The following is a 57671-nucleotide window of genomic DNA, read 5'->3' as shown; positions in this document are numbered from 1 at the left end:
CCTGCAACTAGAGATAGGCAAGGCAAAGATCGTTACCGTGGCATTTCCTAACGACTCTATCACTACTCATTCATAACTCACATTACACATTATTAGGAGGAACTGAACATGAAACTACCTGCATCCATTGAACGATTCCTGGACGAAGCCGACGTACGGCTGGCCAATCATCCCAAACTGAAGCAATTGTTCCGCAACTGCTTCCCCAATACGCTGGAGACAACCACCAAGCTGCTGGACGATGGCACGACCTTTGTTTTTACCGGAGATATTCCCGCTATGTGGCTACGCGATTCCGTAGAACAAGTGCGCCACTACATCCCGTTTGCCAAAGGGGATGAGGAGCTGCAGCGTATTATCGGCGGGCTGGTAAAACGTCAAATGTTCTATATTAATATTGATCCTTATACCAACGCATTTAATGAAACGGCCAATGACAAGCATTACCGGGACACGGATGAATGCGATTTGAATCCCTGGATGTGGGAGCGCAAATACGAACTTGATTCCTTGTGCTTCCCCGTACAGCTTGCTTACTCCTTCTGGCGTGAGACCGGCAACGAGACCATCTTCGATGAAGCCAGCTATCAAGCTTTGAGCCGAGTCGTTCAGGTTCTGAAGACAGAGCAACGTCATATGGAGCAATCCCCTTACCGCTTTGTTCGCCAAACCCATCAGGAGACAGAAACCTTGCAAAATGATGGCATGGGGCTTCCAGTCAATTATACGGGTATGACCTGGTCCGGCTTCCGTTCCAGCGATGACGCCTGCCTGTTCGGCTATAACATTCCAGCGAATATGTTTGCTGTCGTGATCCTCGGGCATATCCGCGATATCGCCAAGGAAGTGTACAAGGATGAGCGTCTGGCCGAGCGCGCAGAGAAGCTGCGCAAGGAAATCGATTACGGCATTCGCGCCTACGGCATCGTAAATCACCCGACGTACGGCAAGATTTACGCTTACGAAACCGACGGCTTCGGCAACTATTGCTTGATGGACGATGCCGGGACACCGGGCTTGATGTCCATACCTTATCTAGGCTACGTCTCGGCAGATGATCCCATCTATCAGAATACCCGCCGGTTTGCGTTGAGCTTTGATAACCCGTTCTATTTCGAAGGTAAATTTGCCAAGGGCATCGGAAGCCCGCATACACCAGGTGGTTATGTGTGGCATATGGCCCTGTCGATGCAAGCTCTGACCTCCAATAACGATGCTGAAATCAAAGAGTTAATTGATACGCTTATCGCAACAGATGCCGATACGGGCTACATGCACGAAGGGTTCCATCCCGACAATCCGGCTGACTTCTCACGGGAATGGTTCGCCTGGTCCAACAGCTTGTTCGCTGCGCTGATTTGCAAGGCTATGGACAAGGGATTGGTTTAAGCCAACCCTTCACCACGTAAGCACATAAAGAACATCATTAAACATTACAAAGCAACCCCCTTTCAGGCTCCTCTGAACCTGTGAAGGGGGTTGCTCTATTCATTAACTTTATTCACTGGTAATGCTTAGCGTATCGCTTGCCTTGTCATAGCTGAGACTGGCATTAAGTCCTCTGGCAACCGCTTGGGCCGGAACATAGGTTATGCCGTTTAGTACCTTCGGTGCAGCACTTAGCGTCTCAGCCACCCCGTTATAGAATATTTTTGAGCTGCCAATGGTTAAAGTAATCTCTTGTTCACCCTTCACGATCCGAATTGTTTGCGTATCGGCATCCCATGAAGTTGCCGCACCCAGGCTCTCGGCCAATTCGCGGAGAGGAACCAGATTTATATTTTGCACAAGGATCGGACTACTGCTGAGAACGACTACCTCACCGTTGACTTTAAGCTTCAGACTTGATTTCTCATATGAAGGAGCAGATGCTTTCTTCGTCGTTTGTTTTGTTGTCTTGGTAGCCTTGATCTGTGTGCTTTTCGTGTTGGAATCCGAGGACTTCTTGGATTTGGAGCTTCCTCCATTATGGTAATGATACTCTCCGTACTCCAGTCCCCATTTCTCGCAGTTCGTGCGACAGGTGTGTCCACCGTTGGAATCGGTACGGCCAGGATGCGCCGCAGCGGGAACACTTGCTGTAGCCAGTACAATAACTAAAGTGAAGAACAAAGCCACTTTTCTCATAGACTTGACCTCCCTGGTTATTCTTTCCTATCCAGTATAGCATGACCAGGTTGACTTTTTGGGCTTTGTCCTCACTTTTATCAGCGTACGATATTGTTCTTACGAGTGGGTCTGCGCCTGCTGTGCTGACGAACTCGCTTGGAGCGTTGCCTTGTTAGGTCTTAGGGCCAGCACAAAGCATAAAATCAGCACAATAGCCGCCGAAATATAAGGATAGTTAATATTCATATCAAACAAGGCTCCTGCTACTAGCGGGCCTGCAATATTCCCCAAGCTGGTATACGCCGAATTCAAACCGGCCACATACCCCTGCTGATCCCCCGCCATCTTGGATAACTGCGTTCCCACGGCGGGACGCAAAATATCAATAGACAGGAATACCAGAAACGTAACCAGAAAAATCAGCCAGTAACGATGAACGAACAGTGTTAGCAAAATGCACAAGCCCGCTGAAATTAAGGTAATGGAGATGACTCGCTTCTCTCCAAACCGGTTAAGAATAGCGCCAAATACCGTCGCTTGCACCACTGCACCCGAGATTGAGCCAAAGGTAATGATCATGGCAATATCACGCGGGGTAAAGCCAAACTTATGATCCACAAAGAGACCGAAGACTGTCTCATAATTTGCTAAGCCAAACGAAAGTACGAATACAATAATCAAGCTGATGAAATAAGGCTGGCGATAGGAACGCGCCAATTGTACAAACAAGTTCTCTTCCACTCGTTTCGTCCCCTGTTTGCTTTCTTCTTGATTACTTTGCTCACCGCGAGATTCTGGTAGCATAAAGCTGGTGACAATTGCTGCCACCAATCCGGCAACGGCTGCCGCATAGAACGGAACACGTATTCCGAATTCAGCGATATAACCACCAATACCAGGGCCAATAATAAAACCGGTGGTAATAGCCGCATTAATTAGTCCCATGCCCTTGGCCCGTTCGGCTCCACTGGTTACGTCTGCTGCATAGGCCATGACGGCTGGCATGATGAAAGCTGCGCCAACGCCGCCCAGCATTCTGGCTGTAAACAGTAATAGCGGAGTGCTCGCCGCGCCGAAAATCCATTCCGACAAACCAAATACCAGCATCCCGGCAACGATAATCTTTTTCCGACCGAGCGAATCAGACAATCGCCCAGCAAATGGAGAAAATAGTAGCTGAGTCAGCGAAAAAGCCGCCACCAGCATCCCGACCATACTGCCACTGATATGCAGTTCCGTCATGTAGGTAGGCATGATAGGGATGACAAGTCCGATACCCATAAACACAAGAAAGATATTAAGCATCAACAGCAAAATAGCACCGTTATTGCGTAGTAGTAAAGACATGATGATTCCTCCAAATACCATTAGAATAAATTTATTACTAGTATATATACTGAACGTTCGGTCTGTATTAAGCGAAAGAAAAAATATCTAAGAACTACCTCTAAGAAGATATTCCTTTCAAAAACACCGTAATGGATGCACGGTATAGCCGCCGCACTTCGCCCAACTTGACAAGACGTGTCATCTGACTTAAGCCCACCATCAAACTTTCGAGCAGCACGGACAATGCCTCCGCATCTCCCTGAAATTCGCCGGAAGCAATGCCTTGTTCCAGCAGGTCCTTGTTAAAAGCAAAGTGGTTGGCAAAAATATCGGCCAGCTTGACTCGAACCTCTTCGGACAAATTATCGCCGCCCACGAACTCATCCATAGCCTTGGCCATTGGATGATCCACATCCTCCAATGCCATCTGATCCGCCATCGCATACAATTTATCGGTCGCCGTCGGATATAAATGCTCCTTCTCCTTCCAGCGATACTCCCAATCCGCATCCCATTCCTCAATCAGATAAAGGAACAGACCTTCCTTGCTCTTAAAATGATAATAGATATTCCCCTTGCTGCTGCCTGTAGCCTTTACGATATCTTCGATCGAGGTCGCCTTATAGCCCTTCTTAAAAATCAATTCCTTGGCCGCCTCCGTGATTCGCCTTCTCGTTTCCAAGCTTTGCTGCAGCTTCTTGTTCATAGGAACACCTCACTTTATACTGAACGTTCGTTCTGTATCTTAACAGACGATGGCCTGTATGGTCAACTGGAAGATCGTGAACCTCAATTGCGCTACTTGGAAGGCTCGTAGTGCACATGGACTTCCAGCACTTCTGTAGATTTCTTCAGCTCATTCTCAACATTCGTAGCGACATTATGAGCCTCTTGAAACCCCAGTCCACCTTTAATAGATAAAACAACATCAACAATAGCGCTACTTCCATAATTTCTTGCCCGCAGTTCTTTCACCTCTTCGACGCCCTCCACCTGCTTTACAGCCTCCTTGAAGGACAGTATAGCCGTTTCGTCAAAGCCGTCAGATAAATGAAGGGAAGCTTCACGAAAAATATCCCATGCGGTCTTACAAATAACAACACCTACAATAACAGCCGTTACAGAATCCAGCCAGGGAAAACCAAACTGAGATCCTATAATACCTATGACGGCCCCAATACTAACCAAGGCATCAGACATATTATCTTTGGCAGCCGCCATAACCGCCTGACTTTTAATTTTTATCGCGAGACTTTTGTTGTAACGATATACGAAATACATAACCATTGCACAAAAAAGGCCCGTCCAAACTGAAATCAGGTCAGGTACCTGCTGATTCCGCTGAAATACGGAAATAACGGCTGTGATCAGAACCTGTATCCCTACGGCCATCATGATAAAAGAGGCAACTAATGAAGCGATAGTCTCCGATTTCCAGTGTCCATAAGGATGGTCCTCATCCGCCGGCCTTTGGGCTAATTTGAGACCAATCAGCACCGCTATAGAGGCAACAATATCTGTTGCATTATTTAAACCGTCCGCTTTCAGGGCTTCCGAATTTGATACTACCCCGATGATTAGCTTCAACGTAGACAAACAAACATAAGCAATGATACTTATGATGGCTCCGCGTTCACCCAATTTTAAATTCTCAAAGCGCTGTTGTTGTTCCATCATTTAATCTCCCCTATCGCCCCTGAACTTCGCTTCTAAATACTAACAGACGCGATTTGAGTGGGTCTAGAGAAACGTTTTTATACAAAGGACGAAAAATGTCCCTTATCAAAGAAGGTTGCACAAAGCCAAAATGTTTGCAGCCTTTATCGTTGCACTTTTAACATACCATTGAAAGGAAAAAGAAGTGACCCACTCTAAGGTCGGCACCTGTGAGGGTCACTTCTTCATGAATTAAACTTTCTTGGAGGGCATAACCCCACTCAAGTTGTTTGTACAGAGGACGGTTTGCCGACCGTCCTTGTTTCTATTGTTATCGTAAACTAGATATAGAACATATAATTTTGCTTTAACCCATGCTCTTCATAATTCACAAGACTATCCAGTGTGGTCGAATCGAGCACTTCCGCAATACTATCGCGAATTCGCAGCCACAAATCACGTTTGGCTGGATCGTCTTCTTCGGTGAAGTCTACCGGAGAAATCGGTCCTTCCAGTACACGGATAATGTCTCCTGCGGTAATCTCAGTGGCTTCACGGGCCAAAATATATCCGCCATACGCTCCACGCACACTCTTCACGAGTCCGGCGTTACGCAGCGGTGCAATCAATTGCTCCAAATAATGCTCGGATAATTGGTTTTTCTCGGCAATGCTTTTCAGCGAGGTAGGTCCCTCACCAAACTTTGCAGCAAGCTCCATCATGATGGTCAGCCCGTAGCGTCCTTTTGTCGAAATTTTCAAACAAGGCACCTCTTTCAATTTTCGAGTAATCTTTATATAATTAGGATTTAATCAAGTAAAGACAGTATGGGGCAACAAGCCGCCATAATTGCCAGAGATTCCGGTTCTTCCCCGAAAAATCTCTCTATTCCTATCTTTAACCTATGCTTATCGTAACATATCACAGGTCTTTTGGAAAATAAAGTCCCGGTTATGATAAAATAAACGGCAGAGCGCACGGCGCTCAAAGGAGTGAACATCTATGGCAAAGCCAAATCATGAAACCCGCGTCGTCGTCGGCATGTCCGGCGGGGTCGATTCTTCGGTGACAGCCCTGCTGCTTAAGCAGCAAGGGTACGATGTCATCGGCATATTTATGAAGAACTGGGACGATACCGACGAGTTCGGCCATTGCACCGCTGAAGAGGATGCAGAAGACGTAAGGCGCGTCTGCGAGCAATTGGATATCCCCTACTATACGGTAAACTTTGAGAAGCAATACTTTGATAAAGTATTTGCCTATTTCCTCGAAGAATATAAGCGAGGCCGTACACCAAACCCGGATGTCATGTGTAACCGGGAGATCAAGTTCGGCGAGTTCCTCAACAAGGCGCTGGACCTTGGCGCTGACTACGTAGCGACGGGTCATTACGCCCGTGTCGTTGTAGAAGACGGCGTGTACAAGCTGCTGCGTGGTGTAGATAATAACAAGGATCAAACCTATTTCCTGAATGCGCTAAGCCAGGAGCAGCTATCCAAGGCCATGTTCCCCATCGGCCATCTGCCTAAACCGGAAGTTCGTCGCTTGGCCGAGGAAGCGGGACTTTACACTGCCAAGAAGAAGGACAGTACAGGAGTTTGCTTTATCGGAGAGCGTAACTTCAAGGAATTTCTGAGCAACTACCTTCCAGCCAAATCCGGCGACATGGTCGATATCGCTACCGGAGAAGTAAAGGGCCGCCATGATGGCCTGATGTATTACACCCTGGGCCAACGCCAAGGACTTGGCATCGGTGGCTCGGGCACGGGAGAACCCTGGTTTGTAGCTGATAAGGATTTGGACAAGAATATTCTGTATGTTGTGCAAGGCGACCAGCACCCAAGCCTATATTCCACCTCGCTTATAGCTTCGGGTATCAACTGGATTGCAGGCGCAGACAAGCTGCCGGAAGGGCCGTTTCGTTGCAGTGCAAAATTCCGTTATCGTCAGCCGGATCAAGGCGTTACTATAATTCCTCAAGCGGACGGCACGTTGCATGTGCAGTTTGACCAGCCCCAAAAGGCTATTACACCGGGTCAAGCCGTCGTGTTCTATCAAGACGAAGAATGCCTGGGCGGGGGTACTATCGAAGTTCCGGCGAAGGTACAAATATGAGGTTAACTGTAACAGAAGATCACAAGGGTGAAGGGGAATTTCCCACATTTTCGGTTGGATCAACAATAACAAACATTGCACCCTGCAAAAAGTTTAAAAATTGGGTGGAAGGCACTGTAGAACAGTACACTACGTATTTTCCAACAGATTATATTAAGAACGATAAATTAATCTGTAATTATAACCCTACCGAGTTAATTGCACGACAAGGTAGTGCCGTAAACCTGCTTCAAGTTGTTTATGAATGGGCCTTAGTGGAGAATGAGACAGGGGCGATTGGCTGGCTGCCTTTTGAGAAACTAAGATCTTTAGACGAAAATTAAACTGCAGCAAAATATTAACGGCCCCTTCCCGGCATGGTTCTAAACCATACCGGGAAGGGGCTTTATTTGTCTTGTCCTACTTCGATTTGCGCCGCAGTTCCTGATTATGCTTGATCTTCGCTTCATTTCCTTGTTCCGTGGCTTGATAGAAGGTCCGTCCGGCAAGCCGCTTCGGCAAATACTCCTGTTGTACATAATGCCCCGGATAATCATGCGGATACTTATAACCTTCATGCCCCAGCTTCATGGCTCCCTTGTAGTGCGTGTCCCGCAAATGTAGCGGCACCTCGGCAGAAGTAATCTCTTCGATAGCAGCCAGTGCCTTGCCGATGGTCGTTACAACTCCATCCGACTTAGGGCTCTCCACCGCGAATAGAATGGCCTGTACCACATTGAGGCGGGCTTCGGGCCAGCCATTATTACGGTAAGCATCCAGAGCGCTGACTGACTGCACCAAAGCTTGTGGATTGGCCAGCCCAATATCCTCGCTACTGGCCGCAATTAAGCGGCGGATAAACGTCATCGGGTCCATACCCAGCTTCTCTACCGCATACAAGAACCAGAACACAGCAGCATCGCTGGAGCCACGAATGCTCTTGTGGAACGCAGACAACACATCATATTGTGTAGATTCATCGGCCTTGACGAGTGGACGACGAATGGATTCTTCCGCTACCTCCAGGGTAACATGCACCGTACCGTCCGATTGCGGCGGTGTCGTCATCGCAGCTAGTTCGAGCGCGTTTAACGCCCGGCGAATATCACCGTTGGCCATGGCCGCAATATGTAGCAGCGCCTCCTCATCTACCGTTAGCTGCATGAATCCCAGCCCCTTCTCGGTATCCAACAGCGCCCGCCGCATAGCCAGAAGCGAATGCTCCTTGGTGAGCGATTCAAGCTGAAACAGCGTAGAGCGACTCATCAAAGCGCCATTTACATAATGGAACGGATTTTCCGTCGTCGCCCCTATAAATATGATCGTCCCCTTCTCCACCGCAGGCAACAACGCATCCTGTCTCGAGCTGTTGAACCGGTGTACCTCGTCGAGGAACAGGATCGTCTTGGTCCCGTAAAAAGCCTTGTCATTATGCGCCTTCTCAATCACTTCCCGAACGTCCTTGACCGAGGCATCGACCGCATTCAGACGGATAAATTCCGCCTTGGTATGTGCCGAAATAATATGGGCCAGTGTGGTCTTACCGCAGCCGGGAGGGCCATACAGCAAAATGGAAGATACCTGATCCGCCTCAATGGCCCGGCGCAATAGCTTGCCTGGACCCACGATATGCTCCTGCCCTATATATTCATCCAGCGAGGTCGGGCGCATCCGATCAGCCAGCAGCCGCCCCGCCGTTCCTTTGTCTTCTTGGTAAGAAAATAAATCCACGTATAGTCACTTCCTTGATTGTTACATATTCCCTAGTATAGGATAACCCTATTTATTCTAGCACATCTACATCAATTGAACTAACCGTTATCCGGGAGTAAAAAATACTTATAATTGTTCTTTCGCTTTCTTCTTCATGGCAGATATGAGTTAATATAGTTGTCGGGCCGACGAATCACGTGAAAGGGGGCTGATCGAAGTGATTTCAGTGAGTGAGGTGGTTTCCGCGTAAGCGGAAACCCGATACAAGCGGGGGGCTGGGAACAGCTCCCCTTATTTTCGTTTTTCCTGAGCCTATGTTAAGATAAACGCAAGCAAAAAACCGAAACCGAAAGGGGGATTTACGGCCATGTTGACTTATATCGTAATTGCTGCAACAGAACAAGGACCACGAAATAAGGAGGCACATGATCGTGAACTACAAAAATGGGAAGGATGTTCTTCCCCCTAGGTTACTGCAAGAGCTACAAAATTATATTCAGGGAGAATTACTCTACATCCCCAAGCTGAATCACTCAAGGGCCTTATGGGGCGAACTCAGCGGCACCCGGAATTCTATCGCAAGCCGCAATGAGGAGATTTATCGGCAATACCGTAGTGGTAGTACCGTAGGCGAATTGGCTACAAGCTATCATCTATCCGAAGAAAGCATACGCAAAATTGTGACCAAGGTGCGCTCGCTCCAACAGCCGGCCACCGTGACCGAATAGCTCATATATGCATAGAAAAATAAAAGAAGCCCTTCCGTTATCGAAATTGACTAGCAGGGAAACATCCCGCAACGGTCTTTTCTTAAGGTGGGCTTCTTTGGCATATACCAGATCACTCCAAGCTGCGGCCAGGCAAATATGGAGTGTGGGCCTGGCGAAGGTTATAATAGAATTATGTCTTCACAGTTCGTTTGAATAGAGGTGATTTTTTTGACTCAGCAATCAGAACAGGCAAGCACTCCGGCAAAGGCCGTTAAAATATGTGCCTATTGTGGCGAAACGAGACCCGTAGGCGAGTTCCTGCGTCGTACAGGCAAGCGCTCTGGCAAGGGAGAACGCCGCGGGGCCTGTCGTGCCTGCCGTGCGGAACGCAAACGGCAGGCCATGGCGAAGGACAAGCACAGCACCGAGTCTGACTATGATGCGAAGCCGCAAGATAGTGAGCAAGATGTCCACAAGCCGTTCAACGGAGGCAGGACCAACATACTACCGCAAACCCAAGCTACTGTACCTGGCGCTGAGCCAGCAGAGACAGCTCCAACATTAGTGAAGCAGGTGCGCAAGCGCAAGCGGAAACGCCGCAGAGGCAAGACCGGGACAGAGGCAGCAGCCCTCGCCCGCGGCAACATAACCTCTGCCCTGCAAGACGGCGAGAACAAGGCTGGTATTGAGGCTCAGCTTGTTACCCGCAGCGCGGCGGGGGTACATGCCGCGCCCAAGCGCCGCATCAAACGGGCACTGCCCGCGCCCCCGCCGAGAGTTGAGGGACCTGACGTGCGGACCCTTCGTCCGAACAAGAACGGGATGATTCGCATGCGTGGACGGACCGACAAGGGCAGACGGTGGCAACAAGAGGTGGAGCTTGAACTCGCTGTTACGCTCGTCCGCGAGCATATGGCCGTTATCGTTAACCCATTTACGATCCGCCGTCTCTACACCAACAAGGCGTTTCGCCGTTACATCCTGAATCGGGACAACTATACCTGCTTCTTCTGCGGTGAATACGGTGATACCATCGATCATTTGCTCCCCAAAGCCAAGGGCGGTCATACCACCCCCGTCAACTGTGTCTGCGCCTGTAACCTCTGCAACCAGAGCAAGGCAGACCGCTTTCTGGAGGACTTTATTGAAGACGACGTTTATCCAGCTACGTAAGGAGGCAATTCCTCGCCATGCAGGAGCCACAGCGCATGCAGCGCCCGGGTGCATCCAACGTAAAGCAACTTGGCATCATTAACCCCATAATGGCTGGCATCCACGTCGGTAACGATAACCGCATCGAATTCCAGACCCTTGGACAGATAAACCGGCAGTACCGACACCCCGCCTGCATATTCCCTGAGCTCACCATCGATCAAGTTGGCATCCATGCCGCCAGCAACAAGCTCAGCATGCAGGCTTTTCGCATCCTCACTCGTCCTAGTCAGCACTGCCGCCGTGCGGATGGTACCTGCCAAAGCCTCATCCAGTATCTGGCGAAGCACCTCTGGGCGGCCTCCCCCACTAGCCTTCAGGAGCCGCACTGGCTCTCCGCTGCGGAACACGGGCACGGCCAGTAAATCTGCCCCAACCCCCCGTTGCAAAATCTCATTCGCGAACTGAATAATTTCCATCGTCGAGCGGTAGCTCCGGGTCAGCGCAAAATAAGCCGTCTCCTCCGGCCCAAACAAGCTGCTCATTTCCTCCCAGCGACGCACCCCTTTGTAGTAATGGATGCCTTGCGACAGGTCCCCGAGAATGGTGAAGGAATGTCCCTTCACAAAGCGATCCAGCACGTAGACTTGAAAAGGAGAGAAATCCTGCGCTTCATCAATGACCACATGGTCAAATGTCAGCTTACCGTCAATCTCATGAATCAATGTATATAGATACAACAAGCCGGGCAGATCCTCTTCCCTTACCACATTTTTCTTCAGCCGAGCTTGTGTTTCTTTTAGAATGCCTGCAGGTATTCGATGCTTCACATCAACCAAGTCTGCCGCCTTATTACTTCCCTTGCCAGCTTGGAACATTTCCTTATACAGGCTAAGGGGCGTCAGTTCAGGCCACTTCTTGGCGTAGCTCTTCTCCCTTTGCTGGGCCTTCTTCTTACGTTCCTTCAGCGCAGCCGCCGAAGGAGAATGCTTAAGACGCATCTCAATCCAGCGATGAATACGGGCCAGTACCCTTTCCTTACGGAGCGCTACCGGGTAATGCCGATATTCGCCTTCAAACCAGCCGATAATTTCCTCGCGGGACAACCTGGCTCCATCCCAAGGCTCAAAGTCTCCCTCAGGCACACAACTAGACTCCAGACTAACCACAGCATCATCAATAATCTCCTTGAAAGCCATCGAGCCCTTGAAGCGACCCGGCAACTCCTCTTCCTTCCGCGCCTCCTCATGGTCAGCAGCATCGAACCAGCCAGACAATACGTCCGATCCGTCCAGATCTATTTCTCCTAGCTCCAGAACCTTGCCTGCCCAATCACTGAATGTGCTCTGCTGGATATCGCCAACCCCAAGCTCAGGCAACACATCAGAGATATAATCGATGAACATATGATTCGGCGCAAAGATAACCATCCGTTCTGCACGAATCTGCTCCTTGTACTGATACAATAAAAAAGCCAGCCGATGTAGCGCCACCGTCGTCTTCCCACTACCGGCCACCCCTTGAATAATCAACGCCGTATTTTTAGCCGCACGAATAATCTTGTCCTGCTCGGCCTGGATGGTCGAGACGATATCACGCAGGCGATTATCCTTATTCTCGCCTAGCCGGTAAACGAGGAATTCATCCGATACCGCAGGACCGTCACTCTCTCGATTGTAAGTATCCGCTACCCGATCCAGAATACCCTTGCGAATAACGATATTCCGCTTCAGATACACAAGGCCTTCAATTACGCCCTCAGGTGCCGTATATGCCGCATCATCCCCGCCGGTAAACGAATAGAACAGACTGGCTGCCGGAGCCCGCCAATCAATCACAATCGGCTCCTTGCCCTCAGTGTCGCCCACGCCTACCTTGCCAATATATAACGGGGTTTTGCCCTTTCCCTTCTCCTCAAAATCCAGTCGGCCAAAATACGGCTCGCGCACCGATTGCTCCAGTTGCTTCCTCTGGCTCTCCCGGTTCTCTTCCAGTAATTGCTCGGTAAAGTCCTGCCCCGTATACACCGGAATTCCCCGCAATCGTTGCAGTTGCTTGTCTATCTCCTCTAGGGTGCGGTCAAGCCGCGCTACCTCTTCTTGATAGGCACTTTGAAAATGTTCCATATTTCAGTTACCTCCTAAGGTTTCGTATGTTGCTCCACTTCTATCTGGCTTCGGAGCAAAAGGAGCTTCATTATACCACTAATGAACATGCATCGCACATTTATTTTCTGTCATGCAAAAGAAGCACAGAGCCGATGACATCCATCGATTCTGCGCTTCTTTTGTGCGTGTTAAAAAAGTTGGGTGCCGGAGCGTTATACTCGTACTCCGCCACGTTCCAGAAGCTCACGTACAGCCACGCTGACCATAATGAGTCCGACCACGGGTGGAACAAAGGAGTTACTGGCCGGAGGTTGCTTCGCTTTGCGAATTTTGGCGCCCGCCGGGGCAATCTTCTCCGTTACGTCGGCACGAGGTTTCACCGGAGTCTCGGTTGAGAAGACAACCTTGACTCCTTTCTTGATTCCCTGCTCCCGCAGCTTATGCCGGATGACCCGAGCCATAGGGTCCATATGAGTTTTGGAAATGTCCGTCACCTCGAACTTGGTGGGGTCCATCTTATTGGCCGCGCCCATGCTCGACAAGATCGGAATCTTGCGTCTCAGACATTCCTTGATCAAATGAACCTTGTATATAATCGTGTCGGAAGCATCCAGAACATAATCGATATCATACTTGAACAGTTCCTCGTAAGTCTCCTCCGTATAGAACATGTTCAAGGCGATCGTTTCGCATTCCGGATTGATTAGCTTGATTCGCTCGCACATCAAATCGGCTTTCTTCTGGCCGACCGTCGTGGTCAACGCATGAATTTGCCGGTTAATGTTCGTAATGTCCACAACATCCTTGTCGATCAGGATGATGCGGCCGATGCCGGTACGAGCCAATCCTTCGACGGCCATTGCACCCACACCACCTATTCCCAGAACAGCTACCGTGCTCTTCTTCAAAACATCCAAGCCCTCAACGCCAATGGCAAGTTCGGTCCGTGAAAATTGATGAAGCATATTCTATCGCACCTCCTGAGGGATCATTATTTCTTGGCTTCAGCCGGTTTAGGTGCCAGCTTGATATGCAATTGCTCCAACTGCGGCGCATCCACCTCGGAAGGGGCATTCATGAGCAAGTCCGTAGCGCTGGCTGTTTTCGGGAACGCAATCGTTTCACGCAGATTGGAACGGCCGGTAAGCAGCATAACGAGACGGTCGAAGCCAAAGGCAATCCCACCGTGCGGCGGCGTGCCATATTCGAAGGCATCCATCAAATAACCAAATTTGTCCTGAGCTTCTTCAGGTGAAAGACCGATAGCTTTGAACATTTGCTCCTGTACCTCACGTTTGTAAATCCGCATCGAACCGCCGCCTACTTCGTAGCCATTCAGTACGAGGTCATAAGCTTGAGCAAGAATTTTCCCTGGATCGGTGTCGAACAACGCCAGATCTTCCTCACGTGGACGGGTGAACGGATGATGCTCTGCCACATAACGTTTTTGCTCTTCATCCCAGCCCAGCAGAGGGAAGTCCACCACCCAGGCAAATTTGTATACACTATCGTCAATCAAGCCAAGCTGACGACCGATTTTCAAACGTAATGCGCCTAACACATCGGCAACAACCTTCTTGTTATCTGCGGAGAATAACAGCAGATCGCCTTCTTCCGCTCCGGTACGTTCCTTAATAGCGACAATTTCCTCTTCCGTGAAGAACTTCACGATAGGACCACGGAACTCGCCTTCCTTCACTTGAATCCAGGCCAGTCCCTTAGCACCGTAGCGAGCCGCGTAAGGACCCAGATCATCGATATCCTTCCGGCTCCAGGTACCGCAACCTTTGGCGTTAAGCACTTTAACTTCTCCGCCTTTATCAACCACCGAAGCAAAGACCTTCACTCCGCTTCCGGCAACCAGGTCACTGACATTAACCAGTTCCAGGCCAAAGCGCAGGTCCGGCTTGTCAGAGCCGTATTTGCCAATAGCATCGGCATAACTCAAGCGTTGAAACGGCGTCTCAATGTCGACACCCTTGGTTTCCTTAAAGAGACGAACAACGAGCTTCTCCATCATGTCCAGCAACTCGTCACGAGACAGGAAGGATGTCTCGATATCGACCTGAGTGAACTCCGGTTGACGGTCTGCACGCAAGTCCTCATCCCGGAAGCAACGAGCGATTTGATAATAACGCTCTACTCCGCTGACCATCAGCAACTGTTTATACAATTGCGGAGATTGCGGAAGTGCAAAGAATTCTCCCGGATGCACGCGGCTTGGTACCAGGTAGTCACGAGCGCCTTCCGGCGAGCTTTTCGTCAGAATTGGAGTTTCTACCTCAACAAATCCTTCTCCATCAAGGAAATCGCGGAATACCTTGGCTGCTTTGGAACGAAGCCGCAAGGTTTGTTGCATTTCCGGACGACGCAAGTCCAGGTAACGATATTTCAGACGCAATGATTCATCGACCTCAACACCGTCTTCAATGAAGAATGGCGGAGTCTTCGCTGCGTTCAGCACTTCGATCTCCGTGATTTGCACTTCAATTTGCCCTGTCGGCAAATTCGGGTTCACCGTCTCTGCATCCCGCTCTACCACTTTGCCCGTTACAGCAAGCACGTATTCGCTACGCACTTTATCAGCAACTTGTAGCGCTTCGCCCGAATACGCCGGGTTGAAGACAACTTGCACGATGCCACTGCGATCACGCAGATCAATAAACAATACGCCCCCCAAGTCGCGTCTTGTTTGCACCCAGCCGTTTAATGTAACGGTTTCTCCGATGTTGGCAGTGCTGAGCACGCCGCATTGATGCGTTCTTTTCATGTGAATTCTCCTTTATGTGAGTAGTTTAGTTCAATTCATTAACCAGGTCGGTCAGCTTCACGGTACGCTGCTCCCCATTCTCCATCGACTTAAGCGCAATCTCGCCACGAGCTAATTCATCATCGCCAAGAATCGCTGTATAGCGAGCTTGCATCCGGTCAGCAGACTTCATCTGCGCCTTCATCTTACGTCCAAGATAATCTCGCTCGGCAGAGAAACCTGCTTGACGCAATTTGAAGATTTGAGTTGTAATCTCCTTGTCTGCCGCTTCACCCAGAGCAACCAGATACACGTCCAGCGGCTTGGCCTCGCCAAGAGCAATTTCCTGCTTCTCCAGAATGAGAGCGATCCGTTCCAGGCCAAGTGCCATTCCGATTCCCGGCTGATCAGGACCCCCTACCTCGGCCACCAAGCCATTGTAGCGGCCACCGCCGCCAATCGTATCGATGGCACCGATGCCCTCAGCTTTATATTCAAACGCTGTATGCGTGTAATAATCCAAGCCGCGCACCAGCCTAGGATTAATGACATAATCCACTTCCATCGCGCTCAACAGCTCCTGGACTCTGGCAAAATGAGCTGTACACTCTTCATCCAGACTTTCCAGTATCGAAGGAGCGTTTACGAACTTCTCCTGGTCAACTTTGCAGTCCAGTACCCGCAGCGGATTACGCTCCATCCGGGCCTGGCAGTCCTTGCACAAGCTGTCCTTCATTGGCAGCAGGAAGGACAGCAGCTTCTCCCGGTAAGCCGCCCGGCTCTCCGGATTGCCAACGGAATTGATCTCTACCTTCACGCCCTGCAGTCCCAGTTCGCGGCAATACTGGTAGCCTAATGCCACCACTTCTGCATCAATCGCGGGGTCCGTTGCTCCGAAGGCCTCAACTCCGAACTGATGGAACTGACGTTGTCGTCCAGCCTGGGGCCGCTCATACCGGAACATAGGCCCGATATAATACAGCTTGCTTACATCGGGCTCCCCGTACAGCTTGTTCTCCACGTAAGAACGAACTACCCCCGCCGTCCCTTCGGGGCGAAGCGTCATACTGCGATCGCCTTTATCGAGGAAAGTATACATTTCCTTCTCAACGATATCCGTCGTTTCTCCTACACCACGCTCAAATAGCGAAGTCTGTTCGAAGATAGGAGTGCGAATCTCGCGGTAATTGAACCGGCGGCATAAATCTCTGGCCTTCTCCTCTGCAAACTGCCATTTCTCAACAAAGCCCGGGAGCAGATCCTGGGTACCCGTCGGTTTTTGAAAAGCCATCTCCCTCATCCTCCATCCATTAATCAGCTCAGAAAAATAAAAAACTCCCGTCCCTGTTTGTATCAAACAAACAGGGACGGGAGACCGATTATACGATTCACCCGTGGTGCCACCCACATTCCGAACTTGTCCCCAATTATAGGGAGAACAAATTCGCTTGAAGCGGTTATCGCCCGCCTACGCCGCGCGTCTACTCTAACTACTTATTTCGCCGCCGGTTCTCAGGGAAGTCCTTCGTTCAATCATCACCGGAATCCTTCCAGCCTGCCTTATGCTTATTAGCCTGCATCGTGTATTGCTCATGCAGCTACCTGCCAAGGCCTGGGATTCCTCTCTGTGGATGTGGGGTTGAATTACTTTGTCCCGTCATCGAATCATGATATTACTGTTACATGAACTGTTATTTTATGATTGTATGCAACCACCGCACTAAAGTCAAGCCTATCTATCACGAAAAAGCTTGCCAAAAGAAAAAAGACCTGACACCAACGGGGTGCAGGTCCAAAAGATACTATATTAAAAGGGGGTCATGCTGTTATTATATACAGGCAATGTTAAAGGAACATGAATCTAATATTACAGTTGTATTACAGGTCAGATATATAAGCTCCCTGACCACGTAATTTTTTTACGATCTCCTCATAATCATGCTCCTTGACCTTAGCGCTAAGTACATATTTTAAATCATCGGGATTCACATCTCCGCGAGGTTCCTCATTTTCCCGGTTACCCCTCTGCGCAAGCTCTTCATCGTCTGGTTCATTCACGGCTAACCCTGCTACAGCCAGCCCAGGTAGAGCACCTGTCCCCTCACGAATGGTTCCTGGCAGTGGAACTGCACCCTGATTACCTACATTAGCACCCGTAGCCCCGGAGGCTCCTCCGGTATTTACCGGAAGGAAGGGGAACCGGATTCTGTCGTTATCGCTCAGACCGTCCTCTGCATACCCCGCCTCCACCTGCTCAACCTCAAACGGGAGCAAGCTTAAACGCGCACCCTCCACCTTATCTTCTGTACTGAAATATGCCTGAATATGCCTCGTCATGCCAATCACTCCTTTTCTTTGAGATTCAATTCTCAAGAAACACGGGGGTCTCTTAGGTTGTTATTACCCTAAACGATGGACTTTATGTCAGGTCAGGAGTATTTTTTGCTTTTTTAGTCCAAAAAAAAGAGCCCCTGGGCTCCCGAACATTAGCTTCCCGGTCGTGGAAGCCACTCCGCAGAGGGCTTTATCTCGCGCGGGATCATCTCAAATTGTTCCGGAGCGGCCAGACGGGCCAAGCTCCGTGCTTCGGCCAGGCCTCCCGCATAAACCAGCGGTGTGGCCTGCCAATCTCGGGACTTTGCGGATTGACGCATAGCTCAAGCTCCTTCGCAGCATGGATGCTTCTTCTGGATCTTACTTCGTCTTAAGCTTGCCCCAAAGCAGTCTCGTTATTCTTTGAGATAGCTTCCCCTTCCCCTAATAACAAAAAGCATGCTGCACCATCATGATGCAACATGCTCTCTTCTATCCTTGCTTATATGCTCACACCAACAAAGTTGATGGAGGACTGTCTATGATCAGGGTCACCGGTCCCCAGTTCGTCAGCGCTACGTCCATTTCAGCACCAAATACCCCCGTCTCTACAACTAAGCCCTTATCTCGAAGCAGTTCGTTAAACCGTTCGTACAACGGCTCGGCGACTTCCGGGCGGGCAGCAGCCATGAAGTTGGGTCTTCTTCCCTTACGGCTATCAGCGTACAAAGTAAATTGCGACACCGAAAGAATAGCTCCACCAATCTCACTTACGCCCAGATTAAGCTTGCCATCTTCATCCTCAAATATCCGTAAGCTGGCAACCTTATCAGCCAAATAAGCAGCATCCTTCTCCGTATCCTCATGAGTAATGCCAACTAGCAGCATCAGCCCCTTGCCGATTGAGCCCACCGTTTGTCCCCCCACGTTCACCTGGGCCTCCCGGCAGCGTTGCACAACTACTCTCATCGTTCCTGAATCCTTTCCGCGTACCTTATTGCATAATCCGGTGCACCGTATAAACGTCCTTCACCCGCTTGATCTTCTCCACAACGGATTGCAGATGATCTGTATTGCGAATCAGGATCGTCATATGCACCAAAGCCATTTTATTTTTGTCCAAGCGGCCGGATACCGCTGAAATATTCGTCTTGCTCTCCGCCACCGCTTGCAGCACCTCGTTCAGGAAGTTGCGGCGTTCATGACCTGTAATCTCGATATCTACACTGTAGTTCGCTTCAATCGCGGTTTCCCATTCCACATCAATAATCCGTGCCGCTTCCTCTCCATCATGGATTCCCGGAATGTTCGTACAGTCACTGCGATGGACCGATACCCCGCGGCCACGAGTAATGTAGCCTACGATTTCATCTCCTGGTACCGGATTGCAGCATCTGGCAAAACGCACAAGAAGATTATCGATGCCCTTCACCACTACTCCGTTGGTTGGACGGCGTCGTTCCTCCTGTTGGCTCTTGACCTCCTTCACCTCTGAAGTAAGCTCGATATGCCCTGCCGCTTCCTCCTGCTCCTTACGCAGCTTCTCCGTCAACTTCGTGACGATCTGAGCAGCCGTAATTCCACCGAAGCCTATTGCGGACAACATATCATCTACATCATTAAAGGTGAACTTCTTGGCCGCATCCAGCAGCTTATCCTCTGACATCCATTGCGAAGGCTCGATCCCGGCACGCTTCAATTCCCGCTCGATCGCTTCGCGACCCTTCTCTACATTCTCCTCGCGCTTCTCTTTCTTGAACCATTGCTTGATTTTGCTGCGAGCATGAGACGACTGGGCTATCTTCAGCCAGTCTTGACTCGGTCCGTAAGAATGCTTGGAAGTCAGAATCTCCACGATATCCCCAGTCTTCAGCCGATGATCCAGCGGCACAATTCGGCCGTTGACCTTGGCCCCGATGGTACGATTCCCCACCTCGGTATGGATGCGATATGCAAAGTCCAGCGGTACAGAGCCAGCGGGCAACTCAATAACTTCACCTGAAGGGGTAAATACAAACACGAGATCGGAGAAGAAATCCATTTTGAGTGATTCCACAAACTCCGAGGCATCCTTCGCCTCATGCTGCAGCTCCAAAATCTCGCTGAAGAACGTAATTTTATTCTCCAGCCCCCCGGTATCGGTGCCTTCCTTGTAGGCCCAGTGCGCCGCAATCCCGTATTCGGCTGTACGGTGCATCTCCCAGGTACGAATCTGTACTTCTGTCGGTTCTCCATTCGGGCCGACCACCGTCGTATGAAGTGATTGGTACATATTCGCCTTAGGCATCGCGATATAATCCTTGAAACGCCCTGGCATCGGTTTCCATAGGGTATGGATGATTCCCAGGGTCGCATAACAATCCTTGATATTATCGACGATAATGCGAATGGCCAGCAGATCATAAATCTCATTAAACTGCTTGTTCTTCATCGTCATTTTCCGGTAAACGCTGTAAATATGCTTCGGACGGCCGGATAAATCAGCTTGAACTCCCATTTCATCAAGCTTTTCCGCAATCCGGTCAATCACATTCTTGATGTATTCTTCACGCTCTGCACGCTTCTTGCGCATCAGGTTGGCAATCCGGTAATACTGCTGTGGGTTCAAATATCTAAGGGCGATATCTTCCATCTCCCACCGAATCGCAGAAATCCCGAGCCGATTGGCGATCGGACAGAAAATCTCCAGCGTTTCGTAAGCAATCCGACGCTGGCTTTCTTCCGATTGATATTTGAGCGTCCGCATATTGTGCAAGCGGTCCGCCAACTTGATGACGATGACGCGAATGTCCTGAGCCATGGCAATGAACATTTTGCGGTAGTTCTCGTTCTGCTGCTCCTCCTTGGACCGGAATTTAATCCGTTCCAGCTTGGTCAGCCCATCTACCAGCAAAGCACAATCGCCACCGAATCGCTCCTGTATCTCCTTCAAGGACACCGTAGTGTCTTCGACCACGTCATGAAGCAAAGCTGCAATGACCGACAGCACATCCATCTGCATGCCCACTACAATGTCTGCTACGGCCAGGGGATGAAGAATATAAGGTTCTCCGGATTTGCGGAGTTGTCCGTGATGGGCTTGATCCGCAAACTCGTACGCTTCCCGAATGCGCTCCAGGTCCGGTTCCTTTATATAGGCAGATGCCTTTTCGAGTAATTGCTCAATGCCCATGGTGATCCTGTTGATTCCTTTCTATATGAAAATATTCTAAAAAAACGCACAGAAGAGCATAAATCGCCTTATTTTGATTTTCTATAATTATGACTCTTGCACCTTCTCCCGTCAACTCTTGGGTTGCCTCTTCGGTGCGGACATCCCCTCCGAATGGAAGCTTTACATCATTGTTCATGAATTTTCTGTTGAAAAATGGCGACAATGTCATTAATCTAGTAAGGATAGTTATCTTGATCGTTATATTCAGAGGAGTGAACGTGTTGCAACGTGAAATTCAAGTTAATGAAAAGGTCCCCGTCGGGCCGGGCGCGCTCTTAAGCCTGCAGCATCTATTTGCCATGTTCGGCAGTACCGTGCTGGTTCCAAATATTTTCGGCGTCGATCCCGGCATGATTTTGCTGATGAACGGGATTGGTACCCTGCTTTACATCTTAATCTGTAAGGGGAAAATTCCGGCCTACCTCGGCTCCAGCTTTGCCTTCATCTCACCTGTAAGCATGGTGATCGCAAACAATCCGGATGGCGGATATGCGATGGCGCTAGGTGCCTTCATCATTACGGGTCTCATCTTCCTGCTGGTTGCTTTGTTTATCAAATATGCCGGTACAAGCTGGATTGATGTAGTCTTCCCTCCGGCAGCCATGGGGGCTATCGTTGCTCTGATCGGGCTGGAGCTTATCCCCGTCGCCGCTGGCATGGCGGGATGGATTAGCAGTAATCCCGGTGAAGCCTGGTCTCCGGATCCCAAGCATATTACACTTTCGCTCGTGACGCTTGGGGTTACCATGTTCGGCGCCGTTCTGTTCCGCGGATTTCCCAAGATTATTCATATCCTGATCGGGATCGTGGTCGGTTATGTGTTAGCTTATTTTATGAAAGAAGTTGATACGGGTGCCATCGCGGCTGCCAAGTGGTTTACACTGCCTACGGTCACAACCCCGCAATGGAGTCTGTCCGCGATCATTACAATTATCCCTGTGGCGCTGGTCGTTATCGTTGAGCATATCGGCCATCTCCTGGTGACCAGCAACATCGTTGGCAAAGATTTGTCCAAAGATCCCGGCTTGCACCGCTCGCTGATGGGGAACGGGATTTCTACCATTTTGTCCGGCTTTGTTGGCTCCACCCCTAATACCACCTACGGGGAAAATATCGGCGTAATGGCATTGACCCGTGTATACTCAATCTTCGTCATCGGTGGAGCTGCAGTATTCGCTATTCTGCTCTCCTTCTCAGGCAAGTTCTCAGCCATCATCGCTGTAATTCCGCCTCCCGTCATGGGCGGTGTATCGCTCTTGCTCTTCGGCGTTATCGCTGCATCCGGCTTGCGTATCTTCGTGGAGCAGAAGGTTGACTTCTCCAAGCCCACCAACATGCTGCTGGCCACCATCGTTCTGGTCATTGGTTTGAGTGGGACAAAGCTGACTATGGGCGATGTTGAACTCAAGGGTATGGCGCTGGCGACCATCGTGGGCATTGTGATGAGCCTGCTGTTCAAGCTGATTCAGGTGCTTGGACTCAGCAATGACAAGGATGAAGCAGCTCACTAAACTTCTGGTTAAAGTAATAAAAGGGTGCTGTCCCAAGCCTGTTGGCTTTGAGACAGCACCCTTTTCCCTTTACACTCAAACTCTACTCTTCAGCTTAATAAGTCAGCAGCGAGAATACATCAATACCTTGCAGCTTCTCGCGACCGTTCAACTCGCTTAACTCGATCAGAAAAGCAGTACCCACCACGTTGCCGCCTAATTGGCGAACCAAGTTCACAGAGGTAGAAATTGTTCCGCCCGTTGCCAGCAAGTCATCGGCAATCAGCACATTTTGCCCCGGCTTAACTGCATCACTATGCATAGCCAGACGGTCCTTACCATACTCCAGATCATATTCCACCTCAATGGTCTTGTAAGGCAGCTTCCCGCTTTTACGAATCGGAACGAACCCTACGCCAAGAGCATAAGCCAGGGGAGCACCTACTACAAACCCGCGAGCCTCAGGGCCGGCAATCAGATCAATCTTCAAGTCGCTCACAAGTTGCTTCAACTCGTCGATAGACTTACGGTATGCATCACCGTCGTTCAGTAATGTTGTAATATCCTTAAAACTGATCCCAGGCTGGGGAAAATCAGGAATGACCCTGATATGTTCTTTAAAATCCACAAAAATCTCCTCCTATTTTATGAAGCCCCTTGGTTTTGGGCAAGCATCCATTCCGTAATTTCCGGGACGCGACCATGCTCCAGCAACTGTTCCATATCCGCCAGCAGCTCAAGTTCCCGATAACGGCTCGAAGTCTCAAGCGGCTGCTTGGCCGGAGAAGGATTCAGCTTGACCATACCAGATCTCCGCTCCAGAAATCCCAGTTCTTCGAACACACCTAACGTCATCAGCAGCATACGCCTGGACCAGCCAGTCCGTTTTGCCAGGGCGGCAATCAAGTCATCTTCACGAAATCCTTGAGCAGCTTGCCGATGAATCAGCCCGTACACTTGCTTGAAATGATCACGGGATGGGCGCTCAATCTTCTCTTGTGCAGAACGCCGTGGATGTAGTAAGTATAACCGCTCCAGCCCGGCAAATGCAGATAACATGCCTTGCCAGCTTTGCTGTGTGCCCGGCAATTCAAGAACGAACAACGTTCCCACCTGCTGACTGCCAGATGCTTGTGCCAGACCATTGGCAGGACGGGCACCATCCTTCTTATCATATACCCAAACCTGTATGTCGTTCAATTGGCCAATCGCAGATACATCTGTCCCTGGATTGACCACTACTGCCGGGAGTCCAGAGCCGCAAACGGGCAAATTTATCAGCTTGTGATAAATTTCATCCAACTGCTGTAGAGGTCGGCGAGAATCTCGATAATCAAAGACTTGAATATGACCAACCGCCAAATCCTGAATCATAAGCTGGGGCTTCCGTGAGCCATTCCACTCATTAATGCTGGCTTCCGCCACTACATCCAGCTCAGCTTCCTCCGTCAGTACCGTAGCCAGCGCTCCCTTGCCAAAAGCAACGGCCTCAACAGTCTTCCCGTTCTGAGCCACAATCAACTTCAAATGCTTCCCGTCTTTGCCCATCTGCCGGCACTCCAGCAACTTGAGCCCTCTCAGCAGGAGCTTGGGACAAGCATTGGCCATCCCAAAGGGAGCCAATCCTTCCAATTGCTCAATCGCTTGCAGGGTAATTTCCTGTAGCGAACAACTCAAATCAATTTGCGTAACAGGTACGAAATGCTCTGGCCCCAGCCGGGAGGCCGCAAAGCCTTGCAGCCGTTCTTTAAACGCTTCAATTCGGCTTTGATGCAGCGACATACCCGCTGCTGAAGGGTGACCTCCATAATGATCAAGCAAATCCGCGCAATCGGTTAACGCCTCATACATATTGAATCCGGGAATGGACCGTGCAGAGCCTTTACATTCTCCGGTCTCGGGGTTAATTCCCAATACAATGGTTGGCCGATAGTACCTTTCGAGCAGCTTGGAGGCAACGATGCCCACCACACCGGCATTCCAGCCTAAACCAGCTACCACGATGACATCCGGCATGGCACGGTCCTTCGTCTGCTCCTCCAATTGCGCCAAAGCTTCTTGGGTCATTTCATCCACCAGCATCTGCCGCTCTTTATTAAGCACATCCAGTTCCTCGGCGGTGTCCTCCGCTTCTTCCAGACTGTCCGCTGTCAGTAACGACACCGCCCGATTGGCATGGCTCATACGTCCGCTGGCATTAATACGCGGTGCCAAACCGAAAGCCACGGTCGTTGAAGTGACATCACCGCTAGACCATCCCGCCGTCCCCAGCAAGGCTGTAATGCCAGAAAAAGACGACTTTGCCATCGACGCAAGCCCCGCCTTGACCAGCATCCGATTCTCACCCGTCAAGGGCATCAAATCAGCGATGGTTCCAAGAGCAACCAACTCTGTCCAAGCTTCCGGAGTTTCTTCTCCCAATAAGGCCTGTGACAGCTTGTACGCCACCCCAACCCCAGCCAGTCCTTTAAAGGGATAAGTACAAACGGGGAGTTTGGGATTCACCAGCGTATAGGCCTCCGGTAGAATCGCCGGGGGCTCATGGTGATCCGTGACAACAACGTCCATTCCTACAGAGTTGGCGTACGCTATTTGTTCCACAGCACTAATTCCCGTATCCACCGTAATGATCAGACTGAATCCCTTCTTGTGAAAGTGCTCCAGCACAGGGATATGCAAGCCATAGCCTTCCTTGGTACGGTGGGGAATATAGTAATCATATGTAGCACCCATATGCCGCATCAAGCAAATCATCAGTGTTGTAGAAGATACACCATCCGCGTCGTAATCGCCATAAATCAATATGCGTTCTCCTTCGGCTACAGCGCGGCGAATACGCGAGACTGCGTCCTCCATCCCGCTAAGCAGCAGAGGATCATGCTGCTCCGCTAGGTCACCACTCAAGAACAACTCGGCCTGCCGAGCATCTCCCATCCCCCTTGTAACGAGCAAAGAGGCCAGCAGTGGCGAAATACCCAACTGATCAGCAAGCTCCCGCGAACGATTTGCGTCGACAGGCAATACATCCCAGCGTGATTTGGCATGAAGCAAAATCGGTACCTCCCTTCCTGTCATTTCTCAGACTGCCTCTGCTTATTGCAGCAGACTTGGCAGATCGTTGTCGGATTCCTCGGTGTTACTTTTGTAAGGGTAACCTGCATCATAAGGCTTCACTTGAATTCGAACATCAATGACATGAGAGAAACGATTAAGCAACAGTAATCTTGCCCGATTGGCAATATCATTGGCCTCTAGAACCGTGATTTTAGGATTAACGCTAATCTTTGCACTAATCGTAACGTAATGACCGTTCTCCAGTGCTCGCAGTTCTTCGACCGCAATCACACCATGTACTCTTTGAACCGTCTCAATGAACGAGGCCGCGTCCTCTTCCTGCATTCGGAATACCGGCATATCATAAAGCGATGTCTTCACCAAATGATAGGAACGCAGCAAAATATGACAGGCTACAATAATAGCAGCAATCGGTTCAAGGTAAAGCAGTGCAGGGATATCCCACACATGGCCTCCCATAGCCGCAGCTACTCCGACCAATATAGTAACAGAAGAAAATAACGATTGCCGATGGTGATCCACAAGCCGACGTCCTTCCACCGCATCTCTTCCTACTTGCCGTACTTGAAGCTGGAATACCAATTCTTTCAGCGCCATAGACAGCAATATAGCTATTAACGGTAGAGTCTCGGGAGGGGTAATATCGGCTGTTACAATAGCAGTAATTCCAGCAATCAGAAGTTGCAATGCGCCCATCATTAGAAATATAGAAAGAAAAATGGCAGGCAATGGCTTCACCGTCTCCTTGCCGGGCAGTGATCCTTTCTGTCTGTTCCGGCCACTTAACTCTGGGAAGCGCAGCTTGATTGCGGCGCTTACGGCCGCATCATGGGTGGAGTACAAGGCTCCCGCCATTAGTGCTTGGCTGCCGAACATCCAACCTATAATCCCTTTGAATATGGCGAGACCGACATCGCTGACGATGCCAAGCCAAGTCGTTGAGCGCAGCAACATGTCTTGTTCTCGTGTCATAGTCAACCTCCTGAAGCACGTAAGACTGAAAAGAGCGGGAAAGCCGCGTCTAGATCGACGCGGCTCCATCCCTAACTAACAAATAAGTTACATAGCAACACAGCAAAACTTATTTAAGACGCTTTGGCCGTGTTCTTTTGTTTGCTCTTCAACAGGAACCAGAGCGGGCTTGCCACGAAGATGGTGGAGTAGGCCCCGAATAGCAAACCGATAACCATAGCCAGCGAGAACATGCGAATGGATTCCCCGCCTAACAGGAACAGGAAGAATGCCGCTACAAATACAGTCAGAGCCGTATACAAGGAGCGCATAATGGTTTGCGATACACTTTGATTGACCAGATGGATCAAATCCTCACGCGTTCTCGTCTTGGCAAAACGCAAGTTCTCCCGAATCCGGTCAAAGATAACGATGGTATCATTGATGGAATAACCAATAATCGTGAGTACCGCGATGATAAAGGTAGAGTCCACTTCAAGCCGGAAGATCGAGAATAAGGTAACCACCATAAAGGCATCATGCAGCAAGGCTACTATGGCAGCTAAGGCAAAACGCCATTCAAAACGAATGCTGACATAGATAATGATACCCAGGCAAGAAATCAGTACAGCATAGATTGCATTGCGCGCTAATTCCTTAGCCATCTCAGGGTCTACCGTGTTCACTTCGAAGGAAGCCCCTTCGTCCAGCTTCAAAATTTCATTCTTCAGCTCAACGTCATTATTTTCGCTAAGTACCGTATCAAATCGGATGTTCATCCGTTCTTCCCCGGCACTAATTGACGTACCTTCACGAATGTTCAGCTTCTCTAGAATAGGTTCAACTTGCTCTGATGTAATTGGCTTGGACAATGAAATATCCACATTGGAGCCAGCTCTGAAGTCAACGCTATAGTTCAGACCAAAGACAGAAAGGCAAATGATGCCAACAACGGTCATGATAATAGATATTGTGTAGAAGTATCTGCTAAGATGCACATAATCCAATTTTTTAAAGCTCACGAATATCACGCTCCTTCACACCGAAATATTTCGGTTTCAACAGCTTTCCAGCCTTAAGCAGCAGGTTCAGCAGGAAACGGGAGAGATATACGTTCGTGGCAATACTCAGTACGATCTCTACGATGAGCACCAAGGCAAACCCTTTGACAGCCCCAGTACCATAAGCGTACATTACGGCTGCAACGATAATCGTTGTAATCTGTGAGTCAAGCACTGTGCGCAGAGAGTGTTGGTCGCCAACTTTAACAGCCGACATAATGCTTCGACCCGCTCGTATTTCCTCATGAATCCGTTCATTAGTAATAATATTGGCATCGACGGCCATACCTACACCAAGTATAAACGCCGCAATCCCCGGCAAGGTCAGGGTAAAGTCAGCCCAGACGAAGACGAGAATAAGCAGCCATGTATGCACAATCAGCGTAAAGGCTGCGATTAAACCAGGCACCCGGTACATTCCGATCATGAAGACGAGAATAAATAGCGAGGCAATCAAGCCAGCTTCGATCGTCTCATCCAACGATTGCTTACCGAGCGTAGCACCGATACTTTGTGAATATTTCTCGGTGAGGTTCAGCGGCAATGCACCCAAGTTGATGGTATCGCGCAATTGCTTCGCTTTATCAAGGTCTCCACCTACACTAATCTGAGCGGATCCATCTGTCAGAACCGCTTGGACTACTGGGTCGGAGATAAGCTCCTCATTCATGAAGATGGCAAGCGGTTGACCGAGCAAGCGCTTGGTTACTTCGGCGAATTTGTCCTTGCTGGTTACACTGATGCTAACTAGCGGCTCGTTCATTTGTCCGAACTCTAGCTTAGCCCCATTGGCAGCAAAATCCGTACCAATCATCTCAATTTTGTTGTACTGATTAGGATCGGTTTCTGTACCGTCCTTACTCCGGAAGGTCAGCGATGCAGGCTCCTGCATCGTTTCGCGGACCGTCTTCTCATCCGTCACACCGGCTAATTTCAAGCGGATGCGGTTCGTCCCCTCTGTCGTCACTTCCGGCTCGCTTGTACCGAGCTTGTTAGCCCGCTCCTCCAAGCTTTTAGCCGTTTGAATCAATGATTCTCTCGTGACCTGAGTGCCGCCTTCAAGCGGACTGGCTTCATACAAAATCTCGAAGCCACCCTTGAGGTCAAGGCCAAGACGCACGTCTTTCAGCAGGCCGGGGGTTGTCCATCCCATAATACCAAAGGATACAACCACGACGGTTATGAATGCGATAATTCTTTTCATCCCGTACTTCGTTCCCCTTTCAAATTCTCAATATTCCTATTATAGCTATGCCATATTAGCCAGTCAATTTATATGAAAAACCTCTCTTCATGTTAGTTATTTTCTGGCCCCCTGTCCAAAAAATTCATAAATGGCGTCACCGCAACAAAAAGGACCCCATTTACTCAAAGCGGGATCCACGATAAGCGGAGATCGTCATATAGTTCATAAACTGATTCGCTTTCAGCGAGAGAATATCATTGACCAGTTGATGTAACGGAGGGGGGCCGTTCTTCTCATATTTATGGCTAACGCACTCCCAGATGTCCGCCCCGGTAACATGCTCGTACCCGATGAGCCGGAATTCTTCGGCTTTACTGCGACATAGGCTTTCGATCGCCTCGTTCAATTGTTGTTCCGTCATTTCCTCTTCAGTCACGATCCAGCCTCCTTCCAACCTGTCTTATCCTATATTCTACTCTAATTCTCCATCTCCTGCCTATAAGAGGTTGTTCAAAAAGTCGTCTTCCCAGGACGGAGTTGATTCGAGAAGTGAGTTCGACATCGAATCTTGAATTCAACCGGGCCAAGCATAGGCTTCCGTAGTATGTTCCTTGCAGAAACATTTCAGTTGCTCACGTACCCATATGCTTCCGAAGTCGTTTTCTCCGAAAACGTGTAGCTCCGCTACTCAGTCCCTGGCTTCATCCAACCTTCTCGGTCCTGAAAATTCGACTTTTTGATCTCGCATTATTATGAAGTTGTTCAAAAAGTCGTCTTCCCGGAATGAAGTTGAACGAACAAGTCATGAATGGGGACAGGTCCAACATATTCATAGAAGAGAGGCTTTGCCGCCTCCAGGGAAAGTTCAAAAGCTGACGGGGGAAGAGGGAGTTACCTTGAATAAGCAAACCTTTATCCAGGGGACAATGATATTACTGGCGGCTGGAATCATCAACCGCATTCTGGGATTTATACCGCGGATTATGTTACCTCGAATTATCGGGGCCGAAGGCGTGGGTCTATACCAACTGGGCTATCCGTTTTTTCTTGTCCTTGTCACGATTATCACCGGGGGAATTCCGCTTGCTGTCGCCAAGTTGGTTGCCGAAGCAGAGTCCTCGGGCAAACCTGAACGGGCCACATCTGTATTACGGACAAGCCTGGTATTCACCACGGCTGCCGGGTTCCTGTTTACCTTTCTCTGCCTGTTTGGTGCGCCATGGGTCACTCGTTATGTTTTGACCGATCCCCGTGTATACCAGACTTTTATTGCCATGAGCCCCATGATCATTATTGTATCTATATCTTCCGTATATCGCGGCTATTTCCAAGGGAAGCAAGATATGATTCCTTCGGCGTTATCTTCGATCCTAGAGACTCTAGCCCGTATCATTGGTGTTCTCTGGTTCTCCTATCTGCTACTTCCTTATGGGGTTGCCTACGGAGCAGCCGGCGCCATGCTTGGCGTTGTCGCCGGGGAAATCGTGGGGATGGCCGTCTTGCTATGGCAATACCGAAGATTACAGCATCGAGAACGCAAACCTTTCACCGGGGAGACTGCCAATGGGGATAAGTCTGAGTCCTCACCTCATAGCGAAGTAGAAATGTCCCCAGGAAGAACACTGCGGAAAATTTTGAGGATCGCCATTCCAGTGACAGGAAGCCGTCTCGTTGGCTCCTTGTCCTACTTGCTGGAGTCTATTTCGACCGCCCGAAGCCTGGCCCTTGCCGGCATTACTGTGGCTGCGGCTACTTCCCAGTACGGTGCTCTCCAAGGCATGATTATTCCTCTGCTGCTGCTGCCAGGTGCGCTCACCTCTTCACTGGCCGTTTCACTCGTTCCTTCATTGGCTGAAGCTCAGGCACGAGGAGATACACGAACCATTCATCTTCGCCTTCACCAGTCCATTCGATTAGCGCTGGTAACCGGTGCTCCGTTTGCAGCCATCATGTATGTACTGGCAGAGCCCATCTGCCAAATTGTGTACAGCAACACCGAAATTTCGGGCATGCTCAAGATTATGGCTCCGTTCGCCTTATTCCTGTACGCCCAGGCACCATTGCAAGCTACTTTGCAGGCCTTGGACAAACCTGGCCGGGCATTAATCAATACGCTTATCGGGGCGATTATCAAAATCGGACTTATTTTCTACTTGGCATCCAATCCGGCTTTGGGCATTTATGGGGCAATTATCGCCATCATTGTTAATTTTGCTCTGGTTACCGTCTTGCATGGTTATAGTGTGTCCCGCTCATTGCGCTATCGCCTGCCTTACCTTGATATAACCAAGGTGGTTGCTGCTATGTTCATCATGGCTGCAGCAGCCGATTATACTTACAAAAAACTGGTCATAAGCTCGCATTCCGCCATTCAATTTATGCTGTCTGCCCTGCTCTCTGGCTTATTGTACATTATCCTTGCCGCCATCATGGGCTTGTTCGATCTTCATGATCTAAGAAGATTGCCCATTCTGGGGAAATGGTTCCGCCGATAAAGCCCAGACTTAACGGTACTCGTCCAGTGCGTTGACATATAGTTTGCCCGTATGATCAATACTGCAAAAGAATACTTGTTTGAAATCAGCGAGGCCTTTGGCTTGAATTTGCTGCTTCAGCCAAAAACGCGTCTTCCCGATTTGTCTCAAATTATCGTCATTGACCTTGCCATCCATAATAAGGGGTAACGGCAATGCCTCAAATTGCACCTTCTGAAGGGCGGAACGTGAGACACCCTTGCCTTTGCTGTTGGCCCCTTGGCCAGATTGGTTGTTATCGTTATTCTTGGGAATTACGCTAAGCTGTCCACTCGTTTCCAACACCGCAAATTCGACATCTGCAATATTGTCAATCTTCTCGGAGCGGAGCTGCATCAGCAGATCGTCCAGATTATAACGTTGTTTCTTCATCACATCTTGATTGATTTGCCCATTCTGTATAATAACGCTAGGCTTTCCATCAAACCACAAACGTACCTTGCGGTATCTTAAGGAAAGCAGGGAGATGACAAGTTGTATCAACATCAACGTCAGCATGGGAATGATTCCGTCCGACAACGGACGGTTCATATCTTCCAGCGCAAGGACCGCAATTTCCGCAATCATAATGGAGATGACAAAGTCAAAAATCGAGAGTTCCCCGATTTCTCTCTTGCCCATAATGCGCATCACGCCAAACACAAGGAAATACATCAGTACGGTACGAAAGATATGCTCAAAGGCATGCTCCACGGAAAATCCCTCCTTGGCTAGTCAGCGGTCGCCTTAAACGGCAGTATTCGTATTTTGGCTCCATAATCTTGGTTCCATGCGAGCTAAGGTTGCTCAAAATGCGGGACAACTACCCTTTTTTCCCTAAAAATAATTGTCCACCTCTTGTACTAATGAAACAAGCTTGACCATAAAATGGGATATAACGCCAGTTAGCAAGTTTTAAAGACAAGGAGGACGATAGCCATGCAATTGCTTCGCCGTTTCTTCGGATTCCGTCTGACTCAACCTACGGTAGCGGGACTGTGGTACGGATTTTTGTGGATGATGATCGGGGCACTCATTTTATCATTACTGCTGCAAGGCGAGCTTGTAGAGGAGCTGAAATTAGGTTTATTTGCCTATATTGTGCACGGGATAGCCGTATTCTTCGGAGGGATGGTATCGGGGAAGCGCGCCCAGCAAAAAGGATGGTATCAAGGAACCTTGACTGGCTTCCTCTATGTGCTGTTACTGCTTATCATTAGCTTTCTCGCCTTGGATCATTCGCTTGGCTTTCAAGATTGGTTGTTAATGATACCGGGAATGATCATCGGGGCAGCCGGAGGCATTCTGGGTGTCAATTTGAGTCGTAAATAAGCAAAAGAGTACAAAAAAAGAGCCTGAGATCAGGCTCTTTTTGCTTTGATGCCGTCGCTTAGGACGGATCTTTTACACTATGGCTGATTGCGCTACGATCAAAGGTTAGCTTGGTCACATCGTTCACACGAATAACCACCGTATCCGCCGTCATTTCCATAATCGTACCGTGCAATCCACCAATGGTGACGATTTTATCGCCCTTGTTCAGCGAATTAAGCATGGCTGTCCGTTGATTTTGCTTCTTCTTCTGCGGACGAATCAGCAAGAAGTAAAATACGGCAATCATGATAACGAACGGAATAATCATTTGAATCAGTTGGCCAGTTCCCCCAGCCCCAGCTCCACCTGCTGCTGCATAAAACATTGAATTTCCCCCTTTCACTATTTACCTATCATCTTGCTTAGAATCCTTTGTCATTGCCAAACAGACCGTACTGCTCAAAGAACTCATCCCGGAAACTCAATAGCCGATCTTCCATAATCGCCTGACGCACCTTCTCCATCAACTTGATCAAGAAATGCAGATTATGGTATGTAGTCAACCGTAGCCCAAATGTTTCATCAGCTTTAATCAGATGTCGCAAATAAGCTCTCGAATAATTCCGACATGTATAGCAGTCGCATTCCGGGTCAAGCGGTCCAAAGTCATTGGCATACTGAGCATTCCTCACCACTAGCCGTCCTTGGCTGGTCATCGTCGTGCCATTACGCGCAATTCGGGTCGGCAACACGCAGTCAAACATATCAATACCGCGAATCGATCCTTCAATCAACGCATCCGGAGAGCCAACGCCCATCAGATAACGTGGTTTGTCCGTCGGCAACAATGGAACGGTATATTCCAACACCTCATACATCAACGGTTTGGGCTCACCTACACTCAGTCCACCAATAGCATACCCCGGAAAATCCAGGGAAGTCAAATCTCTGGCGCTTTGCTTACGCAAATCCTCATGCATGCCCCCCTGAACGATGGCAAAGAGCCCTTGGTCATGGGGACGAGCATGACTCTGCAAGCATCTCTCTGCCCAGCGAGTCGTCCGTTCTAACGAATTTTTCACATATTCATACTCCGCCGGATAAGGTGGGCACTCGTCAAAGGCCATCATGATGTCGGAGCCTAGCGCATTCTGAATCTCCATTGCAACCTCGGGAGACAAAAACAGCTTGTCTCCATTCAGATGGGAACGGAAATGAACGCCCTCTTCCGTAATTTTCCGCATCTCGCTAAGCGAGAACACTTGAAAACCGCCGCTGTCTGTAAGAATCGCCCGATCCCAGTTCATGAATTTGTGCAATCCACCAGCTTCACGAATAATCTCATGCCCTGGACGGAGGAATAGATGGTACGTATTGCTCAAAATAATTCGAGCTTCCATCTCCTTCAATTCCTCAGGACTCATGGTTTTTACCGTGGCCTGTGTTCCGACCGGCATAAAGGTCGGTGTGTCAAAGGAGCCATGCGGTGTATGCACCCGCCCTAGCCGGGCTCCTGATTGCTTACATGTCTTGATATGTTCATAAGTAATTGCTGGTGCCAATCTGATCAACCGTCCTCTTCTTTAAGTCCGAGTTCAACAACCTCTTAATAAATAAACATCGCATCTCCAAAGCTGAAGAAACGGTATTGCTGCTCAATTGCCTCCTGATAAGCCTTCATAATATACTCCCGGCCTGACAGGGCACTCACCAGCATGACCAAGGTGGACTTGGGTAGATGAAAATTGGTAAGCATCGCATCTACAAGGCCAAATTGATACCCTGGGTAGATAAAAATATCCGTCCAGCCACTGCTAGCTGTAATCGGTGCTGATCCGCATTTCTGTGCCACCGTCTCCAGGGTTCGTGCCGAAGTCGTACCGACAGCAATAACTCTGCCACCCCTGGCCTTTGTTGCATTGAGTTCCTCAGCCGTTTCCTGGGGTAACACGTAATACTCTTCATGCATCACGTGATCTTCCACACGTTCAACCGACATGGGACGGAAGGTTCCAAGACCAACATGCAAGGTAAGGAAGGCCACAGTGACCCCCTTCTCCTTGACCCGGTTCAGCAGATCTTCCGTAAAATGCAAGCCTGCCGTGGGTGCCGCTGCCGAACCTTCATGCTTGGAGTAAACCGTCTGATATCGCTCGCGATCATCCAATTTCTCCTTAATATAAGGAGGAAGTGGCATTTGCCCCAAGCGATCCAGAATTTCATTAAATATCCCGGTGTAATGGAACCGTAAAATCCGGCCCCCCATATCACTTTCCGATTCCACTGTAGCCCGTAATTCCTCACCAAATACGATAACAGCTCCAGCCTTCAGCTTTTTCCCGGGTTTGACCAGCGTCTCCCAACGATCCTCGCCGAGGCTTCTGAGCAATAACACTTCCGCCTTGGCACCGGTATCCTCTTTAATACCGAACAACCGCGCCGGAATGACTCTCGTATCGTTCAATACCAACGTATCGCCGGGCTGTAAACAATCCAAAATATCCGAAAACTTATGATGCGAGATCTCCCCATCTTGCTTATTTAAAGTCAACAAACGAGAGGCAGTGCGATCAAGCAAAGGGGTCTGGGCAATTAATTCCTCAGGAAGCTCAAAATCATATAAATCCACATTCATTTATTTATTCATTCCTTAACAATAGTCACATTTTGGTAATAGTGTTGCAAAATCGCTTGATAATCATACCCGGCATCGGCCATTCCCTTAGCACCCCATTGTGAGAGTCCCAATCCATGACCATTACCCTGGCCTACAAACATGAAGCGATTGCCTGATTCTACGACACGAGCCTGTTGATCACTTCCCATGACCACCATGCCACCGGAGCCTGCAGTTGTCTTGCCCGTAGCCGACAGAACCGTTGTCCCGGAAGCCGCCTCTGTCGTAGCCGTTCCTCCGGCACCTTGTACAGTATAACGTCCGGTCGGAACAATATCAAATAGCGTGCTGGGCAGTCCATTTAATGCGGAACGGAAAGCGTCCGGATATCTCACGTCAAGCACTTGGCCGTTAGCCTTGATTTGTGTAACCCTACCTGACGGGCCTCGCCCAGTAACCTCCAGATTGGAAATGGTAGCAGGGGGTTCGGTTGCCGTCTTGCCCTTCAGTGTTTTCAGTAATTCCTCTGAAGTGAACGGGCCACGGATCCAGGCATAGCTGCTGGACTCCTGGACTTTGTCCAGTACAATTGCCTGATCACCGGGATTCAACTTCCCGATGGGTTCTACATCGGATTGAATCAACGGCAGCTTGCGAACCATCACATTGCTGGTCGTTACCGTCAACTGCGCTAGTCCCGCCGAATTGGTCGCGCTCATAGCGACATTATCTTCTCGTACATATCCCGTTAGTCCGCCAGATAGCAATACATGATACCAGGATTTTAACGATGCCTGAGCTGCCGTGTCTTCGGTGCTGGCAACGCTGGCATAGACCGAATTCACATTTCCCCATACCTCGGTAGCATCGGCGGTCACTCCACCGCTGTTCGAAGAGAAAATTCCTTCTACAATATTGCCACCTGCCACCAGCACTTCACCCGCTGTGCCATCAACGGCCTGGGTAATACTAGCGGCTTCCTGATTTGTACCATAGTACACCTGGCTTAAGGTGGTATCCACCAGTCCCGCCACCTTGAATTTGTTCAACCCCGCATTATACAGAGCATAGCTGCGAGCGGCAACGGCCTGAGCCTTGAGCGCCTCCTGCGGCCAGGAGGAAGGAACTTCTCCCGCCACCACCGAGTACAAATATTGCTCTAGCGGCACTTCATTAACCAAGGCCAGTTGCCCATTTACCTGGCTAATTTCGAAATCTCCACGATACTTGCGATCGGAGCGTTCCACAAGCTGAAGCGGGGCATTCCCCTCATCCCGAACTAGAAGCTTGGCTCCTTCTCCATGAAGCTCATAATGATTGACAGCATATGGAGTATCCAAATTCAAAGTTACATCCCGATGCACGATCAAGGCTGGCACCACAGACTGGACGGGAGTGAAGCTAATTCCCGGATGCTGGCTGCCCAAGCTGGCTTGCAATGCAGCTTGAGCAGCAGGAGTCACCGCTCCACCAACCCATACCGCATATTGCTGCGGTCCGGTCATCACAGCATAAGCTTCCGCTTGTCCACCGTTAAGAGTCCGACTTAAGCTCTCGGCCTCCCCAAGACTAGCAAAGGAACCTGCGGAGACATATAATCCCCCGCGTACCTCTGGGGTGCTGCCCCCAAGGGAGCCGGCCAAAGTCTGTCCTACACGGCCAACCGCCGTCTGCGCTTCCCCTTCATTGGCATAAGGGCCCGTATATACACGGTATACCGTTCCTCCAGCCTGTTCTACCGCATAGGCCACCGGCTTGTCCACGCTGCCTTGCAGCTTCTTAATCGCAGCAGCGACCGTCTTCCAGTCGGCACTCTCCAGCGCCTTTACCTTCAGACCGCTAACACTAAAACGCGCCGCTTCACCTGCACTGAAGCGAACCCATGGCTCCCAGACTGCATTCACAGAGAACCCCGCCTCCGCTATAGCCGCTGTCTTCAAAGTCACCGCTGGCGCTGTTGATTTATAGGTGTTGCCAAGATCCAGGTACATAGCTACGCGCACCAACGTTGTATCCGAACCATCTGCCGACGCCGGAAGATGTAGCGCTCCAGCCAGCATCAACCCGGCCAGCATTCCCTTCCCCCATTTGGCCCATGTTGCTCTGCGTTGTCTTTCCTTCAATCCGATTCTCCTCCCTTATCCTTCTGGCAAGATATGTCCTTCCCTGACAGTTCTTCGCATTCGCCCAGACTTAAGGAGATTCGGGCAACGGCAATCCCAAATGCTGATAAGCAGCCGCTGTAACCATCCGCCCCCGTGGCGTCCGTTGCAGGAAGCCAATTTGCAGCAAATACGGTTCATACACGTCTTCAATCGTCTGACTCTCTTCACCGATGGTTGCCGCAATCGTATCCAGGCCCACCGGTCCTCCGCGAAAACTGGTAATCATGGCATGCAGCATTTTATGGTCGATCATATCTAGCCCCATCGGGTCAACCCGAAGCATTTGCAACGCTTCCTTGGCTATTTCCATGGTAATGATGCCATCACCGCGAACTTGGGCATAATCCCGTACACGCCGCAGCAAACGATTGGCAATACGCGGGGTTCCCCGTGATCGTAGCGCGATTTCTTCAGCCGCATCACCAATCATCTCAATTCCGAAAATATCTGCTCCTCGCGATACGATAAAGCTGAGTTCATCGGTCGTATAAAATTCCAGACGGCTAACTACGCCAAAGCGGTCCCTCAGCGGCGCAGATAACAGTCCGGCCCGCGTCGTCGCTCCAATCAGAGTAAATGGAGGTAAATCCAAACGCACCGAGCGTGCGCTTGGTCCTTTGCCAATCATGATATCAAGCGCGAAATCCTCCATGGCCGGATACAGCACTTCTTCGACCGAACGGTGAAGCCGATGTATCTCATCGATAAAGAGAACGTCGCCTTCCTGCAGATTGGTCAATAGCGCAGCCAAATCGCCTGGTCGTTCAATCGCCGGACCCGACGTTGTCCGCAAGTTGACCCCCAGTTCGTTGGCAATAATATTGGCGAGTGTGGTCTTGCCAAGCCCTGGCGGCCCGTACAACAGGACATGGTCCAGTGCTTCATTACGCATCTTTGCCGCTTCAATATATATTTTTAAATTTTCTTTGATCTGATTTTGTCCGATGTATTCCGCCAGGTACCGGGGCCGCAAACTCAGCTCCACAGCCTGGTCGTCCATCATCAGGTTAGCGGAAATAATCCGGTCATCCATGATGCTATCGCGCCTCCTTTCCTAATTCCTCAATCATAACCCGGCATACAGTAGCTTCAAGGCCTTCTTCATGACCAGGTCAACGGCTTCGTCAGGCCCGATATCATCCTTCAAACGTTGCCACACCCGGTCGAGTTCTGTGTCGGTATAACCTAGCGCCTTAAGCCCTTCCCGCGCCTCGGGCCATCCAGGAATAGCCGAGTCGTCTGCCGCTTGCTCTCCAAGCTGCGGGGAACTGAATAAGGTGGTCTCACCCAGACCCTCCAGCTTGTCCTTCAGATCCAGAATCATGCGCTGCGCTGTCTTCTTGCCAATCCCAGGCAGCTTGGTCAGGAACGCAATATTCTCCTGATGAATCGCCGCTACGACATGCTCGGGGCTTCCACCGCTCAAGATACCTAACGCTACACGCGGTCCAATTCCCGTCACATCAATCAGCTTGCGGAATAGCTTCTGCTCTTCTCTGCTAGAGAAGCCGAATAACAAGGTGGCATCTTCACGCACATGATAATGGATATAAATTGTTACGGCATCGGCTTCCTTGGCCGCAAAGGCATACGGATTTGGACAGAACACCCGGTATCCTACCCCTTGTACATCCAGCACCACATATTCCGGTTCCATATGGGCTACTTGGCCCCGCAAAAAATCGATCATGAACGCAATACCTCATTTATTTTAGATTTTAATGTGTATGAATGCGCGTGGCATATCGCTACAGACAAAGCATCCGCTACATCATCCGGCTTAGGGATGGCCTGCAACTTTAGAAACATCCGGGTCATCTCCTGAACCTGGCGTTTCTCTGCCTTACCATAACCCACAACGGCCTGCTTCACCTGCATTGGTGTGTATTCCGATACAGGCAAGCCCTTTTGCACTGCCGCCAGCACCATCACCCCACGCGCTTGGCTAACAGACATCGCCGTAGTGACATTGCGGTTGAAGAAGAGCTTCTCCAGCGCCACTTCATCTGGCTTGTATTTATCAATTAATTGTACGATTCCTTCATAGACATGCAGCAGTCTTTCTTCCTCCGGGGTATGCGCTTCGGTCTGAATGCAGCCATATTGCACCGGCACGACCTTACTCCCCAATTTATCAATGAATCCAAACCCCACAATGGCAATGCCGGGGTCAATTCCGAGTATACGCAAGGCTCATCTCTCCTAATTGTTGCTGAACTCCCGTATGTTCCTGTGCAGAGCCCGGCCCTTCAAAGCGAACATATGTATTCACTTTATTATAGCAAAAGATCACGGCAATTGAGGAAAAAGTTTGTATTTGTCACCACCAGACGTGCGTACGCGCAAAAAAAGACGTTACGTGAGTAACGTCTCTTCTCTGTTAAGCTATTCGGTTCCCAAGCTGGCCTGGATTTACGGCCTGTCCTCCTGTTGCATAACCCTCTCCGAGGGTTCAATCGCAAAATCACTAAAGGTCGAGAGTACGCTATTGTACTCTTCAACATCCTGAATGCGGATGCCCTGCTGCAATTGCTTGATGACATCAGCCGGCAACGCGCTCTCCATCATTTCCACATCCATTTGAAAAAAGGTACGGATGACTTTCTCCTTCTTCGGTGGTCCTTCAAACAAGGTTAAATTACCATCCTTGTCCACACCAATATATCCGTTATCCTTACATATATCAGATAATCCGGTCACTCTCTCGTCAATCCAGACATCGCCTCCGGCGCCAAGTCTTCCCTCCCAGGATGGATGCTGTTTGATCAAAGTGGTGATCTCCTGCGGCGTCATAATTCCAAGTACACTGCTCTCTTCCCCGCAAGTATATATTTTCGTAAAGTGGACGATGCGCGTACGGTTGTCTTTCTCCAGATCCAGCAGCCATTCCGGCGTAACCTCGGAAGCCGACTCCTGCCACAAGCTTAACGTCTCCATCGCCAGCGGCTCGCCTGTCATCAGTTCTTCCATCTGGTCGGATAAGGGCAACCCCAACCAGGCCATCAAGGCAACAATCGCACAGGCTCCTGCCGTCCAGATCGCACGTCTCCACTTTTTCCAACGTTTCTTCAAATGTTTTTTTATATGAAAGATGCTCACCATGATCCCCTTCTATCACTCTTTATTCTTACTCTATATTGTGACCGACAGTCAGGGGGTTTATTCAATCCATACTTGCTTGCGGCAACAAAAAAACAACCCTCGCCAAGCGTGGTTGTCTTTAATCGACCATAATATAATGCTGTCTATGATTTGTTATCGGCGACTGTCTTGTACATAAGATACGCATGGTCATTCAGAATCATGGGGGTTACTGTACCTTCATAAAAAGACGTAGGCTCCCCGACGATTTCCCCGCCCATCTTGCAGATGATGTTCACCGTGGCGTCCCTTGCATCCATATAAATATCCTTCACTTGCTGCGAAAATAAATCATCCAGCGAAAAGCGGGCTAATTTCGTACCAATCTGCATACCCCGGTATTCCTTCCGAGTTGCAAATCTGCCCCAGTGGATTTCATGGTTTACTTCCCAGGCTGCTACGGCTCCAACCATTGCTGAGTCTACCAGCGCACACCACCACTTAGGAGATTGATCAGCCGTTAACGGAATCATGGTCGAAGGAATGCTTTGTTCCCCATGGAAGACGTCCAGTTGTAGCTGGTGAATATTCTCCAAATCGCCAGGGGTAGCTCTTCTTAAGATAAGTTTGTCCATAATTACATCCTCTTGTTTTATGCCTTTATATCTATAAAAAAGAAAGAAGTCGATTTAGATACAATCAACTTCTTTCCATCTGAAACTTATAATCGGGACGACACGATTTGAACATGCGACCCCCTGGTCCCAAACCAGGTGCTCTACCAAGCTGAGCTACGTCCCGCTATTAGAATGTCTCCTGTTTTCTCTTTCGAAAAAATCAGGTCACTTTTCCTATTATAGCGAACGCAGGGAAATAGTCAAGAATATTTTTCTAATCTCTATAAATATGATGAACTCTACGCGTGTTGACCTCGCGAATTTTGTCTAGTGATACCTTAGGCTCCCGCGTCTCCGTCAGCAGTCCGTTCACTTCTTCCTGCACATCGGTAATTTGCGTGAAGCAATAGCCGGCAATGAACGGAATGGCCTGAATTGCCCCCGTGATGCTGCCGAATCGCTCCAGGAAGGCTTCCTCGGAATCAACCTGATTGCCATATCCCCAGCCGCTATTCGTACGGAACGCTATGCCTCCATATTCACTAATAATGATGGGTTGCCCCTGATAACGATAGCCGTTTGCGAAGGGGAACTTCCATTCATTAAACGCACTGTGACCTCCGGTAATGGAATCCTTATCCTTATACGTCTCCAGGAAATCCTCTCCCCGTTCTACATAATCATGCAGGGTGAGGATATCAGATACCGTGTGCTCCCAACCATCGTTAGTGATTACGGGACGATAAGGATCAAACGCTTTGGTCAAATGATAGATCCCCTCGGTGAACTTCTGCTGCCGCACATCATGCCCAACATTCACGATTCCCCAAGACTCGTTAAACGGTACCCAGGTTATAATGCAGGGATGGTTATACTGCTGCTGGACAACCTCAAGCCACTCTTTGGTGAAGCGTTCTACCGCCTCATCGTTAAATTCATAGGTAGCCGCCATTTCCGACCACACCAGCACGCCCTTCACGTCACACCAGTAGAGAAAACGGGCATCCTCCACCTTCATATGCTTGCGCAAGCCGTTATAGCCCATCTCCAGAATCAGGTCAATATCCTGAATGAGCGCTTCCTCGGACGGTGGAGTGAGATGACTGTCCGGCCAATACCCCTGGTCCAAAATCAGTCTTTGATAGAGTGGGTAGTTGTTGAGCAGAATTTGCCCATCCTTAATCGAGATTTTCCGCATGCCGAAATAGGAGCCTACCCGGTCGATTTCTTGCTCCCCATCATACAATACGAATTCCACATCAAACAGATTAGGTTTTTTAGGCGTCCACATGCTCTCCAGCCATGGGCCATTCGTTTCGTGCAGTACGCTCGCTTCCGCAGTTAATCGGCTGCGATTAACCGAGAGACTCCATGTAGTCACAGGCCGTCCCTTGAAAGTAATCTCCGCCTCCAGACGAAGATTAGTCTTATCTTCCACCCCATGCATATGAAAATCAAAACGAACCATGTGACGATCAATCTCCGGCGTGATTTTCACAGATTCTATCCGGGTTTGCTCTACGTATTCCAGCCAGACCGTCTTCCAAATCCCCGTAGTCTGAACATAAGAGGTTTCGAAGTTATGCCCGGAATAACGTTGTTTGCCTCTTGGTTGCATCGGATTATGACCATCCTCAACCTTCAGTACGATTTCATTCTCGGCGTCCTTCACCAAAGAATTTGTGATGTCAAAAGAAAATCTGGCGTAGCCGCCTTCATGTTCACCAACCCACCGGCCATTGACCCAGCAGGTTGCTTTATAATCAACGCCCTCAAAATGCAGAAGGGTTCGTTTTCCTTCTGATTCAGGCGCAAGCTTCCATTTTGTACGATACCAAACCTGAGAATGAACCTCTTGATCATCAATCCCGCTCGCTTTTGTCTCATACGTAAACGGAACAACTATCTTTTGAGCAGTTGGGAATTGGTCCATCCACCGCTGCGCATCTCCCACCTTAGAGTCATCGAAGCAAAAATCCCAAACTCCGTTTAAGTCCAGCCACTCCTTGCGAGTAAACTGAGGTCTCGGGTAGTTTTTCATGTAAAATTTGGTTGATGGTGTGCCTGTGGTCATTAATACTTGGCCTCCCTGTTGATGTACAGTAGTCGTTGTTTTAATGGCTTATCCATTTATCTTAAGGATTATAGTGCTGTATGTATGAATAGTCAACGAAATATGTTCAGCAGAAAAACAAGATTTTTACCCTGAAAAATAGCGGGCTCCCCACCTCCTCGGCGAGAACCCGCTCCTGTGAATTTTACGTGTCCTCAGTGAGAACTTCCTTTCTGCTGTCCTTCGGGAGACGGAGAATTCGGCTACAAACTGTATCGATATCGGCCTCGTCGTGGGACACAAGCAGACAAGTCATACCTGCCTTCGCCAATATTTGCTTCAGGTCAGTACGAATGTCCGCTTTCAGATCCGCGTCCAGATTGCTGAACGGCTCGTCCATTAGCAGCACTGACGGCTGAGGTGCTAACGCTCGCGCCAATGCCACACGCTGCTGCTGCCCGCCGCTTAGCTCGTGCGGATACCGCCGTTCATAAGCCTCCATCTGCACAAGCTCCAGCATCTGCTCCAAGCGCTCGAGCCGCAAATGCTTCTTGAGCTTATGCAGTCCAAAGGCAATATTCGCAGCTACTGTCATATTGGGGAACAAGGCATAGTCCTGGAACACCATTCCGACACCACGCCGCTCAGGTTCCATGAAGACCCGTTCATCCACCATCAAGCATTCATCGATAGATATGCTGCCGCTCTCCGGCATCTCAAGTCCGGCAATCAGTCGCAAGAGCGTACTTTTGCCGCTTCCGCTGGCTCCGAGAATGCCCATGATGTCACCCTGCTCCATTTGCAAGGATAATTCGTCGATTACAGCGGGCTCCTTGGGAGCAAAACGAAACGTGACATGGTCAATGTTAATATAACTCATATGGACCTCCTCTCCGGATTAAGGATGAACAAGACCGTTACCAATCCAATAAGCACCAGCAGCAAGGATGGCAAGGCTGCCTCGAAGACGCGTTCATCCGTAGCATACTGGTAAGCACGGGTAGACAACGTGTCATAATTAAAAGGTCTGAGCAGGAGCGTCAAGGGTAATTCCTTAATAATCTCCACAAAGGTCAGCACAAAGCCGCTTAACAGCGAACCCTTCAGCAGCGGGAGCTCTACGCGTATAAAAGTCACCAAGCTGCTGCGACCAAGCGTTCTTGATGCTTCCGAGTATGCACGTGGTATTTTCTCATATCCCGACTCCAAAGCACTGTAGCCCGTGGCCATATAACGAATAACATAACCTGTTAACAACATGGCCAGGGATAGGCTAAGCACAAGGGAGCCTTCGCCGAGTCCCAGCGACCCGTACAGGGGAGACAACCAGCCATCCAGTACCGTGAACACAGCAAGTACGCCAATCGCTATAATTGCACCAGGCACAGAATACCCAGCGGATATTAGTCTGGCCAACGCTTGCATAAAAGGCGAATCGATCATTCGTACCGCCCGGGAAGACAACAAGGCCACCAGCAATATCAGGGCTGTAGCAATCCCGGCCCCTTGTAAGGTATTCAGAGCCAGTTCAGCAAAGTCGGAACGCCATATCTTCGCCCCGTACTGGACAGACCAGGCGATTAACTGGATGAAGGGGGCGAGGAAAGCAAGCAGGAGAAGAAGTCCACAACTCATACATGCTACCCAAGCCGCTGCTCCCTTTAAGGCCTTTGGCTTGAGCGGATGAGTCTGGCTGGTGGTATCCGAATAGCGCCGATTGCGCCGCAGCCAATGCTCAAGGATGAACAGACTAATTACACCAATCATCAACCATGCCGCAAGACGCATCGCCGACGCCATATCGTACATGCCAAACCAGGTCTGAAAAATCGCGGTTGATATGGTTTGTACTCCAAAATAATTAGCCACTCCGTAATCGCTTAACACTTCAAATACGACGAGCATCCCGCCCGCCATAATCGCCGGTCTCGCCAGCGGTAGCACAACCCGGATAAATACACTGAGCGGTCTGTGTCCAAGCAAGCGTGCATTTTCGATGTAAGAAGCACTCTGACGTTCCAGGAAAGCCCGAGTAATCATAAATACGTAAGGAAATAGAAATAAGGTCAATACGAACACCGCCCCGCGCTCGGACATGACCTCGATAATTCCTGGTGGCAGCACAATGCCGAACCGGTTGCGAAGCGTCGCTTGAATAATACCGGTATAGCCGGTCATCATACTGTATGTATAAGCGGCTATATAAGGCGGCATGGCCAAGGGCAGCGCAAGGGCCCACTTGAATACATTTCGCAGCGGGAACGTATATCCCACCACAAGCCAGGCAAATGCAACTCCTATACAAACGGCAAAAAAGGTGGTCATAACCACCAGCCTGGCCGACCCTAGCACATAATCCGTTAAGAGAAACTGCTTGACCGTGCTCCAATTGTCATTAGGGGGAAGAAATAAGCTTAGCAGCAGATAAAGGATGGGCAGCAGTATCACTGCCGCCCCGGTCATGCTTGTTACCGTCCATCCGTTCACGTGCCGCTTGAGGTTTCTAAGAAGCAGTGCTATCCTCATCGACTACTTCCATCCAACCTTGTTGGCAATCTCCACGGCCTTCGGATTTAATTCGCCATATTTAGCAAAGTCAATATCCTGGCGTTTGAAGTCTCCCCAACTCTTCAGCAGTTCTGGCAGTTCCGTCTCCGCGTTCACGGGGAACTCAAAATTCGCTTGTGAGATTTTGGCCTGGGCTTCCGGTGCAGTCAGGAATTCGAGCAGCTTGATGGCATTGTCTTTATTCTTGCTGTGCTTGATCAGCCCCGCCCCACTAATGTTTATGTGAGTACCTGTGGTGTCCTGGTTCGGGAAGAATACGCCGACCTGCTCTGCCACTTTCACCTCTTCAGCATCCTCTGAAGCAAACATTCTCCCTACATAGTAGGTATTCATAATCGCTACATCACCTACACCCGAGACAATCGCCTGCGCTTGATCCCGGTCTCCTCCCTCTGGCTCGCGGGCCAGGTTAGCGGCAATACCGGCTGCCCAAGCCTCTGCCTCTGCCTCACCCATGACCTCGATAAACGAGGCTAATAGCGATTGATTATACAGGTTTGTAGAGGATCTCACGGCAACTTTGCCCTTCCATTTGTCCGTAGCCAAATCCTCATAGGTAGAGAGCTGGCTTGGATCAACCCGATCCTTGACATACACGATTACCCGGGCTCGCGTCGATAAGCCAACCCATTGATTGTCCTTGTCCCACAAGTCTGCAGGAACCTGCTTGTCCAGCACATCCGAGACGATTGGCTGAAGAATGTCTTCCGTCTTAGCTGTATTCAAAATACCACCATCTACCGTAATGAACAGGTCCGCCGGGCTACTCGCTCCTTCCCGCTTCAAGCGCTCAATCAGTTCAGGCGCCTTCCCTTCAACCACATTCACTGTGATTCCGGTTTGTTCCTTGAATGCATCATAGAGCTCCTGGTCTACCTCATAGTGACGAGCTGTATAAATATTAACCTCGCCGCCCGTTTGGGCAGGCTCCGTATTGGATGATGAAGCAGGTTCCTCCGTTTGAGCCGATGCGGGCGTATTACTGCTGCCTTGCCCCGTATTATTGCCTGCACCACATCCTGCTAAAAGAGCGATGACAAGCATACATGAAATGGTTAATACAATCGAACTGCGTTTCGTAAACATTTACCTTTTCCTCCTCCATCATTTTCGGATCTCATCTTCGAGAATGAGAATCACTATCAATAAAATTCGCTTACTAAGAATTTTAGCAATCGAAAATGAGAAAACGATGTGAAAGAGGAAAATTGTCATTTTCTAAATTGACAATTGTTTATTTCCAACCCACTTGGTCAAAGATATCGGCTGCTTTCTGATGCAGGCGGCCCAATTCCGCAATGCTCACAGGCTGACGTATAAATGACATCCAGCTACGCAGCAAGGCTGGCATATCGGCCTCTGCATTTACCGGGAATTCATAACTTCCTTGGACGAGCATTGTTTGTCCCTCGGGGCCAGTCAGAAATTCAGCCAGCTTAAGGGCATTTTCCTGATTAGGAGCGTATGCGGCAAGCCCTATTCCGCTTATATTTGTATGAACCCCCGTTGTTAGTTGATTGGGGAAATACACCCCTAAGCCTGCGGCAATCTCCAGTTCCTCCGGATCGCTTGAGGTCAGCATTTGGCCCACATAGTACGTATTCATAATAGCTACGTCCCCTATCTTTGCTGCAATGGCCCTGGCTTGCGCCTTATCTCCCCCCTCAGGTTCACGGGCGAAGTTGCGCACGATTCCCGCCGCCCACTCCTCCGCTTCCTGCTCTCCATACAAATCAATAAACGAAGCCAGCAAGGATTGATTATACAAACTCGATGAGGAACGAACCAGCAACTTCCCTCGCCAGCGCTCATGGGTCAAATCTTCGTAAGTGGAGAGCGATTCTGGATTTACCCGGTCCCTGGCATAGACTATAACTCTGGAGCGCGCCGTCATGGCTAGCCAGTAATCGTCCGGGTCACGCCACTCTGCCGGAACATTGTCCCGCAACACATCAGACGACATGGGCTGCAATACCCCGCTCTCCTTGGCTTCATTAAGAATGCCCCCATCCACAACGATTAACAAGTCCGCCGAAGAGGCCTGTCCCTCCCGCTTCATGCGTTCAATTAACTCTTCCGCCGTGCCCTTGACTTCATTAACCTGAATTCCCGTGCGTTTCGTGAATTCCTGAAAGACAGCCCGATCTACTTCATAATGCCTCGCTGAAAATACGTTTACGCTGGGCCGATCACTTTGAAGCTGCTCATCCTGCTTTAAAATACAAGATGATAAAAAAACCGCAATGACTAGAAGCGGAATTATCAGCCCTAAAACGCCTCTCTTTAGCCAGAGTTTCATAGACTATTCCCCCTCTCTTTTATCTATATAAGGCTGGCAAGGAAATGAAAATGTCACCGTCGTCCCTTTCGACACTTCACTTTGAATCTTAATCGTACCATTATGATGATCTACTAGTCGCTTGGCTATGGCCAGCCCCAAACCCGTCCCGCCTTGTTCCCGACTGCGTGCCTTATCCGCCCGGTAGAATCGCTCCGTAACATGGGGCAGGTCCGCCTCAGGAATACCTATGCCATGATCAGTGATCTGAAAGAATGCCCGTTGATCGCACACATCCCCGATAATGCTTATTGACGAGCCCGCTGCTGAATACTTGACTGCATTATCCAGTACAATCATCAAGATTTGCTCAAGATGCCTTTCGGGTACAAAAATTTCATACTCTTGCAAACCGGTCAGCAGGGTTTCAAACGGATAGGCCGGGTATAACTGCTCCCACTCTCCAACCAGATTAAGAATGGTCCGATCCGCTCGAATTGTCACCTCATCTTCGGCAGGGCTCGCCTTCTCTGTTCTCGTTAGCGTCAGCAGATCCTGAACAAGAGCTTTAATTCGCTTCAGTTCCTGATAAGAAATGTTTAAGGATTCTTCCAGCGCCCGAGGGTCCTCCTTCCCCCAACGAAGCAGCAAAGACAAATGCCCGTCCATGATGGCAATCGGGGTCCGCAATTCATGGGAAGCATCCTCAACAAACTGACTTTGCTGAGAAAATGAGCGTTCCACCTGATCCATCATGCCGTTGAACATTTTCATCAAGGCTACCATCTCATCTTCTCTGTCTGGAATCAACATTCGCTCCTGCAAGCCTTTGCGCTCAACATCCTTCATCGTTCTGGCCATTGCCTGAATCGGCTTCAATACTTGCCTCGCCAGTATAGCTCCCCCCAAGCCACTGAGGACAACCGCCCCCAGGCCCGATAGCAAAAACACCCGCAGTATAGCATCGGTCAGCTTTTCGAATTGGTCTATATTTTTGACAATCTCCACGGTTCCGTTAAAGGAATGAATGACAATGGGACTTCTCATCACTAGCAGAGAGTGCCCACCGTGATTGGCAACGACCACTTCTGTCCTGGAATTCGGTACGGGAGGAACGGAATATTCGGCGATCCCATCAGAGACGGTAATAATTTTATTGCCCTGTTGATCAATGACCCTAATCAATTGGTCGTTCTGATTCTTCTTGTCCAGATAACTGCGTATTCGCGGTAATTCCTCTTCCGTAAATCCAGCCTCTCGCTCCAGCAGGCCATTCAAGATATCGTTCATCTTGTGCTGCGCTTGTGCCTTCTCCTGACCCAGCATCCATTGCTCGACAAAGATATATTGCACGGTATTATAAGCGATAAATAACACCAAGATCAGAAAAGCCGACCACAAGGTAAGTGTCCATTTGATCGGCAGACGCAACAGCACCTGCTTTAACCTATGTAAGTTCATGAGTTCATCATATAACCGACACCACGAATGGTTCGGATATATCCGTCTTGCTTGGAATCATCTATTTTATTACGTAAGTACCGGATATACACATCAACGACGTTCGTATCAACGGCGGCTTCGAATCCCCACACCTTATCAAGGAGCTCCTCCCTGGTCATAACGCGCTTTGCATTCTCTACAAGGGTGGTAAGCAAGTCAAATTCCCGCTTAGTTAGCCCGATTTCCGTGCCCCCTCTTCTAGCGATTCTTAAGTCCCGGTTAATAGATAAATCCCGAAATAACAGCAGTGCCTGAGATTTGCTGGTATGCTCCTCCTGTCTTCTGAACACCACCCTCATGCGGGCCTTCAGTTCTTCAATAGCAAAAGGTTTGGGCAAGTAATCATCTGCTCCACAGTCCAGCCCCATGACCCGATCTGTAATACCATCTCGGGCTGTTAGCATAATTACAGGAGTTTTCTTAATCGTACGAATTTGCCGGCAAACCTCCAGCCCATCCATCTTAGGCAGCATTAAATCCAGCAAAATAACATCCCAGTCCTCGCCAAGAGCCAGATGAAGTCCCGTGGCACCATCATAGGCTAGCACAACCTCGTTCTCTTCTCTTCGCAGTTCCATCTCAACGAAGCGTGACAAATGCTGTTCATCCTCAATAAATAAAATCCGTTTCATTACATCCGGTTCCTCTCAATGCGGTTCTTGAAATCCTTTACTGATTTAAATCATAGTATAGCTTAAAATAAAGATAATGAGAATCATTATCATAAATTCAAGACATAGAAGGGGCACATACAACAGCAAAGAGAGATAGCCTTTTGGAAAAGGCTATCTCTCTTTATTCGTTGCTTTGTGCTGATCATGTTAAGGGTAAATCTTCACATTATCGAACAAAGTCTCTTTATATGCTGTTCTTAGCCCAATTTTCCCATGTGTAAATGGTTGGGGAGAATGGTCATTGTAATCAATCTTTGGCATCGACATATCATCCACATATACCTTGATATTGGTTCCGTTGACTACTACTTTTAATTTATGCCACGAATGAGTATCAAGCGGTGTCGCAAATTCAGCCAGCTTGCTCCAGTTGAAATTTTGTTTGCCCAGATACACCCCATCTGTTCTGATGTAGGCATAATAACCTTGTAAGAAATCTCCATTATTCTGTCCAAGCTCCAGCCCATTAGCTGGATTAGTACCCCTTATAATAACTCCGGCATCTCCATCGCTTTCAAGCATTTTGACATCGGCTTCAAGGGTATAATTTGCCCAGTGATTCTCACCGGTCGTCGTTTTTGCAAAGGTACCACCCGCCGAATGGTATTGACCATCTGTGACAGACCAGTTCCCCTCCCAACGCTTCCAACCCTCGCTATTGTTATCATTAAAATCGTCATTCCAGTTAGGTACTTCCGCATAGCGATGGAATTCCATACTGGCAAAGTCTGCTTCGCCCGTAACAAATTCAACCCGTAATTCTCGGAGCCCTTCATTTAATGTAACGTTATGAGTCGTTATCGATCTCCACTCATCCCAGCCACCTGTATTGGGAATAGATACAATCCCGGTTAAATCCGTATCCCCATCCCAGACACGGATCTGTACACCATCCATTGTGGTAGCCATACGGAATGTAATATCGTAAGCTCCCGAGTCAGCAACATTTACGCGATACTTCAACCATTCACCCGTCTGGTTCCAACCGACATTGAAGCCGCCTTGCGGATTTTCCCGTATATCAACCGCGTCATTCCGATACTGACCGCCAATATTGGCGGGAGTAGTGTCATGGTAGCCAACTCCCTCACCACCACTCATATAATGAACGGCCTCGATTTTACCCGGTATAGGCTTATATGCCTCCCATGCACTACTTCCTCCAGCCTGATTGCTGAATGCTACATATCCAAAGTCAGCATGGGTATCCTCCGACACGTAGCCGATCTGTCCTCCCTCCAGATTCGCTGCTCTGGTTACCTTCAACATCTGATCTACATAAATTTTATAAGTATCTGCTGATTTTTCTACACGAAGATTATGCCACTTCTTGTGGTCAAAGTCCGCAGGCAGTCCTGCATTCTCCCAGCCTTGTGAGACCCCGTTAATTACCAGATGGGTCTCTATTTGATTGTTCTTCGAGCTCAGCATGGCCACACCATAATTGTTCTCATCCACATAGGAGAAAGTCACGCCATACCTTGGAGAAGCACTGGTTCCCCGATTCATTTCCTTCATATGAAATTCAGCGGTAAAGTTAGAGGCCGTTACTGCCTTAGTAATTTGCTTGTATGGCACTGTAGTTCCGATGGTATCCTGCCACATTAATTCTTGGTTATAGATCCCCCAAGTCCCTCCGTTTACGTTCTGCCAGTCCAGTCCCACGGTTGCCCGATCAAATCGATCTTGGAAAACCGGCTGCGCAGGATCAGGCTGAGAGGTTGTCGTAGGTCCAAGCACTACCATTTTGTCGCCATTCCAGACCACTCGATCAAAATTGATGCTGCGGATAGGCCATCTTTCTGGTGTATACCCTTTCCAATCATGATAGAACATGTAGGTAGAATCCAGATCTGGACCTACAACCAGGCTATTATGCCCGAGGCCAATGGTAGGCCCCTCTGTGGACACAAGAACCGGATTTTGATTGCTCGCAGGAACAAACCCGGTTAACGGATTGTCACTTACTGCATAGTCAATACGGTACGCCGGACTGTGGACATGATTACCCGTATAGGTCATGAAATATCGGCCATCACGCTTGACAACCGTCGCTCCTTCTGTCCAACCTCCACTAATAGAGGCTCCCGTATCATGACCTGGTCCAAACGTATAGGGATCACTCATCTGATGAGCAACCATCTGTCCATGCGCCGCACGGTAGAAATACCACTGACCATCATCATCTATGAATACATGGCCGTCAATCGACAGCCCTTTATTCGGTGTTTGAACCGTAAAGGGACCGGTCGGACTTTCGCTTCGCAGCACATAATGGCCGCCTCCGCCTGGTGAGGTATACATATAGAAATAACCGTTCCAGTAAATGACTTCAGGCGCATAGGCCGCCTTGGTCAAAGGATCGGTAGCCACCAGCCCTTCATATGTCCAATCAACAAGGTCTGTAGAACTCCATGCTTTAATCCCAATCTCAGAGTCCTTCGTACTGACATACAGATAATAGACTCCTTTAAATTTTAAAACGTAAGGATCACCTGAACCATAAGTCGGCCACTCCTGATCTAGCGACCTGGGATTTTCATAGGCGGTTGCCATTGTTGCAGGCAACATCAAACATAAGGCCATAATAAAGAGCAGTAATTTGGATTTTCTCAAGAACCTCATTCCTCCCACTCCAATATGATATCGCTTTCATTTTGCGTATATATCATACCATCGTGAGTAGAGCAATTTTATACCTTATTGAGTATATTTTTGTGGAACAACTTAACCGGAACGGCAATTCTTCTTGGATCATGCTTGCCTTGAATTTGCTCGACCAGGAGTTCGACAGTAATCCTGCACATGTCCTCAACGTTCTGCTTCACATAACTGACGTCCGCCAAATCAGATTGATCGAAACTGACCAGTTCCGGCTTGTAATTGGGCTGTTGACTAATTAGATTCATAGCTCGATGAGTGTAATCTGTCAGCTCTGCATTGCACGCAAAAATAGCTGTAATATCTAGATTGTCCTCTAGAAATTCCCGAATGATAGAAATGCCTTTGCCTGAAGCAATGTCCTCGATATTCAGGATGCACCACAGGTTCTTGTTAATAGGTAAATTTTTCTCCAAGAACGCCTGTTCAAATCCCGCAGCCCGATCTGCGGTAGCCGTATTGGTTACCTCCACAGTGATAAAGGCGATCTGCTTATGGCCCCTGGTCAGCAAGTCATTAATGGCACAGTAGGTCCCGTTCATATTGTCGGCCGATACGCTATAGGTCTCGACTTCCTTCATATAACGATCTATTAACACGAGAGGAAATCGATTCAGGCTGAGCCTTAAAATATCGTTATTATACATTTGTTGCTCAATAGGGAAAATAATCAGGCCTTTCACCCGGAGAAGTATTAAATCCTCAATAGCCTTACTTTCCTCGATGGCCGACTCCTGTGTAATTCTGACCAGCAAATAGTAACCTTGCTCCCTAACATTTTGTTCAATTGCGCTCATAATCCGCTGGTCCACTTTTGTTTTCATGCTAGGTAAAATCAGTCCAATAACGCCTCTATGAATATCACCAGAAGGGGATTGTTCCAGAACTTGATTCACAAAAGTTCCCTTTCCACGGTACCTTACCAACACGCCGTCCTCCGTTAAACCGTTAATTGCATTTTTGGACGTAATTCGACTCACATGGTATTGCTCGGCAAGCTCTTGCTCCGAGGGTACTCGATCACCCGGCCTCAGTTGTCCCGACCTAATCAGAAATCGAATGTCTTCTTGTATCTTCTTATAGAGTGGAAGTGATTTCATGAGGATTCCCCCGTTTTAGTTGAATTATATCAAATATGGAAATCCAGCGTATATCAGATTATTAATGAACAAAACAAAGAACCCTGATCCTACAGAAGAGGATCGGGTTCCTTATTAGTACCAGCAGAGATAGTTTTACATTCAGCTCTAGAGATTGTCCTCGTTAACATTCGTTGGGGCAGGACCTGGTTGAATAGGCAATCCATAATGCTCTCTTACCAGTTGGAAGTAGTTATCTGCTCTAACAAATTCAATATTGCTATTAGAGCTGAAATAATCAACTACATCCACAAAATCCTGATAACCCACATCCCACGGATTCGCTTGAATGGTCACAAATCTCGGGGCCGAACCATCCCAACCCGCAATTGCATTATTGATTTCCAATTTCAACGTATCATAGGAATAACAATAGTTGGCGTTCAATACTTGGCTTGGCAGTGAATTGTCAAATACAGTAACGTTGCCACCGCCTCCACCCTGTGCTGTCATCCCGAGCAAATAAGGGGCGTTCTGAGCAAAGCTGTTACCCACATTAGGATTCGTCGCACCAACAATGGTGTTCCAGATTGTCACTACCTTAAGACCTGCACGCTCCATATAATCTCCGGATAGTGCAGTGTACTCGTCAAGGAAAGTTTGGTTATCCCAATAGTTAGGGTACGTATAACCTACACCGCTTGGTCCAGCAATGAGTGCATCGTTTGGTGTTGCTGTATCATACAAATAATCCAGCACTCCAGGCATAGCATCAAGCATCGCTGGGGATACGGTCCAACTGAGTGGAACCTCTCCTCTGTTAGGAGCATCCCAAATGCTCTTGAAGCGATGCTCCATATATTGCAGATTATCGCCATCACTTAGAATGAGCGAGATATAAATTTTATTATCCAGATTAGGCTTGGTCGGGACGGGCTTAACATCCACGTTCCGTGAGGTCCCCCCGAACACAGTAAGATTGGACGAGAAGTCACTGGCAATGGTGGAAATACCATATTCGGATGCCGTTTCAACCCCACGTTGTTCCGCAGGCCACCAACCCATGTAAATCCCACTGCCGTAAGGCATATCATCAAAGAACTTACGCAGCAATGTGTTCTCTGCCGGGACGTCCGGATCAAGCCAGATAACCGCCGATCCTATTGCAGTTGCATAATCTCGAAGAAATCCCGTAAGATTCGGATTCAGTCCTACAATCAATCGATGTGGCAGCGAAGGCCAATAATTGTCGTATAAGTCCTCATACACTTCGATCTTGTTGGCATATTCACCCCGCAGATCATCCAATATCGGCAGATTATAAGGTGCTGAGGTTAGTTTGCTTACCAAGCTCGGGGGCGCAACAATTCCATCATTCAGCGATGCAATCGTTGTCGCCAGGTTCAACGTATCCGGCACCTGATCATCATAAACTACGATACCATCCACTTCATTCAGATATTTGCTGAGTAGCAGCCAATTATCTGGTACATCGGCATAACCAAGTCCTAGCGAGTTAAGCCAGTTCTCCCTGCCTTCTTCGCCTCTGACAGCATTATCATACGTATAAATTCTTGGCTCTGTGCGGTTTACAATCCCTTTGAGTGTCGTGAACAAAGCCGCCTCGGCAGCATTGCTCAGGGATTCCGTCCCCACATCCCTTACTTTGATGTAGGAAGCCCCATGCCAATAAACTCTAAACTCCAACCGGTGCCCTACATTCTCATTCGTAAAAGGCAGATAAAACCGCTCGTAATTGGACGTATATGTCCAATCTTGTCTTCGAATATCTTTGGTGGCCAATACCTCACCGGTATCGTGATCTCTTACATCAACAGTGACCATAATGTTGTTATCAGCGGTATTATTGTCAATAATCATATCAAAAAAGGCTCTGTGTTCACCTACCGGAATGTCTGTGGCGTAAGGCCCATAGACCATATGATGAAATGGCTCATCAATATTTACTTGAGCAAGCCACCCATCCCCATCCAGTCGGCCTGTATTGTGTCTAATTTGCGTTCCGGTCGCGTTGTACTTGAATTCTGTTAACAATTCCATGACGTCAAGCGTTGGAGCGGGTGAAGAGAATGACGGGAGCAACTGGTCTGATGGCCAGCTCAACCCTGCCGCCTCAGCCTGGGGTAACCCAGCCGGCGGTACAATAGTAATAACTAAAGCAACCCCTAAAAATACAGCCAACCACTTCTTCTTCCAACGAAATTTCATGCTCACCTTTCTCCTCCTTTGAATTTGGACTAATGAGCCTTACTCCTCGCCATGATGAAAAAGAAAATTATGCATTAAAAATATATCACATATATCAATTATAATAAATAATACTTTAGCATTAAAAAATAATTATTTTTTAATCGAAATATATAGGCATATGATGGCATATACTCCATTTCAACATGCTAGTTAAGGAAAAAAACAAACATTTGCTATATTAGACATAAAAAAGAAAAGTTTGTTGGAGTTAACTCCAACAAACTTTTCTTCTAACTAATGATGCCGGTGAAGGGACTCGAACCCCCACGGTTTCCCTCACGATTTTGAGTCGCGCGCGTCTGCCAATTCCGCCACACCGGCGAGTAAAACGCGCCCTAAGAGATTCGAACTCCTGACCTTTTGATTCGTAGTCAAACGCTCTATCCAGCTGAGCTAAGGGCGCATATCATATGGAGCGGACGACGGGAATCGAACCCGCGACCCTCGCCTTGGCAAGGCGATGCTCTACCGCTGAGCCACGTCCGCAAAATAATAAAGTAAAACTTATGAGCCATGAAGGACTCGAACCTTCGACACCCTGATTAAAAGTCAGGTGCTCTACCAACTGAGCTAATGGCTCGTACAATGTACGACCATCCCTTATCAGGATGCAGAATTGTAAAACAATAATGGCGGAGCCGACGGGATTCGAACCCGCGGTCTCCTGCGTGACAGGCAGGCATGTTAGGCCTCTACACCACGGCTCCACACTAAGTATTGCAATTGCGGGGGCAGGATTTGAACCTGCGGCCTTCGGGTTATGAGCCCGACGAGCTACCGGGCTGCTCCACCCCGCGTCAGTAAAAGTCTTATGGTGGAGGCTGAGGGGCTCGAACCCCCGACCCTCTGCTTGTAAGGCAGATGCTCTCCCAGCTGAGCTAAGCCTCCGATTCTGGGTTTTAATAATAATGGTGACCCGTAGGGGATTCGAACCCCTGTTACCTCCGTGAAAGGGAGGTGTCTTAACCCCTTGACCAACGGGCCATGAATGGCTCCCCGAACAGGACTCGAACCTGTGACAACTCGATTAACAGTCGAGTGCTCTACCAACTGAGCTATCAGGGAATATGTTCGCTTGGCGGCGTCCTACTCTCCCAGGACCCTTCGGTCCAAGTACCATCGGCGCTGGAGGGCTTAACGGTCGTGTTCGGGATGGGTACGTGTGGAACCCCTCCGCCATCGCCACCAAACGGTTCAAGCGTTTAATCGCTTGAAAACTGGATACGAAACAAATTTGCGTTATTTTGGATAAGCCCTCGACCGATTAGTACCTGTCAGCTCCATACATTGCTGCACTTCCACCTCAGGCCTATCAACCTCGTCGTCTTCAAGGGGTCTTACTAGTTGGGAAATCTCATCTTGAGGGG

Annotated in this window: 50 protein-coding genes, 10 tRNA genes and 2 rRNA genes (1 of these 62 running past the window's edge); 9 read left to right on the top strand and 53 right to left on the bottom strand. The window is 49.1% G+C overall.

Annotated elements, in window-relative coordinates; translation table 11 throughout:
* Window positions 1-76: the 3' portion of an alpha-mannosidase gene (locus BN3279_RS14395; RefSeq protein WP_082673085.1), read on the top strand. It extends 2690 nt beyond the left edge of the window; 76 of the gene's 2766 nt are visible here — the last part of the coding sequence; its start codon lies beyond the left edge, outside the window; it ends in the stop codon at window positions 74-76.
* Between the two features lie 32 nt (window positions 77-108).
* Complete coding sequence (locus BN3279_RS14390) at window positions 109-1389, top strand: glycoside hydrolase family 125 protein (RefSeq protein ID WP_059051887.1); 1281 nt, start codon at window positions 109-111, stop codon at window positions 1387-1389.
* A gap of 108 nt (window positions 1390-1497) precedes the next feature.
* On the opposite strand, the gene BN3279_RS14385 is transcribed toward BN3279_RS14390, so the two are convergent.
* The 5 genes from BN3279_RS14385 to cymR all read right to left on the bottom strand — a co-directional run bounded on the left by BN3279_RS14385 (window position 1498) and on the right by cymR (window position 5855).
* Window positions 1498-2127: a copper amine oxidase N-terminal domain-containing protein gene (locus BN3279_RS14385; RefSeq protein ID WP_059051886.1), complete on the bottom strand. Its 630-nt coding sequence runs from the start codon at window positions 2125-2127 to the stop codon at window positions 1498-1500.
* 99 nt (window positions 2128-2226) lie between these two features.
* Window positions 2227-3456 (bottom strand): MFS transporter, encoded by a 1230-nt coding sequence (locus BN3279_RS14380; protein WP_059051885.1) that lies wholly within the window; start codon window positions 3454-3456, stop codon window positions 2227-2229.
* 100 nt (window positions 3457-3556) lie between these two features.
* Window positions 3557-4144: a TetR/AcrR family transcriptional regulator gene (locus BN3279_RS14375; protein WP_059051884.1), complete on the bottom strand. Its 588-nt coding sequence runs from the start codon at window positions 4142-4144 to the stop codon at window positions 3557-3559.
* 92 nt (window positions 4145-4236) lie between these two features.
* Window positions 4237-5112: a cation diffusion facilitator family transporter gene (locus BN3279_RS14370; RefSeq protein WP_059051883.1), complete on the bottom strand. Its 876-nt coding sequence runs from the start codon at window positions 5110-5112 to the stop codon at window positions 4237-4239.
* A gap of 323 nt (window positions 5113-5435) precedes the next feature.
* Window positions 5436-5855 (bottom strand): cysteine metabolism transcriptional regulator CymR, encoded by a 420-nt coding sequence (gene cymR / locus BN3279_RS14365; protein WP_059051882.1) that lies wholly within the window; start codon window positions 5853-5855, stop codon window positions 5436-5438.
* Window positions 5856-6096: 241 nt separating this feature from the next.
* Between cymR and mnmA the strand changes: the two genes are divergently transcribed.
* A complete protein-coding gene (mnmA, locus tag BN3279_RS14360; RefSeq protein WP_059051881.1) occupies window positions 6097-7209 on the top strand; it encodes a tRNA 2-thiouridine(34) synthase MnmA in 1113 nt (370 codons plus the stop codon).
* Complete coding sequence (locus BN3279_RS14355; protein ID WP_059051880.1) at window positions 7206-7532, top strand: hypothetical protein; 327 nt, start codon at window positions 7206-7208, stop codon at window positions 7530-7532. Before mnmA ends, BN3279_RS14355 begins: the two co-directional genes overlap by 4 nt.
* A 76-nt stretch (window positions 7533-7608) precedes the next feature.
* On the opposite strand, the gene BN3279_RS14350 is transcribed toward BN3279_RS14355, so the two are convergent.
* Window positions 7609-8919 carry a replication-associated recombination protein A gene (locus BN3279_RS14350; RefSeq protein ID WP_059051879.1) on the bottom strand — a complete coding sequence of 437 codons (1311 nt, stop codon included), beginning with the start codon at window positions 8917-8919 and terminating at the stop codon, window positions 7609-7611.
* 413 nt (window positions 8920-9332) lie between these two features.
* Between BN3279_RS14350 and BN3279_RS14345 the strand changes: the two genes are divergently transcribed.
* Window positions 9333-9629 carry a CD3324 family protein gene (locus tag BN3279_RS14345; RefSeq protein WP_059054418.1) on the top strand — a complete coding sequence of 99 codons (297 nt, stop codon included), beginning with the start codon at window positions 9333-9335 and terminating at the stop codon, window positions 9627-9629.
* A gap of 210 nt (window positions 9630-9839) precedes the next feature.
* Window positions 9840-10784: an HNH endonuclease gene (locus BN3279_RS24270; protein ID WP_232436861.1), complete on the top strand. Its 945-nt coding sequence runs from the start codon at window positions 9840-9842 to the stop codon at window positions 10782-10784.
* On the opposite strand, the gene BN3279_RS14335 is transcribed toward BN3279_RS24270, so the two are convergent.
* The 9 genes from BN3279_RS14335 to BN3279_RS14300 form a co-directional block, all read right to left on the bottom strand.
* Window positions 10769-12889 carry a HelD family protein gene (locus tag BN3279_RS14335; RefSeq protein ID WP_059051878.1) on the bottom strand — a complete coding sequence of 707 codons (2121 nt, stop codon included), beginning with the start codon at window positions 12887-12889 and terminating at the stop codon, window positions 10769-10771. The genes BN3279_RS24270 and BN3279_RS14335 overlap by 16 nt on opposite strands.
* A 194-nt stretch (window positions 12890-13083) precedes the next feature.
* Window positions 13084-13836 (bottom strand): tRNA threonylcarbamoyladenosine dehydratase, encoded by a 753-nt coding sequence (locus BN3279_RS14330; RefSeq protein ID WP_059051877.1) that lies wholly within the window; start codon window positions 13834-13836, stop codon window positions 13084-13086.
* 26 nt (window positions 13837-13862) lie between these two features.
* Complete coding sequence (aspS, locus tag BN3279_RS14325; RefSeq protein WP_059051876.1) at window positions 13863-15641, bottom strand: aspartate--tRNA ligase; 1779 nt, start codon at window positions 15639-15641, stop codon at window positions 13863-13865.
* Between the two features lie 25 nt (window positions 15642-15666).
* Window positions 15667-16911, bottom strand: coding sequence for a histidine--tRNA ligase (gene hisS / locus BN3279_RS14320; RefSeq protein ID WP_059051875.1), 1245 nt, complete (start codon window positions 16909-16911; stop codon window positions 15667-15669).
* Between the two features lie 587 nt (window positions 16912-17498).
* A complete protein-coding gene (locus BN3279_RS14315; RefSeq protein WP_059051874.1) occupies window positions 17499-17957 on the bottom strand; it encodes a hypothetical protein in 459 nt (152 codons plus the stop codon).
* Between the two features lie 149 nt (window positions 17958-18106).
* Window positions 18107-18274, bottom strand: coding sequence for a hypothetical protein (locus BN3279_RS24020; RefSeq protein ID WP_187377801.1), 168 nt, complete (start codon window positions 18272-18274; stop codon window positions 18107-18109).
* Between the two features lie 169 nt (window positions 18275-18443).
* Complete coding sequence (dtd, locus tag BN3279_RS14310; protein WP_059051873.1) at window positions 18444-18902, bottom strand: D-aminoacyl-tRNA deacylase; 459 nt, start codon at window positions 18900-18902, stop codon at window positions 18444-18446.
* A 25-nt stretch (window positions 18903-18927) separates the two neighbouring features.
* Window positions 18928-21105, bottom strand: coding sequence for a RelA/SpoT family protein (locus BN3279_RS14305; RefSeq protein ID WP_059051872.1), 2178 nt, complete (start codon window positions 21103-21105; stop codon window positions 18928-18930).
* Window positions 21095-21283, bottom strand: a complete 189-nt coding sequence (locus BN3279_RS14300) for a hypothetical protein (protein ID WP_059051871.1) — start codon at window positions 21281-21283, stop codon at window positions 21095-21097. The genes BN3279_RS14305 and BN3279_RS14300 overlap by 11 nt, the downstream gene beginning before the upstream one ends.
* A gap of 85 nt (window positions 21284-21368) precedes the next feature.
* Between BN3279_RS14300 and uraA the strand changes: the two genes are divergently transcribed.
* Entirely contained in the window at window positions 21369-22658 is a 1290-nt protein-coding gene (uraA, locus tag BN3279_RS14295; protein WP_059054415.1) for a uracil permease, read from the top strand.
* Between the two features lie 94 nt (window positions 22659-22752).
* Here uraA and BN3279_RS14290 read toward each other — a convergent pair whose 3' ends face one another.
* From BN3279_RS14290 to BN3279_RS14265, 6 genes are all read right to left on the bottom strand, one after another.
* Window positions 22753-23265, bottom strand: a complete 513-nt coding sequence (locus BN3279_RS14290) for an adenine phosphoribosyltransferase (protein WP_059051870.1) — start codon at window positions 23263-23265, stop codon at window positions 22753-22755.
* A gap of 17 nt (window positions 23266-23282) precedes the next feature.
* On the bottom strand, window positions 23283-25688 hold the full coding sequence (gene recJ, locus BN3279_RS14285) for a single-stranded-DNA-specific exonuclease RecJ (RefSeq protein WP_059051869.1): 2406 nt from the start codon (window positions 25686-25688) through the stop codon (window positions 23283-23285).
* A gap of 42 nt (window positions 25689-25730) precedes the next feature.
* On the bottom strand, window positions 25731-26684 hold the full coding sequence (locus tag BN3279_RS14280) for a cation diffusion facilitator family transporter (protein ID WP_059051868.1): 954 nt from the start codon (window positions 26682-26684) through the stop codon (window positions 25731-25733).
* A 113-nt stretch (window positions 26685-26797) separates the two neighbouring features.
* Complete coding sequence (gene secF, locus BN3279_RS14275; protein ID WP_059051867.1) at window positions 26798-27685, bottom strand: protein translocase subunit SecF; 888 nt, start codon at window positions 27683-27685, stop codon at window positions 26798-26800.
* The gene (gene secD, locus BN3279_RS14270; RefSeq protein WP_059051866.1) at window positions 27675-28928 is read right to left on the bottom strand and encodes a protein translocase subunit SecD; all 1254 of its coding nucleotides are present in this window, start codon (window positions 28926-28928) and stop codon (window positions 27675-27677) included. The genes secF and secD overlap by 11 nt, the downstream gene beginning before the upstream one ends.
* Window positions 28929-29088: 160 nt before the next feature.
* Window positions 29089-29331, bottom strand: a complete 243-nt coding sequence (locus BN3279_RS14265; protein WP_059054413.1) for a post-transcriptional regulator — start codon at window positions 29329-29331, stop codon at window positions 29089-29091.
* Between the two features lie 475 nt (window positions 29332-29806).
* Here BN3279_RS14265 and spoVB point away from each other — a divergent pair, with 475 nt between their 5' ends.
* Window positions 29807-31405: a stage V sporulation protein B gene (gene spoVB / locus BN3279_RS14260; protein ID WP_059054411.1), complete on the top strand. Its 1599-nt coding sequence runs from the start codon at window positions 29807-29809 to the stop codon at window positions 31403-31405.
* Window positions 31406-31414: 9 nt separating this feature from the next.
* Here spoVB and BN3279_RS14255 read toward each other — a convergent pair whose 3' ends face one another.
* A complete protein-coding gene (locus BN3279_RS14255) occupies window positions 31415-32098 on the bottom strand; it encodes a DUF421 domain-containing protein (protein ID WP_059054409.1) in 684 nt (227 codons plus the stop codon).
* 264 nt (window positions 32099-32362) lie between these two features.
* Between BN3279_RS14255 and BN3279_RS14250 the strand changes: the two genes are divergently transcribed.
* Window positions 32363-32755, top strand: coding sequence for a TIGR04086 family membrane protein (locus BN3279_RS14250; protein ID WP_059051865.1), 393 nt, complete (start codon window positions 32363-32365; stop codon window positions 32753-32755).
* A gap of 58 nt (window positions 32756-32813) precedes the next feature.
* On the opposite strand, the gene yajC is transcribed toward BN3279_RS14250, so the two are convergent.
* The 31 genes from yajC to BN3279_RS14095 all read right to left on the bottom strand — a co-directional run.
* Window positions 32814-33122, bottom strand: coding sequence for a preprotein translocase subunit YajC (yajC, locus tag BN3279_RS14245; RefSeq protein ID WP_059051864.1), 309 nt, complete (start codon window positions 33120-33122; stop codon window positions 32814-32816).
* A gap of 37 nt (window positions 33123-33159) precedes the next feature.
* On the bottom strand, window positions 33160-34299 hold the full coding sequence (gene tgt / locus BN3279_RS14240; protein ID WP_059051863.1) for a tRNA guanosine(34) transglycosylase Tgt: 1140 nt from the start codon (window positions 34297-34299) through the stop codon (window positions 33160-33162).
* Window positions 34300-34343: 44 nt separating this feature from the next.
* The gene (queA, locus tag BN3279_RS14235) at window positions 34344-35372 is read right to left on the bottom strand and encodes a tRNA preQ1(34) S-adenosylmethionine ribosyltransferase-isomerase QueA (protein ID WP_059051862.1); all 1029 of its coding nucleotides are present in this window, start codon (window positions 35370-35372) and stop codon (window positions 34344-34346) included.
* Between the two features lie 8 nt (window positions 35373-35380).
* The gene (locus tag BN3279_RS14230) at window positions 35381-37429 is read right to left on the bottom strand and encodes a SpoIID/LytB domain-containing protein (protein WP_059054407.1); all 2049 of its coding nucleotides are present in this window, start codon (window positions 37427-37429) and stop codon (window positions 35381-35383) included.
* 118 nt (window positions 37430-37547) lie between these two features.
* Window positions 37548-38552: a Holliday junction branch migration DNA helicase RuvB gene (ruvB, locus tag BN3279_RS14225; RefSeq protein ID WP_059051861.1), complete on the bottom strand. Its 1005-nt coding sequence runs from the start codon at window positions 38550-38552 to the stop codon at window positions 37548-37550.
* 33 nt (window positions 38553-38585) lie between these two features.
* On the bottom strand, window positions 38586-39209 hold the full coding sequence (gene ruvA, locus BN3279_RS14220; RefSeq protein WP_059051860.1) for a Holliday junction branch migration protein RuvA: 624 nt from the start codon (window positions 39207-39209) through the stop codon (window positions 38586-38588).
* Window positions 39206-39709: a crossover junction endodeoxyribonuclease RuvC gene (gene ruvC / locus BN3279_RS14215; protein WP_059051859.1), complete on the bottom strand. Its 504-nt coding sequence runs from the start codon at window positions 39707-39709 to the stop codon at window positions 39206-39208. Before ruvC ends, ruvA begins: the two co-directional genes overlap by 4 nt.
* 222 nt (window positions 39710-39931) lie before the next feature.
* On the bottom strand, window positions 39932-40591 hold the full coding sequence (locus BN3279_RS14210) for a BofC C-terminal domain-containing protein (protein WP_232436859.1): 660 nt from the start codon (window positions 40589-40591) through the stop codon (window positions 39932-39934).
* Between the two features lie 173 nt (window positions 40592-40764).
* Window positions 40765-41235 (bottom strand): GNAT family N-acetyltransferase, encoded by a 471-nt coding sequence (locus tag BN3279_RS14205; protein WP_059051857.1) that lies wholly within the window; start codon window positions 41233-41235, stop codon window positions 40765-40767.
* 92 nt (window positions 41236-41327) lie between these two features.
* Window positions 41328-41401 (bottom strand) — tRNA-Pro (locus tag BN3279_RS14200).
* 90 nt (window positions 41402-41491) lie between these two features.
* On the bottom strand, window positions 41492-43291 hold the full coding sequence (locus BN3279_RS14195; RefSeq protein ID WP_059051856.1) for a glycoside hydrolase family 2 protein: 1800 nt from the start codon (window positions 43289-43291) through the stop codon (window positions 41492-41494).
* Between the two features lie 184 nt (window positions 43292-43475).
* Complete coding sequence (locus BN3279_RS14190) at window positions 43476-44150, bottom strand: ABC transporter ATP-binding protein (protein WP_059051855.1); 675 nt, start codon at window positions 44148-44150, stop codon at window positions 43476-43478.
* Window positions 44147-45757, bottom strand: coding sequence for an ABC transporter permease (locus BN3279_RS14185; RefSeq protein WP_232436858.1), 1611 nt, complete (start codon window positions 45755-45757; stop codon window positions 44147-44149). Before BN3279_RS14185 ends, BN3279_RS14190 begins: the two co-directional genes overlap by 4 nt.
* 42 nt (window positions 45758-45799) lie before the next feature.
* Window positions 45800-46924 (bottom strand): Fe(3+) ABC transporter substrate-binding protein, encoded by a 1125-nt coding sequence (locus tag BN3279_RS14180; protein WP_059051853.1) that lies wholly within the window; start codon window positions 46922-46924, stop codon window positions 45800-45802.
* Between the two features lie 148 nt (window positions 46925-47072).
* Window positions 47073-48137, bottom strand: a complete 1065-nt coding sequence (locus tag BN3279_RS14175; RefSeq protein WP_059051852.1) for a Fe(3+) ABC transporter substrate-binding protein — start codon at window positions 48135-48137, stop codon at window positions 47073-47075.
* A gap of 3 nt (window positions 48138-48140) precedes the next feature.
* A complete protein-coding gene (locus tag BN3279_RS14170) occupies window positions 48141-49577 on the bottom strand; it encodes a HAMP domain-containing sensor histidine kinase (protein ID WP_059051851.1) in 1437 nt (478 codons plus the stop codon).
* Entirely contained in the window at window positions 49574-50251 is a 678-nt protein-coding gene (locus tag BN3279_RS14165) for a response regulator transcription factor (RefSeq protein WP_059051850.1), read from the bottom strand. The genes BN3279_RS14170 and BN3279_RS14165 overlap by 4 nt, the downstream gene beginning before the upstream one ends.
* Window positions 50252-50440: 189 nt before the next feature.
* Entirely contained in the window at window positions 50441-52918 is a 2478-nt protein-coding gene (locus BN3279_RS14160; RefSeq protein WP_059051849.1) for a family 43 glycosylhydrolase, read from the bottom strand.
* Window positions 52919-52986: 68 nt separating this feature from the next.
* Window positions 52987-54054, bottom strand: coding sequence for a GntR family transcriptional regulator (locus BN3279_RS14155; RefSeq protein ID WP_059051848.1), 1068 nt, complete (start codon window positions 54052-54054; stop codon window positions 52987-52989).
* A gap of 147 nt (window positions 54055-54201) precedes the next feature.
* The gene (locus BN3279_RS14150; RefSeq protein WP_059051847.1) at window positions 54202-56262 is read right to left on the bottom strand and encodes a GxGYxYP domain-containing protein; all 2061 of its coding nucleotides are present in this window, start codon (window positions 56260-56262) and stop codon (window positions 54202-54204) included.
* Window positions 56263-56545: 283 nt separating this feature from the next.
* Window positions 56546-56625 (bottom strand) — tRNA-Leu (locus tag BN3279_RS14145).
* Window positions 56626-56633: 8 nt separating this feature from the next.
* Window positions 56634-56707: transfer RNA gene (locus BN3279_RS14140), tRNA-Arg, on the bottom strand.
* An 8-nt stretch (window positions 56708-56715) separates the two neighbouring features.
* Window positions 56716-56790 (bottom strand) — tRNA-Gly (locus tag BN3279_RS14135).
* A gap of 21 nt (window positions 56791-56811) precedes the next feature.
* A tRNA-Lys gene (locus BN3279_RS14130) sits at window positions 56812-56884 on the bottom strand.
* Window positions 56885-56934: 50 nt separating this feature from the next.
* Window positions 56935-57011, bottom strand: a tRNA-Asp gene (locus tag BN3279_RS14125).
* A gap of 16 nt (window positions 57012-57027) precedes the next feature.
* Window positions 57028-57101, bottom strand: a tRNA-Met gene (locus tag BN3279_RS14120).
* Between the two features lie 15 nt (window positions 57102-57116).
* Window positions 57117-57192 (bottom strand) — tRNA-Val (locus tag BN3279_RS14115).
* 21 nt (window positions 57193-57213) lie between these two features.
* Window positions 57214-57288 (bottom strand) — tRNA-Glu (locus tag BN3279_RS14110).
* 5 nt (window positions 57289-57293) lie between these two features.
* Window positions 57294-57369 (bottom strand) — tRNA-Asn (locus BN3279_RS14105).
* An 8-nt stretch (window positions 57370-57377) separates the two neighbouring features.
* Window positions 57378-57494, bottom strand: a 5S ribosomal RNA gene (rrf, locus tag BN3279_RS14100).
* A 54-nt stretch (window positions 57495-57548) separates the two neighbouring features.
* Window positions 57549-57671 (bottom strand): 23S ribosomal RNA (locus BN3279_RS14095); the annotation flags it as partial.

This window comes from Paenibacillus senegalimassiliensis, assembly GCF_001486585.1.
GTDB lineage: Bacteria > Bacillota > Bacilli > Paenibacillales > Paenibacillaceae > Fontibacillus > Fontibacillus senegalimassiliensis.
Note: the sequence above shows the minus strand (reverse complement) of the source record. Positions and strands in the feature narration are given on the sequence as shown.

Excerpts from the sequence above, each read along its gene's own strand:
- BN3279_RS14390 (WP_059051887.1), top strand. The coding sequence starts at position 109 with ATGAAACTACCTGCATCCATTGAACGATTCCTGGACGAAGCCGACGTA.
- BN3279_RS14385 (WP_059051886.1), bottom strand. The coding sequence starts at position 2,127 with ATGAGAAAAGTGGCTTTGTTCTTCACTTTAGTTATTGTACTGGCTACA.
- BN3279_RS14380 (WP_059051885.1), bottom strand. The coding sequence starts at position 3,456 with ATGTCTTTACTACTACGCAATAACGGTGCTATTTTGCTGTTGATGCTT.
- BN3279_RS14375 (WP_059051884.1), bottom strand. The coding sequence starts at position 4,144 with ATGAACAAGAAGCTGCAGCAAAGCTTGGAAACGAGAAGGCGAATCACG.
- BN3279_RS14370 (WP_059051883.1), bottom strand. The coding sequence starts at position 5,112 with ATGGAACAACAACAGCGCTTTGAGAATTTAAAATTGGGTGAACGCGGA.
- mnmA (WP_059051881.1), top strand. The coding sequence starts at position 6,097 with ATGGCAAAGCCAAATCATGAAACCCGCGTCGTCGTCGGCATGTCCGGC.
- BN3279_RS14355 (WP_059051880.1), top strand. The coding sequence starts at position 7,206 with ATGAGGTTAACTGTAACAGAAGATCACAAGGGTGAAGGGGAATTTCCC.
- BN3279_RS14335 (WP_059051878.1), bottom strand. The coding sequence starts at position 12,889 with ATGGAACATTTTCAAAGTGCCTATCAAGAAGAGGTAGCGCGGCTTGAC.
- BN3279_RS14330 (WP_059051877.1), bottom strand. The coding sequence starts at position 13,836 with ATGCTTCATCAATTTTCACGGACCGAACTTGCCATTGGCGTTGAGGGC.
- aspS (WP_059051876.1), bottom strand. The coding sequence starts at position 15,641 with ATGAAAAGAACGCATCAATGCGGCGTGCTCAGCACTGCCAACATCGGA.
- hisS (WP_059051875.1), bottom strand. The coding sequence starts at position 16,911 with ATGGCTTTTCAAAAACCGACGGGTACCCAGGATCTGCTCCCGGGCTTT.
- BN3279_RS14315 (WP_059051874.1), bottom strand. The coding sequence starts at position 17,957 with ATGACGAGGCATATTCAGGCATATTTCAGTACAGAAGATAAGGTGGAG.
- BN3279_RS24020 (WP_187377801.1), bottom strand. The coding sequence starts at position 18,274 with ATGCGTCAATCCGCAAAGTCCCGAGATTGGCAGGCCACACCGCTGGTT.
- dtd (WP_059051873.1), bottom strand. The coding sequence starts at position 18,902 with ATGAGAGTAGTTGTGCAACGCTGCCGGGAGGCCCAGGTGAACGTGGGG.
- BN3279_RS14305 (WP_059051872.1), bottom strand. The coding sequence starts at position 21,105 with ATGGGCATTGAGCAATTACTCGAAAAGGCATCTGCCTATATAAAGGAA.
- BN3279_RS14300 (WP_059051871.1), bottom strand. The coding sequence starts at position 21,283 with ATGAACAATGATGTAAAGCTTCCATTCGGAGGGGATGTCCGCACCGAA.
- BN3279_RS14280 (WP_059051868.1), bottom strand. The coding sequence starts at position 26,684 with ATGACACGAGAACAAGACATGTTGCTGCGCTCAACGACTTGGCTTGGC.
- secD (WP_059051866.1), bottom strand. The coding sequence starts at position 28,928 with ATGAAAAGAATTATCGCATTCATAACCGTCGTGGTTGTATCCTTTGGT.
- BN3279_RS14265 (WP_059054413.1), bottom strand. The coding sequence starts at position 29,331 with ATGACGGAACAACAATTGAACGAGGCGATCGAAAGCCTATGTCGCAGT.
- BN3279_RS14255 (WP_059054409.1), bottom strand. The coding sequence starts at position 32,098 with ATGTATTTCCTTGTGTTTGGCGTGATGCGCATTATGGGCAAGAGAGAA.
- BN3279_RS14250 (WP_059051865.1), top strand. The coding sequence starts at position 32,363 with ATGCAATTGCTTCGCCGTTTCTTCGGATTCCGTCTGACTCAACCTACG.
- yajC (WP_059051864.1), bottom strand. The coding sequence starts at position 33,122 with ATGTTTTATGCAGCAGCAGGTGGAGCTGGGGCTGGGGGAACTGGCCAA.
- queA (WP_059051862.1), bottom strand. The coding sequence starts at position 35,372 with ATGAATGTGGATTTATATGATTTTGAGCTTCCTGAGGAATTAATTGCC.
- BN3279_RS14230 (WP_059054407.1), bottom strand. The coding sequence starts at position 37,429 with ATGCTGGCCGGGTTGATGCTGGCTGGAGCGCTACATCTTCCGGCGTCG.
- ruvB (WP_059051861.1), bottom strand. The coding sequence starts at position 38,552 with ATGGATGACCGGATTATTTCCGCTAACCTGATGATGGACGACCAGGCT.
- ruvA (WP_059051860.1), bottom strand. The coding sequence starts at position 39,209 with ATGATCGATTTTTTGCGGGGCCAAGTAGCCCATATGGAACCGGAATAT.
- BN3279_RS14205 (WP_059051857.1), bottom strand. The coding sequence starts at position 41,235 with ATGGACAAACTTATCTTAAGAAGAGCTACCCCTGGCGATTTGGAGAAT.
- BN3279_RS14195 (WP_059051856.1), bottom strand. The coding sequence starts at position 43,291 with ATGACCACAGGCACACCATCAACCAAATTTTACATGAAAAACTACCCG.
- BN3279_RS14190 (WP_059051855.1), bottom strand. The coding sequence starts at position 44,150 with ATGAGTTATATTAACATTGACCATGTCACGTTTCGTTTTGCTCCCAAG.
- BN3279_RS14180 (WP_059051853.1), bottom strand. The coding sequence starts at position 46,924 with ATGTTTACGAAACGCAGTTCGATTGTATTAACCATTTCATGTATGCTT.
- BN3279_RS14175 (WP_059051852.1), bottom strand. The coding sequence starts at position 48,137 with ATGAAACTCTGGCTAAAGAGAGGCGTTTTAGGGCTGATAATTCCGCTT.
- BN3279_RS14170 (WP_059051851.1), bottom strand. The coding sequence starts at position 49,577 with ATGAACTTACATAGGTTAAAGCAGGTGCTGTTGCGTCTGCCGATCAAA.
- BN3279_RS14165 (WP_059051850.1), bottom strand. The coding sequence starts at position 50,251 with ATGAAACGGATTTTATTTATTGAGGATGAACAGCATTTGTCACGCTTC.
- BN3279_RS14160 (WP_059051849.1), bottom strand. The coding sequence starts at position 52,918 with ATGAGGTTCTTGAGAAAATCCAAATTACTGCTCTTTATTATGGCCTTA.
- BN3279_RS14155 (WP_059051848.1), bottom strand. The coding sequence starts at position 54,054 with ATGAAATCACTTCCACTCTATAAGAAGATACAAGAAGACATTCGATTT.
- BN3279_RS14150 (WP_059051847.1), bottom strand. The coding sequence starts at position 56,262 with ATGAAATTTCGTTGGAAGAAGAAGTGGTTGGCTGTATTTTTAGGGGTT.